At 51.2% G+C, this 44,294-nt stretch carries 63 protein-coding genes, 4 tRNA genes and 1 riboswitch; of the genes, 57 read left to right on the top strand and 10 right to left on the bottom strand.

Features of this window, described 5'->3' with window-relative positions:
- The 9 genes from VGS28_00925 to VGS28_00885 all read left to right on the top strand — a co-directional run.
- Positions 1–753: hypothetical protein (locus tag VGS28_00925; GenBank protein ID HEV2412349.1), on the top strand; the 753-nt coding region annotated here is incomplete at its 5' end.
- Positions 754–779: 26 nt separating this feature from the next.
- Positions 780–1,193, top strand: coding sequence for a 30S ribosomal protein S12 (gene rpsL / locus VGS28_00920; GenBank protein ID HEV2412348.1), 414 nt, complete (start codon positions 780–782; stop codon positions 1,191–1,193).
- Positions 1,193–1,672, top strand: a complete 480-nt coding sequence (rpsG, locus tag VGS28_00915; protein ID HEV2412347.1) for a 30S ribosomal protein S7 — start codon at positions 1,193–1,195, stop codon at positions 1,670–1,672. The genes rpsL and rpsG overlap by 1 nt, the downstream gene beginning before the upstream one ends.
- A 5-nt stretch (positions 1,673–1,677) precedes the next feature.
- Entirely contained in the window at positions 1,678–2,007 is a 330-nt protein-coding gene (locus VGS28_00910; protein HEV2412346.1) for a hypothetical protein, read from the top strand.
- Between the two features lie 22 nt (positions 2,008–2,029).
- A complete protein-coding gene (gene fusA, locus VGS28_00905) occupies positions 2,030–4,132 on the top strand; it encodes an elongation factor G (protein HEV2412345.1) in 2,103 nt (700 codons plus the stop codon).
- A 125-nt stretch (positions 4,133–4,257) separates the two neighbouring features.
- Positions 4,258–5,445: an elongation factor Tu gene (gene tuf / locus VGS28_00900; GenBank protein HEV2412344.1), complete on the top strand. Its 1,188-nt coding sequence runs from the start codon at positions 4,258–4,260 to the stop codon at positions 5,443–5,445.
- 22 nt (positions 5,446–5,467) lie between these two features.
- On the top strand, positions 5,468–5,794 hold the full coding sequence (gene rpsJ, locus VGS28_00895; GenBank protein ID HEV2412343.1) for a 30S ribosomal protein S10: 327 nt from the start codon (positions 5,468–5,470) through the stop codon (positions 5,792–5,794).
- A gap of 32 nt (positions 5,795–5,826) precedes the next feature.
- Positions 5,827–6,399: a hypothetical protein gene (locus tag VGS28_00890; protein HEV2412342.1), complete on the top strand. Its 573-nt coding sequence runs from the start codon at positions 5,827–5,829 to the stop codon at positions 6,397–6,399.
- Positions 6,400–6,432: 33 nt separating this feature from the next.
- Positions 6,433–6,702, top strand: coding sequence for a hypothetical protein (locus tag VGS28_00885; protein ID HEV2412341.1), 270 nt, complete (start codon positions 6,433–6,435; stop codon positions 6,700–6,702).
- Positions 6,703–6,721: 19 nt separating this feature from the next.
- Here VGS28_00885 and VGS28_00880 read toward each other — a convergent pair whose 3' ends face one another.
- Complete coding sequence (locus VGS28_00880; GenBank protein HEV2412340.1) at positions 6,722–7,213, bottom strand: hypothetical protein; 492 nt, start codon at positions 7,211–7,213, stop codon at positions 6,722–6,724.
- Between the two features lie 256 nt (positions 7,214–7,469).
- Here VGS28_00880 and rplC point away from each other — a divergent pair, with 256 nt between their 5' ends.
- From rplC to VGS28_00685, 39 genes are all read left to right on the top strand, one after another.
- Complete coding sequence (gene rplC / locus VGS28_00875) at positions 7,470–8,084, top strand: 50S ribosomal protein L3 (protein ID HEV2412339.1); 615 nt, start codon at positions 7,470–7,472, stop codon at positions 8,082–8,084.
- Positions 8,084–8,704, top strand: a complete 621-nt coding sequence (rplD, locus tag VGS28_00870) for a 50S ribosomal protein L4 (GenBank protein ID HEV2412338.1) — start codon at positions 8,084–8,086, stop codon at positions 8,702–8,704. Before rplC ends, rplD begins: the two co-directional genes overlap by 1 nt.
- Positions 8,705–8,708: 4 nt before the next feature.
- Positions 8,709–9,035 (top strand): 50S ribosomal protein L23, encoded by a 327-nt coding sequence (rplW, locus tag VGS28_00865; protein HEV2412337.1) that lies wholly within the window; start codon positions 8,709–8,711, stop codon positions 9,033–9,035.
- Positions 9,035–9,868 (top strand): 50S ribosomal protein L2, encoded by an 834-nt coding sequence (rplB, locus tag VGS28_00860; protein HEV2412336.1) that lies wholly within the window; start codon positions 9,035–9,037, stop codon positions 9,866–9,868. The genes rplW and rplB overlap by 1 nt, the downstream gene beginning before the upstream one ends.
- A 4-nt stretch (positions 9,869–9,872) precedes the next feature.
- Complete coding sequence (gene rpsS / locus VGS28_00855) at positions 9,873–10,136, top strand: 30S ribosomal protein S19 (GenBank protein ID HEV2412335.1); 264 nt, start codon at positions 9,873–9,875, stop codon at positions 10,134–10,136.
- A gap of 2 nt (positions 10,137–10,138) precedes the next feature.
- A complete protein-coding gene (gene rplV / locus VGS28_00850; GenBank protein ID HEV2412334.1) occupies positions 10,139–10,537 on the top strand; it encodes a 50S ribosomal protein L22 in 399 nt (132 codons plus the stop codon).
- Positions 10,538–10,540: 3 nt separating this feature from the next.
- Positions 10,541–11,182, top strand: a complete 642-nt coding sequence (rpsC, locus tag VGS28_00845; protein HEV2412333.1) for a 30S ribosomal protein S3 — start codon at positions 10,541–10,543, stop codon at positions 11,180–11,182.
- Positions 11,183–11,193: 11 nt separating this feature from the next.
- Positions 11,194–11,616, top strand: coding sequence for a 50S ribosomal protein L16 (gene rplP / locus VGS28_00840; protein ID HEV2412332.1), 423 nt, complete (start codon positions 11,194–11,196; stop codon positions 11,614–11,616).
- Positions 11,613–11,816 carry a 50S ribosomal protein L29 gene (gene rpmC / locus VGS28_00835; protein HEV2412331.1) on the top strand — a complete coding sequence of 68 codons (204 nt, stop codon included), beginning with the start codon at positions 11,613–11,615 and terminating at the stop codon, positions 11,814–11,816. Before rplP ends, rpmC begins: the two co-directional genes overlap by 4 nt.
- Complete coding sequence (gene rpsQ / locus VGS28_00830; GenBank protein ID HEV2412330.1) at positions 11,816–12,091, top strand: 30S ribosomal protein S17; 276 nt, start codon at positions 11,816–11,818, stop codon at positions 12,089–12,091. Before rpmC ends, rpsQ begins: the two co-directional genes overlap by 1 nt.
- Positions 12,088–12,453 (top strand): 50S ribosomal protein L14, encoded by a 366-nt coding sequence (gene rplN, locus VGS28_00825; GenBank protein HEV2412329.1) that lies wholly within the window; start codon positions 12,088–12,090, stop codon positions 12,451–12,453. Before rpsQ ends, rplN begins: the two co-directional genes overlap by 4 nt.
- 1 nt (position 12,454) lies before the next feature.
- Complete coding sequence (rplX, locus tag VGS28_00820) at positions 12,455–12,793, top strand: 50S ribosomal protein L24 (protein ID HEV2412328.1); 339 nt, start codon at positions 12,455–12,457, stop codon at positions 12,791–12,793.
- Positions 12,793–13,371, top strand: a complete 579-nt coding sequence (gene rplE / locus VGS28_00815) for a 50S ribosomal protein L5 (protein ID HEV2412327.1) — start codon at positions 12,793–12,795, stop codon at positions 13,369–13,371. The genes rplX and rplE overlap by 1 nt, the downstream gene beginning before the upstream one ends.
- On the top strand, positions 13,371–13,640 hold the full coding sequence (gene rpsN, locus VGS28_00810; protein HEV2412326.1) for a 30S ribosomal protein S14: 270 nt from the start codon (positions 13,371–13,373) through the stop codon (positions 13,638–13,640). Before rplE ends, rpsN begins: the two co-directional genes overlap by 1 nt.
- Before the next feature lie 17 nt (positions 13,641–13,657).
- Entirely contained in the window at positions 13,658–14,053 is a 396-nt protein-coding gene (gene rpsH, locus VGS28_00805) for a 30S ribosomal protein S8 (protein ID HEV2412325.1), read from the top strand.
- A 21-nt stretch (positions 14,054–14,074) separates the two neighbouring features.
- A complete protein-coding gene (gene rplF / locus VGS28_00800) occupies positions 14,075–14,611 on the top strand; it encodes a 50S ribosomal protein L6 (GenBank protein HEV2412324.1) in 537 nt (178 codons plus the stop codon).
- A 1-nt stretch (position 14,612) separates the two neighbouring features.
- Positions 14,613–14,966 carry a 50S ribosomal protein L18 gene (gene rplR, locus VGS28_00795; protein ID HEV2412323.1) on the top strand — a complete coding sequence of 118 codons (354 nt, stop codon included), beginning with the start codon at positions 14,613–14,615 and terminating at the stop codon, positions 14,964–14,966.
- 2 nt (positions 14,967–14,968) lie between these two features.
- Positions 14,969–15,568: a 30S ribosomal protein S5 gene (rpsE, locus tag VGS28_00790; protein HEV2412322.1), complete on the top strand. Its 600-nt coding sequence runs from the start codon at positions 14,969–14,971 to the stop codon at positions 15,566–15,568.
- 2 nt (positions 15,569–15,570) lie between these two features.
- The gene (gene rplO, locus VGS28_00785) at positions 15,571–16,050 is read left to right on the top strand and encodes a 50S ribosomal protein L15 (GenBank protein HEV2412321.1); all 480 of its coding nucleotides are present in this window, start codon (positions 15,571–15,573) and stop codon (positions 16,048–16,050) included.
- Between the two features lie 31 nt (positions 16,051–16,081).
- Positions 16,082–17,512 (top strand): preprotein translocase subunit SecY, encoded by a 1,431-nt coding sequence (gene secY / locus VGS28_00780; protein HEV2412320.1) that lies wholly within the window; start codon positions 16,082–16,084, stop codon positions 17,510–17,512.
- 106 nt (positions 17,513–17,618) lie between these two features.
- Entirely contained in the window at positions 17,619–17,840 is a 222-nt protein-coding gene (gene infA / locus VGS28_00775) for a translation initiation factor IF-1 (GenBank protein HEV2412319.1), read from the top strand.
- Positions 17,841–17,871: 31 nt separating this feature from the next.
- A complete protein-coding gene (rpmJ, locus tag VGS28_00770) occupies positions 17,872–18,003 on the top strand; it encodes a 50S ribosomal protein L36 (GenBank protein ID HEV2412318.1) in 132 nt (43 codons plus the stop codon).
- A gap of 10 nt (positions 18,004–18,013) precedes the next feature.
- Positions 18,014–18,400, top strand: coding sequence for a 30S ribosomal protein S13 (gene rpsM / locus VGS28_00765; protein ID HEV2412317.1), 387 nt, complete (start codon positions 18,014–18,016; stop codon positions 18,398–18,400).
- Positions 18,401–18,412: 12 nt separating this feature from the next.
- Positions 18,413–18,889, top strand: coding sequence for a 30S ribosomal protein S11 (gene rpsK, locus VGS28_00760; protein HEV2412316.1), 477 nt, complete (start codon positions 18,413–18,415; stop codon positions 18,887–18,889).
- A gap of 2 nt (positions 18,890–18,891) precedes the next feature.
- Complete coding sequence (gene rpsD / locus VGS28_00755; protein HEV2412315.1) at positions 18,892–19,506, top strand: 30S ribosomal protein S4; 615 nt, start codon at positions 18,892–18,894, stop codon at positions 19,504–19,506.
- Between the two features lie 21 nt (positions 19,507–19,527).
- Positions 19,528–20,457, top strand: a complete 930-nt coding sequence (locus tag VGS28_00750) for a DNA-directed RNA polymerase subunit alpha (protein ID HEV2412314.1) — start codon at positions 19,528–19,530, stop codon at positions 20,455–20,457.
- A gap of 3 nt (positions 20,458–20,460) precedes the next feature.
- The gene (gene rplQ, locus VGS28_00745) at positions 20,461–20,868 is read left to right on the top strand and encodes a 50S ribosomal protein L17 (protein ID HEV2412313.1); all 408 of its coding nucleotides are present in this window, start codon (positions 20,461–20,463) and stop codon (positions 20,866–20,868) included.
- Between the two features lie 2 nt (positions 20,869–20,870).
- Positions 20,871–21,311, top strand: coding sequence for a 50S ribosomal protein L13 (gene rplM, locus VGS28_00740; protein HEV2412312.1), 441 nt, complete (start codon positions 20,871–20,873; stop codon positions 21,309–21,311).
- Positions 21,304–21,702: a 30S ribosomal protein S9 gene (gene rpsI / locus VGS28_00735; protein ID HEV2412311.1), complete on the top strand. Its 399-nt coding sequence runs from the start codon at positions 21,304–21,306 to the stop codon at positions 21,700–21,702. The genes rplM and rpsI overlap by 8 nt, the downstream gene beginning before the upstream one ends.
- Positions 21,703–21,879: 177 nt before the next feature.
- Positions 21,880–22,353, top strand: a complete 474-nt coding sequence (locus VGS28_00730; protein ID HEV2412310.1) for a hypothetical protein — start codon at positions 21,880–21,882, stop codon at positions 22,351–22,353.
- 162 nt (positions 22,354–22,515) lie between these two features.
- Positions 22,516–22,806 (top strand): DUF3892 domain-containing protein, encoded by a 291-nt coding sequence (locus VGS28_00725; GenBank protein HEV2412309.1) that lies wholly within the window; start codon positions 22,516–22,518, stop codon positions 22,804–22,806.
- 75 nt (positions 22,807–22,881) lie between these two features.
- The gene (gene trpS, locus VGS28_00720) at positions 22,882–23,952 is read left to right on the top strand and encodes a tryptophan--tRNA ligase (protein ID HEV2412308.1); all 1,071 of its coding nucleotides are present in this window, start codon (positions 22,882–22,884) and stop codon (positions 23,950–23,952) included.
- Positions 23,936–24,811 carry an RluA family pseudouridine synthase gene (locus VGS28_00715; protein HEV2412307.1) on the top strand — a complete coding sequence of 292 codons (876 nt, stop codon included), beginning with the start codon at positions 23,936–23,938 and terminating at the stop codon, positions 24,809–24,811. The genes trpS and VGS28_00715 overlap by 17 nt, the downstream gene beginning before the upstream one ends.
- Complete coding sequence (locus tag VGS28_00710; GenBank protein ID HEV2412306.1) at positions 24,798–25,649, top strand: AAA family ATPase; 852 nt, start codon at positions 24,798–24,800, stop codon at positions 25,647–25,649. Before VGS28_00715 ends, VGS28_00710 begins: the two co-directional genes overlap by 14 nt.
- Before the next feature lie 21 nt (positions 25,650–25,670).
- Complete coding sequence (locus tag VGS28_00705; GenBank protein HEV2412305.1) at positions 25,671–26,324, top strand: tetratricopeptide repeat protein; 654 nt, start codon at positions 25,671–25,673, stop codon at positions 26,322–26,324.
- 45 nt (positions 26,325–26,369) lie between these two features.
- Positions 26,370–26,446, top strand: a tRNA-Thr gene (locus VGS28_00700).
- A 9-nt stretch (positions 26,447–26,455) separates the two neighbouring features.
- Positions 26,456–26,542, top strand: a tRNA-Tyr gene (locus VGS28_00695).
- A gap of 202 nt (positions 26,543–26,744) precedes the next feature.
- Positions 26,745–27,224 carry a hypothetical protein gene (locus VGS28_00690; protein ID HEV2412304.1) on the top strand — a complete coding sequence of 160 codons (480 nt, stop codon included), beginning with the start codon at positions 26,745–26,747 and terminating at the stop codon, positions 27,222–27,224.
- A tRNA-Thr gene (locus VGS28_00685) sits at positions 27,215–27,289 on the top strand. Before VGS28_00690 ends, VGS28_00685 begins: the two co-directional genes overlap by 10 nt.
- Positions 27,290–27,314: 25 nt before the next feature.
- Here VGS28_00685 and VGS28_00680 read toward each other — a convergent pair.
- Both VGS28_00680 and VGS28_00675 read right to left on the bottom strand, forming a co-directional pair.
- Positions 27,315–28,175, bottom strand: a complete 861-nt coding sequence (locus VGS28_00680; protein ID HEV2412303.1) for a hypothetical protein — start codon at positions 28,173–28,175, stop codon at positions 27,315–27,317.
- Positions 28,176–28,277: 102 nt separating this feature from the next.
- The gene (locus VGS28_00675) at positions 28,278–29,177 is read right to left on the bottom strand and encodes a hypothetical protein (GenBank protein HEV2412302.1); all 900 of its coding nucleotides are present in this window, start codon (positions 29,175–29,177) and stop codon (positions 28,278–28,280) included.
- Between the two features lie 141 nt (positions 29,178–29,318).
- On the opposite strand from VGS28_00675, the gene rpmG reads away from it, so the two are divergent.
- On the top strand, positions 29,319–29,534 hold the full coding sequence (gene rpmG, locus VGS28_00670; GenBank protein HEV2412301.1) for a 50S ribosomal protein L33: 216 nt from the start codon (positions 29,319–29,321) through the stop codon (positions 29,532–29,534).
- Positions 29,535–29,537: 3 nt separating this feature from the next.
- Here rpmG and VGS28_00665 read toward each other — a convergent pair whose 3' ends face one another.
- The 3 genes from VGS28_00665 to VGS28_00655 form a co-directional block, all read right to left on the bottom strand.
- The gene (locus tag VGS28_00665) at positions 29,538–30,164 is read right to left on the bottom strand and encodes a hypothetical protein (GenBank protein ID HEV2412300.1); all 627 of its coding nucleotides are present in this window, start codon (positions 30,162–30,164) and stop codon (positions 29,538–29,540) included.
- A gap of 153 nt (positions 30,165–30,317) precedes the next feature.
- A complete protein-coding gene (locus VGS28_00660) occupies positions 30,318–30,632 on the bottom strand; it encodes a methylated-DNA--[protein]-cysteine S-methyltransferase (protein ID HEV2412299.1) in 315 nt (104 codons plus the stop codon).
- Positions 30,633–30,641: 9 nt separating this feature from the next.
- The gene (locus VGS28_00655; protein HEV2412298.1) at positions 30,642–32,282 is read right to left on the bottom strand and encodes a hypothetical protein; all 1,641 of its coding nucleotides are present in this window, start codon (positions 32,280–32,282) and stop codon (positions 30,642–30,644) included.
- Positions 32,280–32,421, bottom strand: a riboswitch (adenosylcobalamin (AdoCbl) riboswitch). Its footprint overlaps the gene before it by 3 nt.
- Before the next feature lie 171 nt (positions 32,422–32,592).
- Between VGS28_00655 and VGS28_00650 the strand changes: the two genes are divergently transcribed.
- Both VGS28_00650 and VGS28_00645 read left to right on the top strand, forming a co-directional pair.
- On the top strand, positions 32,593–33,453 hold the full coding sequence (locus tag VGS28_00650; GenBank protein ID HEV2412297.1) for a hypothetical protein: 861 nt from the start codon (positions 32,593–32,595) through the stop codon (positions 33,451–33,453).
- 96 nt (positions 33,454–33,549) lie between these two features.
- Entirely contained in the window at positions 33,550–36,579 is a 3,030-nt protein-coding gene (locus VGS28_00645) for a LamG domain-containing protein (GenBank protein HEV2412296.1), read from the top strand.
- A 1-nt stretch (position 36,580) separates the two neighbouring features.
- Here the strand turns inward: VGS28_00645 and VGS28_00640 are convergent, their stop codons facing one another.
- The 3 genes from VGS28_00640 to VGS28_00630 all read right to left on the bottom strand — a co-directional run bounded on the left by VGS28_00640 (position 36,581) and on the right by VGS28_00630 (position 37,998).
- Positions 36,581–37,390 (bottom strand): RNA methyltransferase, encoded by an 810-nt coding sequence (locus VGS28_00640; GenBank protein HEV2412295.1) that lies wholly within the window; start codon positions 37,388–37,390, stop codon positions 36,581–36,583.
- Between the two features lie 27 nt (positions 37,391–37,417).
- Positions 37,418–37,837 carry a hypothetical protein gene (locus VGS28_00635; GenBank protein HEV2412294.1) on the bottom strand — a complete coding sequence of 140 codons (420 nt, stop codon included), beginning with the start codon at positions 37,835–37,837 and terminating at the stop codon, positions 37,418–37,420.
- 86 nt (positions 37,838–37,923) lie between these two features.
- Positions 37,924–37,998, bottom strand: a tRNA-Trp gene (locus VGS28_00630).
- A 74-nt stretch (positions 37,999–38,072) separates the two neighbouring features.
- On the opposite strand from VGS28_00630, the gene VGS28_00625 reads away from it, so the two are divergent.
- The 4 genes from VGS28_00625 (at position 38,073) to VGS28_00610 (ending at position 41,975) form a co-directional block, all read left to right on the top strand.
- Complete coding sequence (locus tag VGS28_00625; GenBank protein ID HEV2412293.1) at positions 38,073–38,780, top strand: ATP-binding protein; 708 nt, start codon at positions 38,073–38,075, stop codon at positions 38,778–38,780.
- On the top strand, positions 38,761–39,465 hold the full coding sequence (locus VGS28_00620; protein HEV2412292.1) for a SprT family zinc-dependent metalloprotease: 705 nt from the start codon (positions 38,761–38,763) through the stop codon (positions 39,463–39,465). The genes VGS28_00625 and VGS28_00620 overlap by 20 nt, the downstream gene beginning before the upstream one ends.
- A gap of 45 nt (positions 39,466–39,510) precedes the next feature.
- Positions 39,511–41,199 carry an ATP-binding protein gene (locus tag VGS28_00615; GenBank protein HEV2412291.1) on the top strand — a complete coding sequence of 563 codons (1,689 nt, stop codon included), beginning with the start codon at positions 39,511–39,513 and terminating at the stop codon, positions 41,197–41,199.
- Between the two features lie 71 nt (positions 41,200–41,270).
- The gene (locus VGS28_00610; GenBank protein ID HEV2412290.1) at positions 41,271–41,975 is read left to right on the top strand and encodes a hypothetical protein; all 705 of its coding nucleotides are present in this window, start codon (positions 41,271–41,273) and stop codon (positions 41,973–41,975) included.
- Here VGS28_00610 and VGS28_00605 read toward each other — a convergent pair.
- A complete protein-coding gene (locus VGS28_00605) occupies positions 41,959–43,479 on the bottom strand; it encodes a glycosyltransferase (protein ID HEV2412289.1) in 1,521 nt (506 codons plus the stop codon). The genes VGS28_00610 and VGS28_00605 overlap by 17 nt on opposite strands.
- A 96-nt stretch (positions 43,480–43,575) precedes the next feature.
- Between VGS28_00605 and VGS28_00600 the strand changes: the two genes are divergently transcribed.
- A complete protein-coding gene (locus VGS28_00600) occupies positions 43,576–43,923 on the top strand; it encodes a hypothetical protein (protein ID HEV2412288.1) in 348 nt (115 codons plus the stop codon).
- A 76-nt stretch (positions 43,924–43,999) separates the two neighbouring features.
- The coding region (gene secE, locus VGS28_00595; GenBank protein ID HEV2412287.1) for a preprotein translocase subunit SecE at positions 44,000–44,294 on the top strand (295 nt) is incomplete at its 3' end.

Raw genomic sequence — 44,294 nt, 5'->3', positions numbered from 1 at the left:
ATTACTCCGTCAGGCGGCCGAGTTGAGAAGATGCCACTCGGTGGTCGCATCGCTCGCGTCAAGTCTGGTTCAGAACTTCGCACCGGCGACGTCATCGCCTCTGATGAAGACGACAGCAACGCTCTAGTCGCTCCATTCGATGGAGTCGTCGAGATCAGCAAGAAGCAAGCCGTCATGACGACTGGTGCTACCATACCGGTTAAGTACGACATTCCGGGCTTCAAGCAGCTAACTGTAGACGGTGGTGACCAAGTTGAGCCAGGTGACCGTCTTACTAGTGGTTCGCTTAACCTGCACGATCTGATGCGCCTGAAAGGCATTGAAGCGACCCAGCGCTACATCATCAATGAGATCCTTCGTATCTACGCCGCGCAGGGCCAGGACATCTCCGCCAAGCACTTGGAGATCATCGTGCGACAGATGTTCAGCCGAGTCCAGATCGAAGAACCAGGTGACAGCCTCTTCGTGACCAGCGACATTGTCTCCAAAGCAACCGTCATCGAAGCCAACCATGAACTGACCAAGAACAAGAAGACCCCGGCCGAATTCACCCAACTACTGCTTGGTATCACCAAGGTGGCGACCTGGTCTGACTCATTCTTGGCTGCCGCCTCCTTCCAGGACACCACCAGAGTGTTGATCAACGCCGCCACCAGTGGACGCACCGACAGGCTTTACGGCCTCAAGGAAAACGTCATCATTGGGCGCAAGATCCCGGTCGGAACAGGTGGACGACCCTTTGACGAAAGATGAATTATCTGATTAAATAGGAACCCAAGATGCCAACCATCAGTCAACTAATACGCAAGCCACGAAAGACAGCCCTACGCAAGAGCAAGACTCGTGCTTTGGGGACGATTCATAACGCCCTCAAGAACCGCTATATCCAGCAACCTGCACCGCTTAAGCGTGGCGTCTGCATTAAGGTCACCACTAAGACCCCTCGCAAGCCAAACTCGGCTCTTCGTAAAGTGGCTCGTGTCCGACTGACCAACGGCCAGGAAGTCTGGGCTTACATCCCTGGCGAAGGTCACAACCTGCAGGAGCATGCCGTTGTCCTCGTTCGTGGTGGTCGAGTACCAGATCTTCCGGGTGTCCGTTACCACATCGTCCGCGGTAACCTTGATCTTCAGGGTGTTAATAACCGCAAGCAAGGCCGATCTAAGTACGGTACCAAGAAAGAGAGCAAGTAATGCCACGCAAGAAGACCAAATCACTCCAGCGCAAGATTATGCCTGATCGCAAGTACGACAGCGTTCTTGTGCAGCGACTGATCAACAAGAGCACCCGCGATGGCAAGAAGCTTTCGGCCGAGCGGCAAGTCTACACTGCACTTGAAATCGCCGCTAAGAAGCTTAAGAGCGAAGATCCGCTCGTAATCTTTGAGAAGGCTATCAAGAACGTCTATCCCCAGATGGAAGTCCGCAGCCGACGCGTCGGTGGTGCCAACTACCAGATTCCGTATCCTGTCTCAGGTCAGCGCCAGCAACACCTCGCCTTTATGTGGTTCGTCAACGCTGCGCGTGACCGCAAAGGGATGCCGTACGCCGATCGCCTAGCTGCTGAAATCGTCGATGCCCACAACCAGAACGGTGCCGCTTTCAAGCGGAAAGAAGATACTCACCGTATGGCCGAGGCTAACCGTGCGTTCGCACATTTCGCCCGAGGATAAGCTTTATGATGCATCCATCAATTGAAAGCCTCGCTGATAATGAGTCGCTGGCTCTTACTGGGGAGCCAGGTGCCAACAGCTGGACAATCCAGGCCTACGCCGAAGTTGGTGGTGCGGGTATCAATATGACAGGAACGATCAGTCACATAGGTGGCGACAGGCCCGGTACAAGAATCCGAGGCAATCTAGAATTTGCAGGACATGGTGAACGCGAAATCGAAACGAGTTTTCACCCGCCACTCGTAGGTGAAGATGCGAGGCTCCTAGCTGTTCGCGGTATCTTCTATTCACACGCTGCGAGCCTTCAAACAGAAAACGTAGCACAACCAGCATAAACAATATTAAAGAGGTAATAGGATGGCAGACAAGAAGTATCCGCTAGATAAGATTCGCAACATTGGCATTATTGCTCATATTGATGCCGGTAAGACGACGACGACAGAAGGCATCCTGTACCGAACTGGGCGAGTCCACAAGATCGGTGAAGTCCACCAGGGCGAAGCAACCATGGACTGGATGGAGCAGGAGCGCGAGCGTGGTATTACCATTACTTCGGCCGCGACAACCTGTTTCTGGACGCCTGACGAGGGTAACTTCAAGGGGCAAGAGCATCGTATCAACATCATCGATACCCCAGGCCACATCGACTTTACGGTCGAGGTGGAGCGTTCGCTTCGTGTCCTGGATGGTGCGGTCACCATTTTTGACGGTAAGATGGGCGTTGAATCGCAGTCCGAGACTGTCTGGCGTCAAGCCGATAAGTATGGCGTCCCTCGCATCTGTTTTATTAACAAGATCAACCAGACCGGTGGTGACTTCAAGAAGAGCCTTGAGTCTATCCATCAGCGCTTGAGTAAACGCGCCTATCCGATCCACCTACCAATCGGTTTTGAACAGAGCATCCGCGGCATTGTCGATCTGATCGATATGAAGGCATATACCTACAAGGACTACACCGACAAAGAGCTTACCGTTGAGGAGATCCCCGAGGACATGAAGGACGAGGTTGAACGATGGCGTTCAATGCTCATCGAAGCAGCTATTGAGGCTGACGACACCCTTTTCGAGAAGTATCTTGATACCGGCGAGATCACCGAGGAAGAACTTCGCATTGCCGTTCGTAAGTCGGTACTCTCGGGTGACTTCTTCGCAGTTTCCGGCGGCGACGGACGCGGTGTCATCGTTGAGAAACTACTCGACGCTGTCGTGGACTTCTTGCCGTCGCCTCTAGATAAAGGCGCCGTTTGGGGAACTCACCCAAAGACAGGTGATGAGATCGAGCGTAAGCCAAGTGACAGCGAACCATTTGCTTCACTGGCCTTTAAGATTGCGACTGACCCATTCGTTGGTAAGTTGGCCTTCTTTAGGGTCTATTCAGGTCGCTTGACGGCTGGAAGCTACGTCTTTAACAGCTCGACCGGAGAAAAAGAGCGTGTCGGTCGCATCGTCCGGATGCATGCAAATCATCGTGAGGACGTCACTGAAGTGACCGCCGGAGATATCGCCGCCATCGTCGGACTTAAGGGCACCACTACCGGTAATACCCTCTGCGACCAGAACAACCCGATTATTCTTGAAAGCATTACCTTCCCTGAACCTCCCGTCTCGATTGCAATCGAGCCGAAGACCAAGGCCGACCAAGAGAAGATGTCGCTGGCCCTTCAGCGACTAGCCGAAGAAGACCCGACCTTCCGCATCCATGTCGACCACGAAACCGGCCAGACTATCATCTCCGGTATGGGCGAGCTTCATCTTGAGATCATCGTCGACCGAATGAAGCGCGAATTCAAGGTTGAAGCCGACATCGGCCAGCCTCAGGTAGCTTACCGCGAGGCAATCAAGAAGCAAGTTGAAGTTCAAGGGAAGTACATCAAACAGACTGGTGGCCGTGGCCAGTACGGTGATGTCTGGCTCAAGCTTGAGCCCAATGAGCGCGGTAAAGGCTTTGAGTTCTTTGACCAGATCAAAGGTGGTGTCGTCCCTCAGGAATACCGCACCCCAGTTAAGAACGGTGTCATTGAGACCCTCGATGGGGGAGTTATCGCCGGTTATCCCGTCGTTGACGTTAAAGTCACCCTCTACGACGGTAGCTACCACGAAGTTGACTCATCAGAACTAGCCTTTAAGATGGCGGGGGCTCTGGCTACTCGAGATGGAGTCAAGAAGGCTGACCCAGTACTACTCGAGCCTATTATGAAGGTTGAAGTCGTCACTCCTGAGGACTTCCTTGGTGACGTAATCGGCGACCTCAACTCCAAACGCGGTCGTATTGAAAGCATGGAAGAGCGACCAACTTCTCGGGTCATCACAGCTTTTGTACCTCTCGGTGAGATGTTCGGCTACACAACGAGCCTCCGCAGCATGACCCAGGGTAGAGCCAGCTCGACAATGGAGCTTGCTCACTACGAAGAAGTGCCCGGCAACGTAGCCGAGGCCATCATCGCAAAGAGCAAAAGCTAAGTGACAGAAATTTGCTTTACAGATAGGGGTGGAGAACGTATAATAGGCGCATATACAGCGTGGGGTGTACTATTTCACGCCAATTGTTTAACGAAATTACAATAAATTAAGGAGATCTACCCTCTATGGCAGATACATTCAACCGAACAAAGCCTCACGTAAACGTGGGTACTATGGGACACGTTGACCATGGCAAGACGACTCTAACTGCAGCCATTACGACAGTGCTTGCCAAGAAAATCCCAAGCCCGATCAACAAGCCAAAGAGCTATGCCGAGATTGACAAGGCACCTGAAGAGCGCACTCGTGGTATCACCATTGCTACCGATCACTCTGAGTACGAGAGCGAGAAGCGCCACTACGCACACGTTGATATGCCAGGTCACGCCGACTACGTCAAGAACATGATTACCGGCGCTGCCCAAATCGACGGTGCTATCCTCGTCGTCTCAGCTGCTGACGGTCCTATGCCTCAGACTCGCGAGCACGTTCTGCTTGCCAAGCAGGTCGGTGTGCCTCGAATCGTCGTCTTTCTCAACAAGATGGATATGGCTGACCCAGAGCTGGTCGAACTTATCGAGCTTGACGTCCGTGAGCTACTTAACAAGTATGACTTTGACGGCGACAACGCTCCAATAGTCAAGGGTTCAGCCCTTAAGGCACTCGAGGGTGACGCGGCCGCTGAAGACTCCATCATGGAACTCGTCAAGGCTATGGACGAATACATCGAAGAGCCGAAGCGCGAGCTCGACAAGCCGTTCCTGATGCCAATCGAGGACGTCTTCTCAATTAAGGGTCGTGGTACGGTTGCCACTGGCCGTATCGAGCAAGGTATCGTCAAGGTTAACGAAGAGGTTGAGATCGTCGGTCTGCACGCCACTCAGAAGAGTGTTGTAACTGGTGTTGAGATGTTCAAGAAGCAGCTCGACCAAGGCCAGGCTGGCGATAACGTCGGTATTCTTCTTCGCGGTATTGAAAGGGACCAGATCGAGCGCGGTCAGGTTCTGGCCAAGCCAGGCTCAATCACCCCACACACAGAGTTCGACGCAGAAGTCTATATCCTTACTAAGGAAGAAGGTGGACGCCACACTCCATTCTTCAAGGGCTACAAGCCTCAGTTCTACTTCCGGACTACGGACGTGACTGGCGAGGTTGAGCTCCCAGCAGACAAAGAGATGGTTATGCCAGGTGATACGATCACTTTCAAGGTTAAACTGCTCGCTCCAATCGCTATGGATGATGGTCTCCGCTTCGCTATCCGCGAAGGTGGCCGAACCGTAGGTGCGGGTGTCGTCACCAAGATTACAAAATAGGATGAGGACAAAGGTTTAGGACATGGTAGCCACAACACCGACAGCTAAGCAACGTATCCGTATCAGCCTGAAAGCCTACGATCAGAAAGTGATCGATCAGGCCTCCCGGCAGATCGTTGAGACCGTGCTTCGAACAGGCGCTACGGTTGCCGGTCCTATCCCGCTTCCTACCAAGAGGAGCAGCTACACAGTCGTAAAGAGCCCGCACGTCTATAAGAAGGGCGGCGAAGCCTTTGAGATTCGTGTTCACAAGCGTCTCATCGATGTGACCGAGCCGACTCCTAAGACGATCGAGTCTCTACAGAATCTCTCACTGCCAGCCGGCTGCGACGCAGAAATACGAATGTAGACAGATTGTCACACTCATGTGACAATCACTTCATGACATCTTACTACGTACCCGTCGAACTCAATCTGACTGAGCAAGCAGAGTTTGATAGACTTACGGGTGAGCAAGAGAAAGGACTGGTCCATCGGACGGTCCTTTCTTCGTGTGAGATCGCTCTCGCAAATCGGGCAGTCTTGGAGGCAGTGGCACGGATCGATAGACGCCTCGAGGACCAAGGGCCAGTCATGCGTGAGGTTGCTTTGCCATTGCTCGGCTCAATGGCAAGAACAAGAGCCCAACTTATACTGGCGCATGGCATTGAAGGTCAGCTCTGCCAGTGGGTAAACCGTATCCATCGCTACCCACGCCACGTTGCGTATGACCTGGCTGATGCGTTAGCAAGCTTAGCATACTACCTAACACCTGCCCTGCGAGATGCAAGCTCTATGCCAGATATCCTCCGTACCGAATCAGTCACGCACACCGTTATACCGTTGAGTCGGGCAATAGAAAGCCTAGCCGCACAATCCGGTTTGGATCCGACCCCGCTTCACCAAGAACATTTACGTGAAGTCCTCGAAGCATACCGACAACCGCCGATAGCAGACCCCTACAGTAGAGCATAGGAAACTTTTTCTGCTACAATAGCCGTAAGAGTTATGCCAGAACGCAAAAGTAAAACAAACGAACGAGACAGCGCTTTCTTTTTAAAGCTGATACTTTACGTCTTAGCTGCCTCATTCTGGCTTAAGTTCACCAATCCATTGCAGATTGGCGCTATCAGTATTAGTGCTATTCCTGTCGGTTTCTTCATTGGGCTTCTTTTTGCCATGCATGAGCATTTTCAGATTGACCGTAAGCTTGAGTATGCCATCTTGCTTATCATTGCCATCGTGACATTCTTCAATCCAGCAGGAATCGTCATCTGACAAGTAGCAGTACGGTCGATTACGAGCCAACCTCAGACTGTTGCTGTTGACGGTGCGTCAAGAAGAACATGGCTGACGGTGGAAGATCGGTTACATCCGTGCGTCGTCTCGAAGCCGGCCGTGAAGCAGCCTCCTCTTCAGCGGCAGCCCGAGCTCGTCGATCGGCGAGGTTACCCGCAGGTGCAAATCGAACCATACTGATTGCCTGAGCTCCAACTCCTATAAGAACTTCTACGGGACTGCCCAGATAACCTGGGCTATCATTCATAAGTCGCTCATAGGGGTTGAAAGTACCGTGCCAGTGAGGAGGTTCGGAGTGATGACGGCTCTGACCGGCGCGAGGATCAACGGGCACATGATAGCGATCTACAGCCAATATCCCTAATATAGGTGGCTTGTTTGCCAAAGCCCGATCTAGATCGACTATCGTAATCCGATCACCTGCTTGGAGTTGGTCACAGCTTGTAAGTAAGGTTGGTGGAACAACTTCTAAGGTGGGGGGTTGTGTCATGATCCACATACTATACACTCAATTAGCCAGGTTGCAAATTTGCGTTCTACGACGAGAAAATCTACAAACATAGCCAACATCAATGCTGTTGACATCAGAGAGTGCCATCTGTTATTATTGTCAGGAAGTTTTACATACAAGCTTAAAGACGCGTTGAACTTCTTGGTACATTTAGTAGGTCCTCCGCCCTGTAACAGAGAGGAAACCACGTGATACCAAGTTTTTTCATTCAATAAAGGGAACAAAAGGGACGGTAATGAAAGCGCTCATCGGCACTAAGATCGGCATGACTCAAATCCTCGCTGAGGATGGTGTTGTCGTACCTGTAACGCTGATCAAAGCTGGCCCATGTACTGTTACACAGCTCAAGACTGCCGAAAAGGATGGCTATGACGCCGTCCAACTCGGTTTTGGTGATGACAAGCACCTAGGTAAATCAGTGGCAGGTCATGTCAAGAACGCCAAGGTGAGCCCAAAGATTATTCGCGAATTCAGAGATCTCAAGCTCGACGAAGAGGATGCCAAAGTTGGCACCTCTTTTGATGTTACGGTCTTTGAAGTAGGCGACCAGGTCGACGTAACCGCTACTAGCAAGGGTAAGGGTTTCGCCGGTACCGTTAAGCGCCACAACTTCAACACCGGCCCTAAGTCACACGGATCAATGAACTACCGCAAGCCGGGTTCGATTGGCTCGATGTACCCACAGAAGATCTTCAAAGGCAAGAAGATGGCTGGTCAGATGGGCGGCGAGCAGGTAACTGTTAAAAACCTCAAAGTCGCTCTCGTCGACAGCGAACTCGGTGTAGTGGGACTCCGTGGCGCTGTTCCAGGCCCTCGTCTAGGTATTGTTATTCTGGGAGGCAAAGCGTAATGGCCACGTCAGCTACAGCTACGGCGCAGACAACGAAACTTCCCAAAGAAGTCTTCGGGGTTGAAGTTGCCAACTACGAACTCCTGAAGCTTGCTTATGAAGCGTATCTAGCAAACGGCCGAACTAATCTTGCCAAGACACTCCGCAGAGGAGAGGTTTCCGGAGGCGGACGCAAACCACACCGTCAGAAAGGCACCGGACGGGCCCGTGTCGGTTCCAGCCGTACGCCACTTTGGCGCCATGGTGGTGTCATCTTCGGCCCACTTGGTAATGAAAACTACCGCAAAGAACTCTCAACCAGTGCCAAACGAACTGCTCTTAGGCAGGCACTTTCACTCTCTGCTAAGGAAGGACGTATAGTCGTCATCGACGAGCTCAAGACCACCGGCAAGACCAAGGAGATGGTTGCTCACCTAACTAAGCACGGTGCCGACCGGACAGTCCTGCTAGTCGTTCCAGATAAAACTGCTGAGTTGATCCGCTCAAGCCGCAACCTACAGGATGTCACTCTTGTCCATGCTCATTATCTGAACGTCTTTAACGTCCTCAATTCAGATAAGATCCTGATTACCAAGAAGGCCCTTGAGATGGTTAACGGCTGGTTAGGAGCTAAGGAGTAAGACCATGGAAGCAACACACATGACCCTTATCCCACACATTAGCGAGAAGAGCTACGCGACTTCACACCAGCGCACCTACGTCTTTGTCGTCCCTAAAAACGCCAACAAAGCAGCCATCGCCAAGGCTGTTGAGGCCCAATTCAAGGTTAAAGTCACAGACGTGCGTCCGCTTATCCAGAAGGGCAAGCCAGTCCGTTCAATGGTCCAGAACCGTACTCGTGTTCGCATCAACACCACGCGAGCCGATCGCAAAAAAGCCTACATCACCTTGGCCGAAGGGCACAAGATCGACATCTTCAACGACGGCACTGAAGAGAAGGAGAAGAAGTAATGGCTCTAACTAAGTACCGACCAACCACTGCAGGGCGGCGGGGTATGACCAGCCAGGACTTTGACGACGTTACCACCAAGACATCTGTTAAGTCGCTTCTTCGCGTTAAGAAATCACATGCCGGCCGCAACAATACTGGTAAGATTACCGTTCGCCATCGCAGTAATGGCAACAAAAAGTTCTACCGCGTTGTTAACTACCGGCTCGCTCCTGATACAACTGCCACCGTCGAGCACATTGAGTATGATCCAAACCGGTCTGCTCGCATTGCCCGTGTTAAAGATCAGGACGGCAAGTACCACTACCTGATTGCTCACAACTCCATCAAAGTTGGACAAGTTATCTCGTCAGGCAAGAACGTGGCCATTGAAGCCGGTAACCGTCTGCCGCTTAGCCGCATCCCTGCTGGCAGTTTCGTCCACAACGTCGAACTTCAGGCGGGTAAAGGGGGCCAGATCGCCCGTTCAGCCGGAACCAAGGTCCAACTGATGGCTCGTGAGAACGGGTATGCACTTCTACGTATGCCGAGCGGCGAAGTTCGTCGGGTCCGCGAAGAGTGCATGGCACACGTTGGTACTGTTGGTAATGAGGTCCACCAGAACATCAAGCTCGGTTCAGCTGGCCGTAAACGTCACATGGGCTGGCGTCCAACTGTTCATGGTAAGGCTATGAACCCGGCTGATCACCCTATGGGTGGTGGTGAAGGTAAGACCGGACCCGGTCGACACCCACGCACCCCATGGGGCAAACCAGCTATTGGTTACAAGACAAGGCGCCGCAAGACAACGACTAAGTACATCGTGCGCAGCCGCTCAGAAGGAAAGAGGAGATAGGTATATGAGCCGATCACTGAAAAAAGGACCATTCATAGATCCAAAGCTAGCCAAGAAAGTGGCGGCTCTTGGTGCTAATGATCGTACCGTCGTCAAGACGTGGGCGCGAGCTTCAACAATCTCACCCGAGATGGTTGGTCATACCTTCGCTATCCACAATGGCAAAGTCCATGTGCCGGTCTTTATCACTGAGAACATGGTCGGTCACAAACTCGGTGAGTTCTCGCCAACACGTAAATTCCGTAGGCACGGCGGGAAGGAAAAGTAGAGATGAGCCAGATAGTCGTCGCCACCGCTAAAGGAGTTCGCATAAGCCCTCGTAAAGTAGCCGAGGTTGCTGCTCTGATTCGAAAGCGAAGTGTCGCTGACGCCCTGGTTATTCTTGAGCACACTCCACGACGTGCCGCTAAACCACTTCATAAGGTTGTCTCCAGCGCCAAGGCAAATGCGGTCTATAACCACCGCCTTGCCGAAGGAAGTCTGCAGATTACCGGGATTGAGGTCAACGGTGGTTCGACGATGCGTCGCTTTAAACCAGTTGCTCATGGTGGTGCCCACCGTATCTTGAAGCGATCCAGTCATGTCAGGGTCACCTTGACCGGCGAAGAGAAACCAAAGAAGAAGACGGCAGCTCCTAAGGCTGGCGGCAAGAAAGAGGAAGAGGAGTAGGTCATGGGTCAAAAAGTAAACCCTATCAGCATGCGACTGCAGGTCACTAAGGACTGGCGTTCAAAGTGGTTCGCTGACAACCGACGGACTTTCGCCGACAACCTGACCCGCGACCTCCAGGTCCGCCGCTACATTGAAAAGCGCTTTGACACCCGTGCGACTATCGCCAAAGTAGACATTGAGCGCTCACCCAATCTTGTCACTATCACCATCTTCACTTCAAAAGCAGGTGTTGTCATCGGACGCGGTGGAGCTGGCGCCCAGCAGATACGTGCCGATATTGAGAAGATCATGGGGAAACCAGTCCGTGTCAATATTGAGGAGATCAAGAGACCCGAGCTAAATGCCAAACTGGTAGCCGAGAACATCGCTCACCAGCTCAAGCGCCGTATCAACTTCCGACGCGCCGTTAAGGCCACGGCCGCCTCAACCATGAACGCCGGCGCAAAGGGTATCCGCATCGAGGTTGCTGGCCGTTTGAACAACGCAGACATGTCCAGACGCGAGAAGGAGATCCAGGGCTCGGTCCCTCTTCACACCCTTAGAGCAGATATCGACTACGCGTACACCCCAGCCCTGATCACCGGCTATGGAGTTATTGGTGTCAAGGTGTGGATTTATAAAGGTGAACGGAACGACGGTTAGAGGAATAGATCATGTTACTACCAAAGAAGACTAAATTCAGAAAGGTGCGCAAAGGCAAGATCAAAGGTGTTGCCACTACTGGTGACTATATCGCCTTTGGTGAATATGGTTTGCAGAGCCAAGACGCTGAGCGCATCACCTCCCGCCAGATCGAATCCGCCCGACAGGCGATGACCCGCTACGTTAAACGTGGTGGCAAGATCTGGATCCGTATCTTCCCGCACACCCCAGTTACTCGCAAGCCGCAGGACGTCAAGATGGGTAGCGGTAAGGGTAACCCTGAGTACTTTGTTGCCAAGGTGAAACCCGGTACGGTCCTCTTTGAGATGGCCGGAGTCAGCGAGGAACAGGCCCGTGAGGCAATGCGCCTGGCTGCCCATAAGTTGCCCGTCCGCTGTAAGTTCATCGTCAGAGAAGGGGAGGCCATGCTATGAGCAAAGCCAAAGATCTGCGCACCAAGTCGGCCGATGAACTAGCAAAGACCGTGGGTACTCTGCGAAGTGACTTAGCAGAAGCTCGTCGCTCACACAAGATGGGTGAGCTGAAAAACTTTAGCAAACTACCACGGACTCGTAAGGAGATCGCCCGTATATTAACCGTGCAACGAGAAGTAAGCACTAAGGAGAACAAGTAATGGCACGTCGACTCGTTGGGATTGTAAGCTCAGACGTTCAAGACAAAACGATTGTCGTTACTGTTCGCCGCAGCAAGCAACACCCACTCTACCGCAAACAATACACTGTTTCGAAGAAGTTCCAGGCTCACGATGAAAAGAACCGAGCTCACTATGGTGACAAGGTTGAGATCGTCGAGACCCGTCCGATAAGCAAGACCAAGCACTTTAAGCTTGCTAAGGTCCTCGAAACCGGTAACGTACTCGAAAAATCATCCGAGGAGGGTGAGGAATGATCCAACAGGAATCCAGATTAAAAGTAGCTGACAACAGCGGCGCCAAGAGCCTGCTTTGCATTCGTGTGCTCGGTGGTACCCGACGTCGCTATGCTGGTGTTGGCGACATCATTGTCGCTTCTGTTAAGGATGCCCTACCAGCCAGCGGCATGAAGAAGAAAGTAGTCCGAGCTGTCGTAGTCAGAACGACACGGCAGATTAAGCGAAAAGATGGCTCAACCATTCGATTCGATGATAATGCCGCTGTCTTGATCGATGAGAATAAACTGCCGAAAGCAACCCGCATCTTCGGGCCAGTCCCACGTGAGCTACGCGAGAAGGGTTACATGAAGATTGTCTCGCTCGCACCGGAGGTACTCTAAGATGAACAAGCCTATCACTCTCAGAATCAAGAAGAACGATACGGTCATCGTTCGGATCGGCCGTGAAAAGGGTAAGACTGGCAAAGTCTTGAGAGTCTATCCACGAACTCAGATGGTTGAAGTCGAGGGCATTAACATCGTTACCAAGCATGTTAAACCGAATGCTACGACCAGCAGGGGTTCGATTGAAAAGATCATTAAGCCAGTGCCACTGAGCAAGGTGGCTATCGTCCATCCCTCTAAGCAGACCAGGGGCAGCCGAATTGCCTACGAGACGAAAGGCAAAGACAACAAGAAGGTTCGTGTCTATCGACAAGCAGACAACAAGGAGATCAAGTAATGGCTAAGGCAAGCACAGCATACGTTCCACGCTTGAAGGCTCTTTACAAAGAGTCACTAGCTGCCGATCTTCAAAAGAAGCTTGAGCTCGACAACATCCACCGAGTGCCCCGTCTCACGAAGATCGTTATTAACGTCGGTATCGGCAAACACAAGGACGACAAGCACTTCTACGAAGTAGTCGTAAATACCCTGCGCAAGATCACTGGCCAACAACCAATCGATCGGATGGCTAAGAAGTCTATTGCTACCTTTAAGATCCGGAAAGGCATGAACCGAATAGGCGTCAGTGTGACACTACGAGATGCCCAGATGTATGAGTTTATGGACCGCTTGATCAGTGTTGTCCTACCTCGAGTCCGCGACTTCCACGGGGTGCCAAATAAGTCATTCGACGCTTCAGGCAACTACAACCTAGGCCTTCCTGAACAATCCGTCTTCCCAGAGCTTAGCTTCGAAGACACCACCACTCCACACGGCTTACAGATCACGTTTACAATTCGTAGTAATTCACCCGCCAGTTCTAAGGCACTGCTCGAAGGCTTTGGGATGCCGTTCGAGAAAGAGGAGAAACACTGATGGCAAGAAAATCTAACATAGCTCGCGACTTAAAGCGCCGAAAGATGCATGAGCAGTATGCGGAACGCCGCCAAGCCTTAAAGGCGGCTGGCGACTTGGAAGGCCTTGCCCTCCTGCCACGCAACTCATCACCGACGCGTCTTAAGAACCGTGATGCGGAGACAGGTCGACCGCGAGCCTACATGAGACGTTTTGGGTTGAGCCGTATCTCGTTCAGAGAACATGCCAGCAAGGGTGAAATCCCAGGCGTTACTAAGGCTAGCTGGTAAGGAGTAGAACGATGACTATGCTTTCAACAGATCCAATCGCAGATATGTTCACGCGAATCCGCAACGCCATCAACGTCGGTAAGCGCGAAGTCACCCTCCCATACAGCCGCCTGAAAGAGCAGATTGCTCGCGAACTGGTTAAGGCAGGCTACCTTGAAGCTGTCGAGGTTATTGAAGCCAAGCCAGTTAACGATATGAAGATCACCATTGCCAAAGAAGGCAGAACAGCCACCATAACTTCGATCGAACGCCTCAGCAAGCCGGGTCGCCGGTACTATACCAAGGCCGACGACATCCCACGAGTTAAGAGCGGTCGTGGTGTGGTTATTCTATCAACCAGCCATGGCATCATGACTGGTCAGGAAGCTACCAAAGCGCGCCTCGGCGGTGAACTAATCTGTAAAGTATATTAGGAAAGTAAGAGGTAATTTAAGATGAGTCGAATCGGAAAGCTGCCAGTGGCCATCCCATCAGGCGTGGAAATCACGGTCGACCAGGGTATTATTACGGTCAAAGGACCAAAGGGCACACTGACCCAGCCAGTTCTTTCGGACGTAACAGTCACCATTGAAGGTGATAGCGTCGTTGTCAATCGCAAGTCGGATGAGAAGGTTGCTAAAAGCCAGCACGGCTTGATTCGCACCCTTATCGCCAACATGGTCGCTGGCGTAACAGACGGGTTCGAGAAGAAGCTGCGTCTTAGCGGTGTTGGCTACAGGGTCAGTGGTGGCGGTAACACTCTGAACTTCAGCCTAGGCTTCTCTCACCCTGTCACCTTTACCACTCCCGAGGGAGTTGAAGTAGCCGTCAACCAGAATACAATTACCGTTAAGGGTATCAGCAAGCAACTTGTTGGTCAGGTTGCCGCGGACATCCGAGCTCTACGCAAACCTGAACCGTATAAGGGCAAGGGTATCAAGTACTCGGGTGAAAAGATTATCCGTAAGGCCGGAAAGACAGGGACAAAGTAAGATGAATACGAACGCACACAAGTTATTTAACCGATTCTTGCGCAAGCGACGCATCCGTTCGCGCGTGATGGGTACTCCTGAACGCCCTCGTCTGACAGTAACTATCTCAAATCGCCAGATAAGTGCCCAAGTTATCGACGACACCAAGCACAAGACCCTCGCATCGAGCACCACCAACAAGAGTGCCGCAAAGGGCACCATGACGGAAAGGGCTACTTGGGTTGGAACTGATATCGGCAAGAAAGCCAAGAAGGCGGGCGTTAATAATGTGACATTCGACCGTAATGGCAAACAATATCACGGTCGGGTTGCCGCCCTTGCCGACGCCGCACGTAAAGAAGGACTGGAGTTTTAGCCATGGCTGACGAACAGCAATCACAACATCAGCGCCGTGGACGGCCAGGTCAAGGCGGACAGCCACAAGCCGAGAAGATCTTCGAAGAGTATGTGATCAACATTGATCGTGTTGCGCGCGTCTTCAACGGTGGCCGTCGCTTCCGTTTTAAGGCACTCGCTGCCGTCGGTGACAAGAAGAACCGTATCGGTATCGGAGTTGCCAAAGGCGCCGATGTCCAGAGTGCCGTTACCAAGGCAGTCGAGCGAGCCAAGAGAGATATGAAGACTATACCGATCTACAAGGGCACTATTCCCCACGAAGTTGAGGCCCGGGTCGGCGGAGCCCATATCCTTCTCAAACCAGCAGCACCAGGTACCGGTCTTATCGCAGGCGGTGTCGTCCGCTCGATAGTCGGACTAACGGGTATCAGCAACCTACTCAGTAAGTCGCTCGGTTCGACGAATAAGGTTAACTGCGCCTACGCCACTCTTAAGGCCCTTGAGATGTTGGTCCCGTATGATGAGTGGGTTACTACACGCAACTCGAAAGAGGTGAAGCCTGAGGCGAAAGCTACCCCTAAGAAGCCCGCCGCCAAGAAGACGGCGACCAAGGAGGCTTAAAGATGAAGATACATGAACTGCAAGTAGTCTCTACAAAAAACCGCAAGCGTGTCGGTCGCGGCATCTCAGCCGGTCAAGGTAAGACTGCTGGTCGTGGCACCAAAGGTCAGAAGGCGCGTACGGGTAAGAAACTTCGGGCCGGTTTTGAAGGCGGTCAGACTCCGTTTATGCAACGTATTCCGAAGAAGAAGGGCTTTAAGAGCATCCGAGTCCCAGCCCAAGTCGTCTACACCGAACAGCTCGGGTCACTCGGCGTCAGCACAATCGATAACGATGTACTGGCCGAAAAGGGTCTTATTGCCTCACCGTACCATCTCGTCAAGATCATCAAGAAAGGTGAGCTGAAGAAAGCCGTAAAGGTTAAAGTTCAAGCCGCGAGCGAAGGAGCTATCGAAGCCATTAAGACAGCCGGTGGTTCATTCGAGAAGGTTACCACCCCTGTAAAGAAGGCTACGGCCAAGTCGACAGAAGAGAAAAAGTAAGTTACACTCGCAACTAAAGTAAGGAGGGTGCGTGAACTGGCATAGCATTATCAGATCATTCAAGAGCCGAGACATGCAGAAGCGTCTAGTCCTGCTCTTGTTGCTGATAGTCGTCTACCGCTTCCTCTCTCATATCCCAATCCCACTCGCCAGCCACACTCAGCTGAAGACTCTTCTAAACTCAGTCATTAATGGCAATAACGGCAGCGGGCAGTTACTTGGCTTCATCAATCTACTGTCCGGCGGTGCACTAACCAGTTTCTCGATCATGTTAGTTGGGTTGGCGCCGTTCATTAACGCTTCCATTATCATCCAGCTGCTGACTAAGGCAATCCCGAGGCTCGACGAGCTCAACAAAGAAGGGGAGACAGGTCGACAGAAACTCCAGCAGTGGACTCGTATAATTACCTTCCCCCTAGCCGTATTACAGTCGATCGGCTTTCTCTTTATTCTTCGTCAATCGACGCTGCAATCTAACTTAGGTATCGACATCACAGCCCATACCACAACATTGCAGTGGGTTCTGATGATCGGGGCAATGACGACTGGCGCCATGATTCTTATGTGGCTTGGTGAGCTGATCACCGAACAAGGGCTTGGTAACGGTATCTCACTTGTTATCTTCGCGGGTATCGTCTCCCAGCTGCCAAACACCGCCAGTATCTTAGCCAGTGCGCTCTTCCCGAAAGGCAGCCACTTAAGCGTCTTTGGTTGGTTTACAATGCCGGTGAGTGCTAAAGGGCTGGGTCTAGCGGCCGGTCTAACACTGCTGACGCTGATCAGCATCTACTGCGTTGTCAAACTCAATGAAGCTCAGCGCATTATCCGGGTTAGCTACGCCAAGCGTATCCAAGGCAACCAGACCTATAGTGGTGTTGAAGGTATTCTGCCCGTCAAGCTCATCACCGCCGGTGTTATCCCGGTCATCTTTGCCGTCTCGTTCTTAGCCCTGCCAAGCTTCGTGGGACAACTGCTGACCACCGCAAAGAGTCACTATCTCGATCACATCGGCACAACGCTGGTGAGCTGGTTCCAGACACCATCTGACCAATCCCTGGCTACAGGTGGTCACCAAGCGTATCTCTATCCGTTGATGTATTTCCTCCTGGTTGTCATCTTCACCTACTTCTATACCAATATCGCCTTCAGTTCAAAAGACGCCGCAGAGAACCTCCAGAAGCAGAACGGCTTTATCGCCAATATCCGGCCTGGTAAGCAGACCGAGAAGTATCTCTCGAAAACCGTCAACAGATTGATGCTATTCGGTTCGCTCTCACTGGGTCTTATCGCAGTTCTGCCATTTATCACCGAGTTTATTCTCGTCCGCTACTTCCAGATTGCCGCTAACAGGCAGATCGCACTTGGTGGTACGGGTCTGCTAATCGTCGTCGCCGTCACCCTTGAAACGATTCGCCTGATTCACTCCAGGGCCCTCATGGTAGCCTACGACGAAGGCTACTAGACAATCATTTTTCGACAGTTTAAACTAGATGTAACGCCCTATGTGAGTGTTTGGTTAATTTACTTTACAAACAGATTAAAAACGACTATAATACCTCACGTAGTTTATGACCAATACTAAAGAGGTTATCAAGCTTGAAGGAGTGGTGGTAGAGTCGTTACCAAACACCACCTTTAAGGTTGAGCTCGAAAATGGTCATATCATCCTGGCAGTTATCGCAGGAAGAATGCGAAAACACTACATCAAAATTCTGCCAGGCGATCGCGTTGTAGTTGAGTTGAGTCCATACGATCTCGAAAAGGGCAGAATCACCTACCGCAAAGGTTAAATAATCCAACGTAACAAGAGAGGAGAGCGCCATGAAGGTTCGTGCAAGCGCAAAAAAAATTTGTGCCAGCTGCCAAGTCGTAAGACGAAGCAATAGCCGCGGTGAGGCGAAGCTTTACATTATCTGTAAGCGCAACCCTCGTCACAAACAACGTCAAGGATAACGATTAGCAAATGGCACGTGTCGCAGGTGTTACCATCCCAACTGAGAAACAAGTTCAGATCTCACTGACCTATATCTACGGTATTGGGCCAGCATACGCTCGTCGTATTCTAGAGACTACTAAAGTCGACCCGACAGTACGAGTCAAGGACCTCAGTGAGAGCGAACTGACTCGTATTCGTGATGAGATTACCGCAAACTACACTGTTGAGGGTGAACTCAAGCGAGTTGTTACTGCTAATATCAAACGCCTCAAGGACATCAATGCCTACCGAGGCCTCCGACACAAGAACAGCCTCCCATCACGTGGTCAGCGTACCAGGACGAATGCTCGCACTCGTCGCGGTAAGAAGATCACGGTTGGTGGCACTAAGAAGAAAGTAGCCTCAAAGACGTAAACAGGTTAGATCATGGCTGAAGAAGAAGTTACCAACACCACAACCACGACCGAAGAGACGACTGCTACTGCGACCACAGCTACAGCTGCACCAGCACCGGCTACTGCTCCAGCTGCCCGGAAGAAGAAAGCCAAGCGTTCTGTCCCATCTGGTCAGGTCCACATTCAGGCCAGCTTCAACAATACCATCGTCGTCTTTACCGACAAGAATGGCAATGTCCTGACAACTGCCAGCGCCGGTGGCTGTGGCTTTAGAGGCTCCAAAAAAGGTACCGCCTACGCTGCGCAGGTAGCTAGCGACAAGGCCGCTCAAGCCGCTAAGCAGAACTTCGGCATGTCAATCGTTGACGTCTTCGTTAAGGGTATAGGCCTCGGACGCGACGCTGCTATCCGTAGCCTCAACAACTCTGGCATCCAAGTCGAGAGCATCCGAGATATAACTGGCGTGGCCCACGGTGGTTGCCGACCACCGAAACAGAGGAGAGTCTAATCATGGCCCGTGACCGTAAACCCATCGTCAAGCAGAGCCGTCGCGAAGGTTACGCTCTTCATCCGAAAGCTCACAAGATCATGCTTAAGAAGCCGAATATCCCTGGTGAGCACGGCCGTTCACGCCAACCAAAGCAGAGCCTCTATGCTCAACAGCTCCGTGAGAAGCAGAAAGTTCGCCGTATCTACGGTCTCCTCGAGAGGCAGTTCGCTAAATTGATGAACGAGGCCAGCCGAACGAAGGGCCAGTCAGGCCAAGTCTTGCTCCAGTTCCTCGAACAGCGTCTCGATAACGCCGTCTTCCGCGCAGGTTTTGCGACCAGCCGCCGAGGCTCCCGCCAGTTAGTCTCGCATGGTCACTTTATGCTGAATGACCGTCGCGTCGATATTCCATCTATACGTGTCAAAGTTGGTGACGTTATCACTGTCCGCGAGAAGAGTAGGTCAAATACTTACTTCAGCGAGGTCAGCAAGACGCTCAGCGACAACCAACAGAGCCTCAGTTGGCTCAAGTGCGAACCCAAGAAGATGACTATTACGATCACCGGTGTCCCAACAAGGGAAGAAGCCGAGCAAAACATTAACGAACAACTCATCGTTGAGTACTACTCACGTTAAGGTAATGAGGAGATAATCGCTGTGTCAAAAACAATTCATAACCCAACCCTCGCGCAGATTGACGAACATTCAGCCACCAGCGCTACGTTTGTCATAGAGCCGCTCCACACAGGTTATGGTATGACGCTGGGCAACAGCTTACGCCGTGTCTTACTCTCAAGCGTAGCCGGCGCTGCCATTACTGCCTTCAAGATCGATGGTATTACTCACGAATTTACGGCCATCAAGGGCGTCAAGGAAGACGGTGTTGATATCATGCTCAACCTCAAGCAAGTCCGCTTCCGTGTCTTCAGCGAAGAGCCTCAGATTCTCCGCCTCATCAAGAAGGGCGCCGGTCCTGTTACCGCCGGTGACATCAAGACCAACGCTGATGTTGAGATCGTTAACCCCAAGCTTTACATCGCCACTATCGACGATCCGAAGACCGAGCTGGTCATGGATCTGGTTGTCGAGACTGGTCGCGGCTATCGCACTGTCGAGGAGTCAACCGCTCTTCGCCCAACCAGCGATATGATCGCAATCGACGCTCTCTTCAGCCCAATTCAGCGTGTTCGCTACAAAGTTGAGGATACCCGTGTCGGCCAAGCCACCAACCTCAATAAGCTCTTCCTGACTATCGATACTGACGGTTCAATCACTCCAAAGGACGCCTTTGAAGAGGCGGCCGCCATTCTGGTTAACCAATACACCGCACTAGCCGGCCAGACTCGCGTCGACGCCGCTCAGCCGTTGACAGTCGCTTCTGAAGACGATGAGGATAACAACAAGCTTCTGACCCCGATCGAAGACCTAAACCTCTCAGCCCGTACCACCAACGCCTTGCTCAACAACGAGATCCGCACTATCAAGGACCTAGTTACTTTGAGCGACGAGGAACTGCGTGAGCTAAAGGGCTTTGGTAGCAAGGCTCTTGATGAGGTCAAAGAGAAGCTAGCGGAGATGGAGCTTTAAAAAATGCCTGCCCACGGAAGCCAAGGACGACACCTTCACCGAGATCGCGACCAGCGTCGTGCTCTTCTGAAAGGTTTGGCCACGGCTCTTATCGAGCACGGTTCTATTGAGACCACCTTGCCAAAGGCAAAAGAGCTCCGTCCATATGTTGAGAAGCTCGTCACCAAGGCCAAGGTCGGTGATCTACACAACCGTCGTCAGATCATCAGCAAAGTCACAACCATTCAGGCAGCCCACAAGCTCGTGGATGAGATTGCCCCGCAGCTAAAGAATCGCTCGAGTGGTTACCTACGGATCAAGAAGACGACTGAGCGGGTTGGCGACAACGCCCAGCTGGCCCGGATCTCATTTGTCGATGACCTAGCGGTCAAAGAAGCTCCTAAGGCTGTCAAAGCAGGGGAGAAGAAGTAATGGTGCAGCGAACCTACAGTCAGAAAGCAGCTGATGTCGATCGAAAGTGGTACGTGATTGATGCCTCGGAAGATACTCTCGGTCGTATTGCCAGCCTAGCTGCTGACTATTTAAACGGTAAGGGCAAGCCAACCTACACCCCTCATATAGATGGTGGTGACTACGTCATCGTCGTGAATGCCTCGAAGTTGAAAGTCACCGGTAATAAGCTCGCCAATAAGATGTACTATAGCTACAGCGGTTATCCGGGTGGCCTCTCAGAGCGAACACTCCAAGAGGTTATGGACAAGAACCCGGCTGAAGCTATCACTCACGCTGTGGCGGGTATGTTACCGAAGAACAAGCTGCGCCCAGGACGTCTTGCCAGGCTCAGAGTCTACGCGGGCGAAGAGCATGACCACCAGGCCCAACAGCCCGTAACGATTGGAGCAAAGAATGGCTAAGAATGACTACTTTTACGGTTTAGGAAGGCGCAAAGAAGCTACCGCTCAAGCTCGCCTGCGTACAGGCAAAGGAGCCATCACGGTTAACGACAAGCCCGCTAACGCCTACTTTGCTGATAACGAGAAGCTTATCCAAGAGCTTTTCGAGCCACTCAAACTGATCGGTAAGGAGAGTGCGTACGATATCAGCCTCCACGTTAAAGGTGGTGGTGTTTCGGGCCAGGTTGATGCTAGCAAGTTAGCCATCTCCAAGGCGCTCTCAGCAATGAACGAAGAACTTCGCTCAACACTTAAGAAAGCTCGCCTGCTCAAGCGTGACTCACGCGAGAAAGAACGCAAAAAATATGGGCTCAAGAGCGCTCGTCGCCGCGAACAGTTCTCCAAGCGTTAATCCTAAGAGAGCTCCTCAGGCAAAAGACCACCCAAACTTGCGGTGGTCTTTTGTATTTACGTGCCTAAATAGAATAACAAGACACCACGAAGTTGTGTTAATGTCTACAATTGAAATAAAAGTACTACAAGGCGAAGAATTGTGCTAGAATAAGAAGCATGAGAGAGTGCCATAAAAATGACGTTTGAAGTATTCAAAGCCATCGGTACAAGAAGTAGGGCTTTCATCTCAGTTACAGAGAACAAATCCTTCGGCCTGCCGCGTGCATTTATAGATAAATATGGTATCACTAAAGACCACAAGGCAGTTATTCTTTACGACAAGGGAGTGAATAAAGTTGGTTTGCACTTCAGTGCTAACGCTCCAAAGTTTGGTCTTGCGGTCCGGATACCTAACGAAAAGCATGGCGGGCTGATCGTAGCACGTAGCTTTTTTGATGTGAACTCACTTGACGCTGCCAAGTACGCTGGCCGCTATGCTGACTTCGAGGTCGTTAAATTATCTGAGATTGGCATCAACAAGGAAGGTGATGGTGACGCATTTGTCATCACCTTAAAAGAAAAAGTTGTTCCAACCGAAGAGCCCGGCGATAACGATCCTGATACCGTTGATGCAGACGACTTTATTGATTTAAGCAAAATACCATTTTAAGTAACGAAAGGGGGAGAAATGTGAAATATGTCAATATGAAGAAATGACCCGCGCAAACGAGTCATTTCGGAAGCAATAAATTTGCCGGTAAGCAAAGTTTAGTGCTTTTATATTATATCAAAATCACGTTAACGCTGTAAAGCATAAAAGGAAACTTCTACTATGGTAATTCGTATTGTTTGCATCAACAAGGACAACGGCAATCACGCAAATCCGCATGAGGGTATAACAAGGTTCGGGTGGGTCTATAACGGTCCGAACGGACCATCCACTGGCTATTATAGCCGTACTGAAATGGTAGCCTATCTCGAAAGGAACAATCAGGCCTATGTTAGCAATCACGGCAAGACGGTGTATTGCTTTGTCAACGTAAGCCGTGAGGGCAATAAGTTTGTCCAGACAAGAGCTGACAGCGACTGGTCAGACAACCTGCTCGCATTGGGTGAGTGTTAGTAACTCAGTAGATGGACATAAAGACCACCGGCTTTCGGTGGTCTTTATCCTTATAGCGTATATAATAGTGACAAGATGGCAAAAGAGACGATTTTAACCGGTATTCGGTCAAATAGCGACCTTCAAATTGGTAACTACTTTGGAGCAATGTTGCCTATGGTAGATATGGCCAACCATCATGCTGGAGAATACCAGATAAATATGTTCGTCCCTGATCTTCACAGTTTTACTACTCCCATCAACCACCGTGAGCTATATAAGCGCACCATCAACAACGTTAGAATCTTCGTGGCAGCAGGCCTGGACATTAATAACCCCAACCTCTATCTCTATCGCCAAAGCCATATCTCAGCTCACTCCGAGTTGACCTGGATACTCGACTGTTTTACTGGATTCGGCGAGATGAGCCGTATGACTCAATTCAAAGATAAATCCGCCAAGCTTAAGGAAGACAGAATCAGCGTCGGTCTTTTCAACTATCCTGTTCTCATGGCTGCAGATATTCTGCTATATGGAGCTGCTTACGTGCCGGTAGGCGAGGACCAGACTCAGCATCTTGAATTTGCCCGCGATATTGCCGAGCGGATGAATAGACAGTTTTCAGATGTCTTTCCTGACGGACTCTTCGTTGTCCCACAGCCCGTCTCTAAACAGCATGCTTTCTTCGCCAAAGACCAAGATCTTCGCATTCGCGATCTGCTCAGCCCTGCCACAAAGATGAGTAAGAGTGATGAGACTGGCAACGGGGTCATATTTCTCAGCGACGATCCCGAAGCCGCTGCCAAGAAGATCATGCGCGCCGAGACAGACTCTCTGGCACTAATACCCGATTCGCTTGACTATCAGAAACAGCCAGGCATAAGTAATCTGCTACAGATTTTAGCCTTACTCGAACACACAGCTGTCAACGAGACTCTCAGAGACTGGAGTGGCAAGACAAGTTACGGTGAACTGAAGTCAGCAGTTGCCGAAAAAGTAAGAGCTTTCCTGGAAGAGTTCCAAGCTCGGCTAAGCGATATCAGCGATCAGGAAGTTGAAGATAAGTTGCATGCTTCAGAGGAAGCGATGCGAGCAGTAGCCGACAAAACTCTTCACCGAGTTCAACAAGCCGTTGGCTTACGATCTATTGATGAAGCAGACTCTTAAGATACTTCCGGATGCCGTGGGGATACGAGCCGATATCTTTGTCGCCTCACAGCTAACAGACTACACTCGCTCATTCTGGAGCAAACAGTTCCATGACGGCAAGGTCACACACAATGGCAAGCCCATCAAGGGCTCGGCTCTCCTGCAAGAAGGTACATTGATAGTCGAGGTACCCGAAAGCACTGATCATTCTATCGATATACCGATCATCTATCAGGATGCAGATGTGATTGTTCTTAACAAACCACCAGGCCTTCTAACTCATAGTAAGGGCGTCTTAAATGAAGAGCCAACCGTCGCCGATTTTGTACGTCCACTCACCGATGAGGAGCAGTCGAACAATCGGCCCGGGATCGTTCATCGGCTTGATCGCGACACCTCAGGTGTGATCATCGCCGCTAAGAATCAGACAGCCAAACGATGGTTACAGGCTCAGTTTAGTAAGCGTAAAGTTAAAAAGACATACGTGGCACTCGTTGAAGGAATCCTTGATAAGCCCAAAGCCATCATTCGTTTACCAATAGAGCGAAATCCGAAGAAGCCACAGACGTTCAGGGTTGACTCTTCGGGCAAACCTGCCGAAACAGCCTATGAAGTCATCAAATCGTTTAAAGATGCCACGCTGATACGATTGATGCCTCAGACCGGCCGGACTCACCAGCTACGAGTTCACATGGCCTATCTTGGTCACCCAATTGCCGGTGATCGATTTTACGGGAGCAAACTGAAAGTGCCACGACTCTTTCTTCATGCCCAGTCTCTTGAGGTAACCCTACCCAACCGCAAGCGGGAGGTCTTTGAAGCACCGATGCCAAAAGATCTAAAAGAGGCACTAAAGGACTTCGATGCAAGACGATAATCCTATCCTCCACGCTCAGACGGCCACCCTGCTTACCAGCCTAGCCCGAGATCTGCCGCAGGCCATTATGCTGAGTGGACCTCGCGGGGTTGGTAAGCGCTATGTCACAGAGAAGTGGCTCACGAGAACGGGTGGCTTTTCAAAGTTGAGGCTGCGAATTATTGAGCCGCTTGAAGCAAAGAAGGGGATCGCAATCGAACAGATACGAGACCTCTATCGGGCGAGCAGAGCTAAGCAGGACGAAGACCAAGTTTTCATTCTCGACGGTGCCGATACTATGTCGCTTGGAGCTCAAAACGCCTTTCTGAAGCTGCTGGAGGAGCCAAACTCTTCGACGCATTTCGTTCTACTCTCGCATCTACCGCAACAGCTTCTTCCGACCATCCGTTCTCGCGTCCAGGAAGTTAATATCTACCCTCTCGAGACCGCCCAGCTCGAAGATTTTCTCAGGCAGACGTACCCAAAGCTCTCCAAAGAAGCTATTCAACAGATCCTCTTTGTTTCAAGAGGTAGGATCGGGCTGGCCTCGTTACTGGCTCAGGATAAAGAGCTACTCGACGAATATCGCAATCAAGCAGCAGTTGCGAAAGAGTTTTTACTTGGTTCCAAGCTAGATCGCCTCAAAATAGTCGGTAACCTGGGGAACGATCGGGAGAGAGCACTCACAATCCTGGAACTCGTCGTCCAGATGGCCCGGAGTCTACTTCATAAGGCTAAAACATCACCCCAAACACTCAATTGGGCTTCCAAAATCGACCTAGCCGAGGAGGTGGCCAACCGGCTTGTAGCCAATGGTAATATCAAAGCACAGCTGACCTATCTCGCACTCTCACTCTGAGATGGTATAATTAAGAGGTCTATGTACTCTATTATCTTCGTTATTTTGGCAGGCATCATGGCTCTCTACGCGAGCACAAGGGCAACCCACCTTCTTAAGCCGATGCAGGCCAAGACCGGTGGGCGCCTCCAGAAGCTCTGGCAGGACTTTCACATAGGTGTTAGTGAGAAGAAGTATTTGCGCGCTGAGAAGGCTCTTCTGACGATTCTTCGGGCCGACCAGCGAAACGCGATGGCCTATAGTCGTCTCGGTATCCTCTACGCCAAGCAGAAAGCCTACGCCGATGCCATTGAATGCTTCGAAATCGCCCAGAGCATTGAACCGATGGCCTCCAGCCTTCATAACCTGGGGCTGATCTACTATGAGACCGAGCAACACCAAAACGCAGCCCATGCCTTTGAGCGTGCGCTAGAGATGGAGGACGACTTAGCCGCCAGACATATTGCCTACGCCAAAGTCCAGGAAAAGCTCGGTAACCAGAAGCGAGTCGTTGAATCACTTGAGCGAGCCGTCCACTTAGAGCCAAACCCACAAACCTTTGCTTTGCTCATAGACGCCTACGAACGCATAGGTGAAAACGAGAAAGCCAAGACGTTAAAAGAGAAGATCGAAAAGCTCAAGGCAAGTGCCCCAACTACCCAAAGGGTCCAGCAACCACGCCGAGTGGTAATGTAGTTATTGTCAAAACAGGGAAATTCAGATAGAATTACCCCTGTAACTGCCACCTTAGCTCAGCTGGCTAGAGCAGCTGTTTTGTAAACAGCAGGTCGTCGGTTCGAGTCCGACAGGTGGCTCCAATTTAACAGGCTGGGGTAGCGAAGCGGCCAAACGCATTTGACTGTAAATCAAACGGCTTCATGCCTTCGGGGGTTCGAATCCCTCCCCCAGCACCATGATTTTAAACTCTGGAGTCATAACTAAGATGACTCTTTTTTATTTATCTTATAGGAGTAGACCAGTTACCTTGAAAGGAGGTAGTATACTAGAATTGTGATTAAAGAATCCGTACTTAGAGACCTATATATTAGTAGGCGACTTTCAATGAAAGAGATCTCTGATCTGCTTGGGTGCTCTACTAATAAAGTCGTGTATCATATGAATAAATGGGGCATTGAACGCAGATCAATCGGTGACGCGATTTACTACAAGCACAACCCTAATGGTGATCCGTTTAAGCTCAAAACTCCAGAAACCCCCGAAGAACATGAGCTCTACGGACTAGGTATTGGGTTATATTGGGGAGAGGGCAATAAAGCCAACAAGCATTCTGTCCGCCTCGGTAATACCGACCCGGAACTTATGAAGGTCTTCATTCGGTTCCTGATCGAATTATGTGGTGTCGCGCTCAAAGATCTCCGTTTCGGGCTACAAATTTTCTCAGATACTGACGAACAAGCAGTACTTGATTACTGGACCAATAGACTTGGGGTAAAGGCCTCGCAATTTTATAAAATAACAGTTACAATATCTGGGTCTCTTGGAACTTATCGTAGAAAAAGTCAATACGGTGTGTTAACGGTATATTATCATAATAAGAAACTAAGGGATAAATTGGTTGGGATTTTGCCCCGATAGCTCAGTGGTAGAGCGCAAACGTGGTAAGTTTGAGGTCGTGAGTCCAATTCTCACTCGGGGCTCCATGTTTAACGAATAAGGCCGCCTATCTTAGGCGGCTTGTTGTACATAAAAAGCTGTTTGATTACTGGTAGCAAAACCCCTTGCGTAAGCAAGGGGTGTAAGACCGTTGGCGCAAGCGTTTGCTACGCTGCCGACACTGAACGGCGGAGTCCATCTCCCAGATCCTATCTCCTGTGAGTCCATTACATTTGGTCCGCTACAAGATAGCCGGTAATTCCCAGCTACGGTCCCGTTTGAGTTCCATGCTCTCTCCACAACCACACCATTTGGTGCCTGAACATATTCGGCAACCGCCGCACCACCTGGAAGCCATTGGTAGGTCACCACGCTACCATCTGATCTGGCAACAATTGTCTCCGGATCAATACCGTTATGAGTCACGCCCTCAGGAGAAGGGGGCATGGCTGGAAGCCCAAGACCGTTACTATTCCCCGGTGACGAATGCTGTGCTCCGCCTGAACGGGATGGAGCGGTCGTCGGAATTTTGCCACCTTGAGACAGGTGAGCAGTTACTGGTTTACTGCCGCTGTGAGGGAGAGCAATGACGACTACGGTCGCGACGGCTACCGCCGCAGCAAGCGCTGCAGCAGGGAGAAGCCATCTCGGTCTCTGTCTCTCATGTCTGGGCATCCTGCCTAGTGTTACTGGCTGTACATCTGGCAGTACCATACCGGGACCTGCCACGGCCTCACCAGACCCAGGTACTGCGCCATCTGCGTCTGCCGTGAGGCCACCGCCCGCTATCTCCGCTGTACGAGCTTCGCCCAGTTGGGGATCACCACTGTCGGGTTGGTCGCCGCCTGAACCACGATCCGTTGCTATCTCTGCACCTTCTACCCCAGCATCACCCTTCAGAACTTCGTCCGGGCCAGCTTCCCCAATCGACATGCCTTTGCCTCCTTAGCTGTCTGTAAATATCATGAGAGATATTTAACAGAAATGCAAAATTCTGCGCATGGTATGCGTATGTCTCGATATGGGACTTGGGGATTAGCCTAGTTTGTAGGCTTGAAGAGAAGGGAAGTACTGTGTTGGTCCACCAGGGATGACTTGTCGAGCCGCCAATAAGGCTAAGTTAAGGGCAAGGCCCGGAGTTTTAAGAACGTTACCTCCACAATCCGGGCTATTCGGTGCCACAACACTAACCGGTGAAAAAGCCTGCGTGGACGACATCCGAGTCATCGACGTGATTGTAGCCGCGCCGCCTCGGCACGCAAGCTTTCCATAAGCTTGGACATATGGTATACCATTCTGTTCGCGCCACTGCGCCCAGCGCACCGTGTCGCCGGTCTGCAGATAGCTCGCAAAAAGATCCGGAGTCTGCCCACCATTGTCCGAAGCAATCACGCTTATCTGACCGGGGCCAGTACGGATCATATCGTACGCAGCGCCCCTGACAGACGCAAACGTTGAACTTTGGGGTTCTGTAAGACCGTACGGGTGTAGTGCGCTTGTGGTCGTCCCACCAGTCACGTGGCGCCGGTGACGATGTGGCGCCGAATGAGTAGGTTGAGCAGAGTCCGTCGGTTTTGCACCTGTCCGCCGCGCTGAGGTCGCAACATGCTTAACAGCTGAATTGTGATGGCCGCCACTGCCTGCGGCTACCGGAATGGCCACCACAGCCCCCACCAAGATAGCTGCTCCACCGACAGCCGGGTAGACCCAGCCAGGGATCCTGCGCCTTCGTCTTCGCTCAGAACCAACTGGTAGTGGGAGTTGCTCACCTTCTGCAGTTATAACCCCCGAGGCACCACCAAGAGGTACAGCGCGGAGCGCTTCAAGAGCTCCTGGGTCATCCTCATATATATCTGGAACCGTCTCGGCAACGCCACGAGCGGCAAGCTCATCTGGACCTAACTCATCTCCACCTTCACCTGGCATGATAGACATACGAGTTGAGCTCCTTATATGTTGTATATATCATACCACTTACACTATGAAATGGCAAGCTAGATAACAGGTACGAAACGGTTGTCTCCAGGGGGGTTTTCTGCTAGAATGAGGATGCTTAAATACAGAGAGCTATAACAGATGCCGAAGAAGACAAAATCTAAGAAGAAGGGTAACGTCCAGGTTATCACTCTCCAATGCACTGTGGACAAGAAGCATCGTGTCCAGACTATTAAGAACGTCAAAAACAGCCCCGATAAGCTAACTCTTCGCAAGTATAACTCCAATCTCCGTCAGTACACGTTGCACGAAGAGATCAAGACCAAGAGCGGAAACAAGAATAACAAAAACAAGTAGTTCTTATCTAAGACTACCAAGAACACTCTCTTCGATATACTTGGCCAACCATATGGACTCCGTTAGGAGTTCTTTTAAGCTGTGAGCCGTTACAGCTGGGCGCTTATCGTAGACGTATAGCCTATCATCGAGAAGTTCGACGTCAAAGTGCCTGAAGTGCTTGACGAAGATATCAAGCAGCTCAGAGCGTAAGATTGCCAGAATAATATCAATCTCCTCGATCCTAACCAGAACAATGAAGTGGTCGTTAAATGCCTGGTTTGGCAGTAGCCGGGTATCAAGAATCAGGTGGGTTGGAGCTTTGAGGCGAATATCCTCAAATAGAATTGGCTCATGGTGTTTCGAAATAATCAGTAAGTGGGGAAGTGTTTCGCTGTGCAGATCCAGCTGGGCAATTGTCCAACCAAAATCACGACTCTGGTGCAAAGGGTGATCCAGATGAACCTTGCGCCGCAAAACCGTGAGATCGTAACCCTCGTACGTACCGACAATAAAGTGATTATCGGCATGGGAGGCGGACAGAGTCACACCACGGACCAGCTCGAACTCTTCTCGGGACATGCTCATATGGCCAAGATAGGTTAATCCCGTTTTTCGAGCGTAGTCTCGAAAGGCGTGCCCTTCGGCCATATCATGGGCGCCCTTGATGTGGTGGGACAACGTATGTTTCAGTTGTCTACGTCTTAACATGCACCAAAAACACCCATCCTCCCACCTAATGCCTCTCTGCTATCTTAGCTGTAAGTATAAGCGGCATCATCTGCTCAAGCAACACAGCTTGTGTCAGTTGAGGTAAAAACGATAGCGAGCCATGTCCAACTGATAATCATCGCCAACTTCTACGCCTTCAGCTTCAAGCATCTCCTTTTGAAGCTGTTTGGAGGCATGCTGGGTACCCTTGATGGTAATAACGCCCTGGTTATTTAGAACACGCCACCAGGGGAAATCTGGTGCACCCTCAAGACTACGCATGGCCCAGCCAACCTGCCGCGCGGCCCGCGGAGAACCCAGATATGTAGCTATCTGGCCATAGCTGATGACTTTACCGGATGGCACCATGCTGACAACGTTAAGTACTGACTTCTGGAACTCGGTCATGTACCCATTCTACAGCGCGGCTCTTGCCAGTTCCGTAGCTCGCCGGCGAGCCTTGGCCTTATCGATATAACCAGGATCCATCCGGTCGAGAGTATCACAGGTGTTACAGACAGCACATGGGCCCAGTTCATCAAAGTCTCCACAGCAGTCACAGTTACCGTAGTGAACCTTCTCTTTGCCGTATTTCATGACAAGTGGCGCATTGTCAGCAACCAGGTAACTGGTATCCTCGCCTCGAATGATCTTACCGACAATTCCGCTAAACTGGCCCGGGTCAAAGATACTCCCTGGTGAGCCCTCGCCGAACGATGCTCGGCTACCGCAGGCCGCTGCATAGCGACCAGCCTGAGCGGCTTCAGCAGCGGCTTGCATAAGAAGATGCGTTTGAGCCCCGCTAATGCCGATGCTGCCACCTCCGGCCACCACATAGATCTGAACCGACGGATCAGCCGAAGCGGCCGAGGATTGAATGACTCGTACAATCTGATGATCTCCCGCCATATGCCGTCGAATGATTTCGTCAACGGCTGTATCCTGAATGCTCTTGAGGATGAGAAACGCCTCGGCATTGTCCAAGTTAGAGACGTGAACCGTCCCCGCTTCAAGAAGCCTCCGAATACGCATCTGTTCTGTCTCGTTGAGCAGGGGTCGCCCATCTGGCCTGACAGTCTTAAGTGCAGCCTCGGCATGCTGTCGGATGAGTGGGTGAAGTTGACGTGGCTCTTTCATGGCCGCCCAACTCAAGGCCTCCTCAAAGGCCATCTGGTTATCGACCAAGTCACCCAGTTCATGCCACGGAATAGTGCTTGGATCCGTAAGATCTTCAGCAAATTGGCCCTGTTTGGTCTCTTTGCCGGACGTCTTTTCAAGAGAGGCATCGAACCTATCGACATCTCCCTGTATAAGTTGGCGAAAGGCGTGAGGTGAGTCAGCCTGGGCAGTAAACGAGTAGCCGAGGACATCCTCTGCCGGGGTCCCATCTGGCAGTTCAATCCGGTGGTTTGCCAAAAATTCTCTGATCAGGCCAGGGTTGGCCCTATCGAGTGATACTGCTACCAACTCGAGCGTCGAGTCGCTGGCCTTACGGGCATACTGAACCACAGCCATCTCTCTGTTTGGGAACATACCGATCGAGATAGCATGACGTTGGGCCTCTATCTCGCACGGTGAAACCGAACCCATCACCGTACCAATAGGCGTGTCCCTATCTCGCATCATGGACTCTAACTGAGTAACGAACTGGAAGTCGTAGACCGTTCGTTTGGCGTAGAAACTGTAGTCAGGATCAGCGGCCGCCATAGCGTGAGCACCGATCGCCACATGACGGAGTGAGGCACGCTGGGAGTCGCCTTTCTGGTCGACCAACTCATGTCCGTTAAAGGTCAGATTGATAGTATTGGCGAACGGCAGTCCAACCGATTCGCTACTATAGGTCCTGATCTGGGTCCTGACATAGTCGGCAGTCGCATCGCGGACATAACCGTAGCTCTCTCGATCACGTGCAATTGCCTCTGCCTGACAGAGGCGTGATCTCTCGGAGACTGTTAGGGCGCGTTCGCGGTCAAGAGGAGAGGTTTCAAAGGGGCCGAGAACGCTCAGCGCGTGCTGATACCGTCTGGCTGTTTCCGAACTAGATCTATCCCTCTCCATACACCCCTCTTCCTGCTCGGGAAGGTATATGCGTACTGTCAGTGATATGTATCGGGCTTACTGCTCGTAGCAGCTCACCGTTGCGGCACAGCTCACGACTTGCACGTGATTCCGTATCACTACAGTCTCGCTTTGTATTTTGTATATCTAGTGTAGCATGAATGAATCACTACGCTATTATTCTTATGTTATGAAATAGTCAACAGAAATAGGGAAGAACAGATTGTGACGTACTTAACACACTCACCACGTACTTCACGCAAGGCCGTATGCTACACTTAATACAAATCGACCAATTGGTGGGGTATAGTTGAGTATCATAAAGTCCCGTCATCGTATTAAGAAGTGGCGCGTAACCTACAGAGCCATAACTGTAGTTGCCGCTCTGTCGTTGGCCTTAATCGTACCTGCCGCAGCATGGGCAAGTTCTGTCGGCCAGAATGCCGCCCTCTCTCAGGGTTTCACGATCCAAGGCAGCCCCAACAACTTTGTGCCTGGTGCTCTCGTTAGCACTACGACCAACGGCTCGCACGTCGTTCAGCTCGCTAACTCCGGTTCTGCAGATCGGATCGTTGGAGTCATCGCTGCCAATCCGCTTATCCAACTCTCACTGAAAGGCGATACGACTCAAGTGGTTATCAACGGGACGGCGGATGTCTTCGTCAGTGACTTAAACGGAAAGCTGAAAGTCGGCGATAAGATCACCAGCTCACCGATCGACGGAGTCGGTATGAAGGCTACCTCGAGCACCCAGATAGTCGGAACGGCTCTCGCGGCCTTTAACTCGAATACAGCTGTCGCTCGGACTATCAACAGCTCCGGTCACAGTCAGACTGTCCACATTGAACAGGTACCTGTTCAGATAAACGTCGCTTACTATCAATCTCTATCAAGTTCGGTATTACCGCCGTTTATCCAGGACCTAGCCAACACCATCGCCGGTAAACCCGTCTCAGTTGTCAGAGTTATGTTGGCTACTATCATCCTGCTAGTTGCTTTCATCAGTATCTTCGCCTTACTCTACACCGCAACTCGCTCGGGCATCACCTCCATTGGACGCAACCCACTTTCAGCCAAAGCCATTACCAGAAACCTCCGTTCAGTCGGCCTTGTTACTGTCGTTGTGCTGGCGGTCAGTCTCGGAGCCGTCTACCTCATTTTGACCGCCTAAAAACTTCTTGCACTTTAGAGCGTAAGCACTCTATAATGACAGGGAGTATATTTTCAAAAATAAATACTTAAAAAACAGACAGGTGTGTGAGAGGAAATGGGCGATTCGCCGTTGCCAGATAATGGCGACAAACTGACGAGTTCGACAGAGGTAAAAGAGGCTCAGACGGTTGGATCAGAGCCTATTGTTCTAACCCCAAAACAGGTTGAGAATACCCCAGTTGATGAGGCGCCACTTACTGACTTTGCAGCACATACCGGTGAGGCAACTATCCCGAAGCCACTACTTAATAGCCTCCTCGTCAGAATGGTTGGATTCGGGCTACTTGCTGCAGCAATTGTTTTCTTGGTTGCATTTTTCCTCATACGGGCGACAAATCACTATGTTGTTGAGAGAAGCAACCTAAATGCCGTCAGTATTCCGCTAAAGAATCTGCCGAACACTGCGACGACCTCAAGCCCATCTGACCAATCCGTATCTGTAAACGGCACCCTTCGAGTTACGAACACGGTCGTTGTTGAGCCGTCCAAGCAGCCGTCGAGCCCGACGGCCGGTCAGCTCTACTTCAACCAGACAAACAATATGCTCGAATACTATAACGGGTCATCATTCCAAACGATTCAGGGTTCGGGTACCCCCGCCGCCCCTGGAGCTACTACCAATGTGAATAATATCTTTAACAGTACTGTCGGGAGCACAGGTAATCTGTCGGCTTCCGGCGCGACTACAGGAAGCTTGGCCGTGTTTAATGGTAGTACGCTAGTTGGAAATTCGCTCATAACTCAAAATGGACAGTCGACGGTGATCGGAGGAAATGTAGTCCAGGTCGGTACAGGGGGAGCCTCGGATGTGACTGTCGGCTCGGTCAACGCCACCAGCGCAACCACGATACAAGCGGGTACAGGCGGTATGGCTCTTTTGACTGGTGCTGCTACAAGTGCAAGCGGTACCATTTCGATTATAAGTGGTGACTCATCGACGACTTCTGCGGGGAACGTGTCGTTAGATACAGGAGCTAGTGCGATTACCGGAGTGACGTTGGGTAGCTGGGACTTTGAGACCGCTAGCCAGGTAAACGACTGGTCGAATAACTATATCGGTTTCTTTACGCTTACTCAGGACTGCACAGTCGCCCACACCGGTAGCTGTAGCATGAACCAGACCGGATTCGGAACCGGCGGAGGCAGCGACGTATTTATGCAGCAAGAGGCCAACCACTTTACCCTGACGCCTTTTCACCAGTACGTCTTTAGTGCCTGGGTAAAGGCTGCCACAACGGCCGCACCGATCACGGCGTTTACATTTGGTATCACCAATTGTGACGCTGCGGCTCAGAACGACAGTTCGACACAGTGGACGCATGTTACCTGGTCGTGTGTCGACCCTGCCGGTGTCACAACAGGCTGGTTGATACTCGGCTTCGGTTCGGCAACGACAGAGACCCACTACTGGGATGACATATCCGCTACAGACGTCAGTGCATCCTCAACTGCAGCCATAGTCTCTTTGGGTGCAACGAACGCTCAGGAAGTAACAATTGGCAATATCAACCAGATCGATCCGACATCAATCTATGGTGCTGGGATCAGTATCAACAGCGGCTTGCAATCGATCACTGAGAAAGGAACCGCACTCTTCAAACCTAACGTAGACGGCACCAGCGCCTTCCAAGTCGAAAATGCTTCGGGGGGTACGCAGTTCAATATCGACACTACAAATAATATCGTCAGTTCAGGCGATACGATGGTTATTAACACCCCCAGCGGCTGCAACTACGCTAACTATGGGACCTATCTGATGACGTTCAGCCCATCAGCCTACTGGAAACTCGAAGATTCGGGTGGGACGGCTGCTGATAGTTCCGGCAATAATGACACTGGAACCTTATCCAATGTAACAACAGGCATAACACCAGGACCGTTCTCGTGCGCAACCGGGCATACCGCCATGAGCTTCAATGCTCCAAACACCAGCACTATCACCACCGCCACTTCATTTACCAGCCCAACTACATACACCCAGATCGCACTATTTAAGACCTCGAACCAGGGCTTACTGATCGGTGACCGGGACAATGTCGACTCAAACTATGACCGAGAACTCTACGTTGGCAACGACGGGAAGTTGCATACCAGAATCTTCAGCTCAATCAACGGCAACGATGATATCAACAGCCCTTCGACAGTCAACGATGGTAACTGGCACATGGCGGTCGCGACCGAATCAAATGCCGGTTTGTATCTTTATCTCGACGGTAACCTGGTAGCACATAATACAGCCGACACCTCTCCGCAGGGTTATACCGGTTCATGGTGGATGGGCCACGATAATAACTTCACCAACTTTACCGGCGATCTCGGTGAAGTAGCCGTCGTACCAACTGCATTAACAGCCGGTCAGGTTGCCAATCTAGCAACTGATGCTGGCCTCTACAGTGGCAACCTATCGTCACTCGGCATCGGCACGAATACTCCAGGCGCCAACTTAGATGACGAAGGATCTGCATTGTTTAAGGACTCAGCCAATTCAACGACGGCCCTTCAGATTGAGAATAGTACTGGGGTCCCGCTTCTCGCTGCGGATACTACCAATATGGCCTTTAACGTTTACGGAAGTGCCATATTTGAAGACTCGACCGCTTCAACAACAGCGTTCCAAATCGAAAACGGATCAGGCGTTCCCTTATTTACAGCTGATACCTCTGGCGCCAACATAACTGTTAGTGGCCCATCCTCAACCAATTTTGCTACATTCTATCTCACAAATACTCACCTCGAATCGACTCAGACAACTCCTCCTAATATCTCAAACCCGCTTAACTGCGGCACAGGCACCGGAGACACAGCGGCACTTACTGCCGGTTCAACAGACACCGCCGGCTCGTTTACGATAACGACCGGGAGTACCGGCTCGCCAACAACATGCGACACTACAATCACATTCCATTTTGGTTCCGCGAATGCGCCGAAGTCGATTATCGTTGTCGGCACTGGTAACGCCGCCTCCGCAGCCAGGCAGATATACGTTTCAGGCTCAATGGCAGCGACGTTCACCACCAGTTTCGGAGTTAGCTCAGGAGTTACAAACAGTACAACGTATACGTTTGACTACCTGGTTGTGGAGTGACCTAGCTCAGAATGCCCTTGAGTCGTCGCTGCCTGACCGCCTCGAAGAGCACGAGGGTTGTCGCTGCTGAGACGTTGAGCGAATCAGCCTGACCATACATCGGGATAAGGATCTTTTCATCAGCCATCTCAAGCCATTCGTCGGAAAGGCCAACTTGCTCTGTACCTAAAATGAGGGCGACCCTGCCGGTCATATCGACATCGGTATAGATAGTAGTCGCTGACGGGGTCGTGGCCAGGGTTGTGATGTCATGCTTATCTTTCCATAGGACAAATTCTTCAGTATTCGTCGTTACAATCGGCACAGTAAAGAGAGTGCCGATACTGGCCCGGACAACATTCGGGTTATAGACGTCAGTCCTCGGATCACAGACTATTACACCACTAATGCGGGCCGCGTCTGAGGATCTGAGCATCGTACCGAGATTACCCGGTTTCTCGATGGCTTCAGCTACTAAAAAGAGGGAGTGGTCATCAACTTTAAGGTCTTCCAGCTTATGGTGTACCTGCGGAGCAATAGCGATTATGCCTTCGGGCCTATCTCGGTAGGCGATCTTTATAAAGACGTCTTTGGTTGTCTGAAAGTCTTTGGCACCGCCTTTGATGGCCAGCTCCACCAGTTTTGTTTCGTTCTCACCAAGATAAAGGTCTGGGCAGTAGTAGATTTCGCTAAGCTTGAAGTTATTTTCAAGGGCAGAGAGCACAGCACGATAGCCCTCAATTAAGACGACTTTTCGTTCATCTCGTTTGCGACGATTCTTGAGTTTGACGAGTTCTTTAATCCGAGGATTCTGAGGGCTGGTGATTAACATGGCTACCCGGATTATATCGCACTTGGTCTACGCGGCTAGTGGCTCTGCTTCCGCTTCAGCTCTCTGTCGCAGCTCTTCCAGTCTCAACTCTTCCAAGACAGCTCCGGCCTCTTCTTCAGTCATCGCCTCGATTTCAGCACGTTGCTCATAGTCAAGTTCCCAAAATGCCTCATTTGTCCAAATTGCAGCAGGAATAGGCCCATTCCAAGGATCAGGTCGGTGGGGGACTGCTTCATCTGAAAATACTTCGTTTCCAGGGTCGCTAACTGCATCGCGGTACTCGCCCAGGGCAAAGGCGGCGAGAGCCCTTCGAGCTTTTCCGCTCCCCGTAGCATTTAAGTGATCGATCCGTCCATCGATGGGCCCGCGTTCATCCGTAGGTAGAAACCTAGGAAAATATGTACCTGGTACTAAATGTTCTGGATATGGTTGGCCTGGTAAGAGCATTATTTTATTCCTGTTGAGTTAACTTGCATATAGAGTGAATCTGCTTATCAAATCAGTCAAGTCCATTTGTGTAAAACGCTTTCTAATGGCAGGGGCACGTGGAATCGAACCACGATCTAAGGTTTTGGAGACCTTTATACTAGCCGTTGTACTATGCCCCTATACAGATGTGATTATACAATAAAGTGCCCCTCCAGACGACAGGTATACCTTGATTTGCTATACTGAAATACAAATGAAACAGTTTGATCTGCCACAACCAATTCTCTATATACTGATCGGACTTCCGGGTGCAGGGAAGTCGTGGTTTGCTAAGCAGTTTGCCGAGACACATCAACTAGCCCGGGTCAGCGAGGATGCAATTCGTTACGCCATCGCGAGCGATCAGCAGCCAGTTGAGGCCGAGAGTGAGGAAGTAGATCGTCTAGCCCACCTCATGTCCGAGGAGCTCCTCCGAACTGGCCGCAGTTTCATCTATGACGCCAACTCAAGTCGTCGCAGCAAACGTACAGAACTGATCCAGTCGGCTCGTAAAGCGGGCTACCAGACGTTAACCGTCTGGGTCCAGACTGACGCGGATACCTCGCTGGCAAGAGCTGGACGACGAGTTCATACCCCTGAGAGTTCGATGCCGGTCCTTGATGAAGAAACCTTTAACCAACTCGCTAAGCGCCTCACACCACCAACCTCTCAAAACAGCGAACCGTACGTCGTTATAAGCGGCAAACACACCTACAGCACGCAGGCTCACGCCTTGCACACTCGGATACTCCGCCTCTACTATGGTGACCGGGAAAAAGAGAACGGTGAGAGGCCACGAACCAACGGTGAGGTTAGTCTGAAAGACGCCCCGATTCCACACCCCAAAACGACACCGAAACGGACTCATTTCGACATCTCCAGACCGATAAACGTGCGAGGCCATGAAGAATCTCGTCATTAATGACGAAGAGTTTGGGGCTATCACAGTCCGATTCAACAGCCGAGCTAGACGCATCATTATGCGCCTTAACACTAATGGTTCCCTGCTAATCACCGCTCCTCATCGAAGGTATCTTCCTGATGTTGAACGCTTCATCGAATCGTCGCGGGACAGACTCCGGACACAGCGTATCCAGCAGAAGAGTGACATGGTTATCTTTCGAGACGGCCAGCTGATCGGCAAACATCACACTCTTTCACTGCTGCGCGCTGACGTCCCGTCGGTCCAGTCACGAACGTCCGAATCGAAAGTTCTCGTTAAGTACCCAGGATGGCTTGAAGCCGAGAGTAAGGAGGTCCAGGATGTCGTTACTGCCGCTGTCAAGAAAGCCCTCCGCCGTCAAGCCAAACTGCTGTTACCGTTATACGTTGCCGACAGGGCCAAACAGCGCGGGTTGGGATACGAGACCGTTCGAGTTAACAGCGCCAAGTCGCGGTGGGGGAGTTGTACGACAAACCGCAGGATCAGTCTCAACCTATGGCTTCTGATGCTACCTGACGAGCTGATCGATTACGTAGTCTGCCATGAGCTTTGCCACCTTATCCATCCCAATCACGGCGAGGAATTTTGGCAGGAAGTTGCCAGCTTCGTGCCCGATTACTTAGCTAAGCGTCGCCTCCTCAAAACCTACCATCCACTCGGCTAAAGTGATTATGCTTTAGGCCACTCTCGTGACATAATAGCTATAGTTATGGACTACATGAATTCGTTCCTGGAGCTAAACGAACGAATGTCGCGCATCCTCCAGACGGTGGCTGTCTCTTTTTCGCTCATACCCATTCTTATTACCACGTTCATCAAGTACCACGAACTTAGCTCGATCAGCTTCCATCCGTGGGCATACTGGGTCTCACTTGTCGGCTTTCTTATCATCAGCGTCTCCCAGTTTATTGTCAGACCAACCACCAATCGAAGGTGCCAAGTCTATGTCGTTGGCTTCACGATTCTTGGTCTGATCATTAGCGTGTTCGTTGCCGGATACAACAACGGCATCTTCATGATCGGTTGGCTCATGCTGATCATCGTCGCCGATCTCTTCTTCAATAGAGCTGCACTAATTCTCTCGTGGCTGATCTTTGTAACCAGTATCATTTGGTGGCGCTTTATGCACCCTGGTCTAGCGAACGATATGCTGGCAGAGATCCTCGTAGAATCACTCTTCATCGGCTTTATCGCAATGTTCGTTTCCTATATCCGCGAGATCATAGGTATTCGTGGAAGTCAGCTCGAAAAAACCAGAGAACAGGAGCAACTCGAGCGGGAACGTCTCGTCACCCTCATAAACAGCATGGGTGACGGAGTCATCGCTTTTAACGAGCATGGTACAATCCGTATCTTTAACGCCGCCACTTTAAACCTGCTCGATACTAACGCCGACCTAACGGGACGATCGGTAGATGTCATTCTAAACCTGCGCGATCCAGGTGGCTCTAGGGTTAAGTTGACCAAATTAGCAAAAGGGTTGGCTGGCAATAAGGTGCTGACTGACTTGAAACACGCCTTCTCGGACAAGGAGATGATCAATCTCTATATCAACATTTCGCCTATCAACCTCGGGTACAAGCGACGTGGCGAGCGCGGTTATATTCTTATCATGCGCGATATCACCAAAGAGAAAACACTCGAAGAAGAGCACGACGAATTTATTGCCGTTGTCAGCCACGAACTACGTACGCCGATCGCTATCGCTGAAGGCAACTTGTCTAACGCACTCTTGCTTGAACAGAAGGAAGTTTCGCGTCAGATTATCACTGACGCCCTTCAAGACTCGCATGAGCAGATACTCTTCCTAGCCAAAATGATCAACGATCTTTCGACGCTCTCGCGGGCAGAACGAGGGATAGGTAAAGATGATATCGAGCCTGTCGACATCTACCGGCTGCTCGATGAACTTCACTCAAACTATCAGCCCCAGGCCGCCAAGAAGAACCTTAGACTAACCACCAAGGCGCTGAGCAAGATCGATCCCCTAAAGACGAACAAACTCTATATCGAAGAGATACTTCAGAACTTTATCACCAACTCAATCAAATACACCTCAAAAGGCGGCGTAACAGTCACAGCTGAACAAGATCAAGCCCACAGAGTTATATTTACCGTTAAGGATACCGGCATCGGTATCAGCAAGACTGATCAAAAACATGTCTTTGAAAAATTCTTCCGGTCTGAGGACTACCGAACCCGCGAAAGCTCAGGAACAGGACTGGGGCTTTACCTCGTTCAGAAGCTCGCTCCTCTTATTAACGCCCGGATCGATTTTACGAGCCGCCTCAATCACGGGTCGGTCTTCACCATCGTCGTCTCCCCGATAACGGCACCTAGCAAAGAAGCAAAGCAGGTAGTGACAGCCTCTCCCACAGCACCAACCGTCTCCCCGTAAGGCCATTGCTATTGCTAATCTGCTGTGAGTTAATACAGCCATAGTCTGTTGCTCCTGTTACGTTGCGCACCATGAAGCAGCCAAGCCCACCGCAATATCTCATAGTTGAAGGACCTTCATACTCTGGTAATACCAGACAAGCTGAGTTATTGGCTGAAAAGCTGGCACTACTCGGAAGAGATGTCCAAGTAGCCACATGCTCTACCGACACCGATCCAATCTGCGGACGGCTTGCTACCGCACGTCTACTGGCCAGGGAGATTCAGCTTGGTGAACGGCAACAGTGTGGGGCTGCACTCAAGATGGCTCGGATGCTTGGAGCGGCTACAGGGGAGCTCGTCACCGGATGGCTGGGAGAAGGGAGCGATGTAGTTGCCGACACGAGTTGGCTTGCCATTGCCGCAAATGTGTTGAGCGGTAACCGGCAAGCTCTTGAGAGTGACATACCCATATTGGCTGCTGAGTACGATGCCGCAACGAGTGCTCCACTCTTACCAAATGGTATCGTCATCGTTGATGCCCCGTACGGCCTGGTACTCCAAAATGCCATCGAAGAGGGGACTTACGCCGAACAGATGCTAGGTACCTCCCGGCAGTATGATATGATCCGCCGCGCTTACCACCTTCTGGCTCAAGCCTTCGCTATACCCTTTGTCAGCGGTACTTTACCTGAGCATCTTCTCCAACAGCAAGTCATGAACCATCTACTCGGCACATTTGCCATAGGACGTCCGAGACTCACGACTGAACCTTTTCGGGTCAGGGAATCAGTTTAGAGAACTCGGATTGAGGGATGGCTTCGATAACCGGATAGCAGACGTTCCGGCCCTTCCAGTTCACTTCGCCGAACTCGAAAGCGAGCATCGACCAATTATAGAGAGCGAGGTCGAAGAGTAGCGCAAACGGCAGATTAATAATGCCTAGCCACCACCCCTTCGAGTTGGTCCGCTGCATGACGATTAGGTAGCCGATGGTCAGGCAGAGAACACTGACGACGGCGACAGCCTGTAAGTCATAGAGGTTAAAGGCGTAGATAGCCTGCCAAATAAGATAAGCGTACGGAGCCAGTAGTAGACCGATCGCTGTCGATATCAAGGTGACTCGGATGGGTCGACGCTTCATGAGTGGATAGTAGGTCCGAGTGCTTGTCTCTATCTGACTGGAGAGGCGTTTTCTGGTCGTTAGGTCCGTCCGACGGTCTGCCATCACGAATCGGTAGCGACCTTTACGAAAGAGGGTCTTGGCGAACTGTTCTTCAGGAAAGACGCTACCTCGTACGCCGGCAAATCCGCCGCACTGTTTTAGAACCTCACTCTTAATCATCCAGCACTGGCTGGCAACCGGTACCTGGCCTGTTCTAAGCGGTATCATAACTTGCCAGAAGTCTCTTAGTGGCTGCAGGAAGATGGGCAGAAAATCGAGCCGTCTTCGGCGGGGCAGAACGGAGATCATGTCGGCTTTTGTGCGTGCCATATAGGTGACCAGCTGGCTGACAGTGACAGGGCCAAGGTGGGTGTCGACACCTGCAAAGATGATAATGTCTCCACTGGCCTCTTTGGCTAGCAGCTCGCAGGCCTTATTCTTGCCAAGCCAGCCCTCAGCCGGCGCTTCACCTTTGACGAAACGAACACCTTGATGAGCAAAGCTCCGGATAACCCGAGCTGTCCGGTCCTGCGAGCAATCATCGAGCACCAGAATCTCTAGCTTTGGATAGTCAGAACTGATCGCACCTTTCAGGTTATCTTCGAGAGTATCGGTCTCGTTTCGAGCCGGTATGGCCAACGTTACTGCCGGTAGTTTGGCGAGCCGATACGAAGGCTTGATTATACCGGTGTAGTAGTGGCGATCGACCCATGTAGCCCGGTAGAGAACATACAAACTGACGGCTAAATTGAGTAACAGTACCGTCGCGATTGTATCCTGCCAGATACGATGATCCAGGTAATCGACGTAGATAGACAGAAGTAGCGCCACCAGAGTTAACCAGACTGCGCTTCTAAGGACCGAGTGGCGTTGGTAGTGTTCGTTAAAGCGTCCTAGCGACCAGCGAAGGGCGTTAGCCATCAGATAGAGAAGCGGTGCCGCCATCAGGACAGAGGCAAGGACTGGATAGTCGAGGATGAACGTTAGGGGAACCATGGAGAAATAGATAGCAGCAACGAAGGCTCCGAGAGCACGATGTCGCAACCAGAATACCTCCAGGGGTAGCATGATCAGTTGGACCAGAAGCGCGAAAAGCAGGAGGCCCCACCATCCCATCTGCAGCGTCTCTGCATTCATATGTTTATGGTATCACACCGCTTGTGTTTCGACGCGTCTTGTTGAAAGATTACTATTATGATGCGATAATAACCTTATCACTTTGGGAGTTTTAGTATGGATCTTGAATATAGAGTTGGCCAGGAACCCCAGCAGCCAGAGCGTTGGTATCACAGGCTATACCAGCGCCTAGGAAAGGTTGGTACAGCCGCATTCGTACTATGCGGTGCGGCTATTGTGGGAGATGTCGCCATCGGAGAATGGAATGCCGATCTCGCTCAGACCGCTGACGGCTTAAACCCCGGACCCGAGAAGACTGCATATCTCAATCAAATGCATACCCTCATGGCTGTCGACAAGATATCCACTATTATTGCTATCGGCTCGGGTATCGTGGCTGCAGCATGCTATCTGCGTATTGCAAGACGAGACCGAAACGCCATACAAGAATCCTCTGACCATTGACGGTTTCCACCTCTACAGGATATACTGTTGACAAAGCCGTGATTCAAGGAGGCTTTTTTAAGTTGGAAGGAACGTTATGGCGAAAGGCGCCTCAAAGAAGACGTCTGGTCGGAAGGCCCGGATTCCGCGTCCTAAGATACCACCCGTAATCGGCAAGGTTCTCTATTACCCCCGACTGGTGCTTCGGTTTATCTTCTGGCCGCTTCGTCCGTTCGGTCGTTACTTCAAAGGTGCCTGGCAGGAACTCAAAGAGGTCACTTGGCCCAATCGCAAGATGAGCATCCAGCTGACGCTGGCTGTCATCGTCTTCACCCTCCTGTTAAGCGCCGTCATCGCCGCCCTTGATTTCGGATTCGAACAATTAGTTAAGA

The sequence above is a fragment of the Candidatus Saccharimonadales bacterium genome (genome assembly GCA_035945435.1).
In the GTDB taxonomy this organism is placed as follows: domain Bacteria; phylum Patescibacteriota; class Saccharimonadia; order Saccharimonadales; family DASZAF01; genus DASZAF01.
Note: the sequence above shows the minus strand (reverse complement) of the source record. Positions and strands in the feature narration are given on the sequence as shown.

Coding starts and splice junctions, on each gene's coding strand:
- rpsL (HEV2412348.1), top strand. CDS start 780: ATGCCAACCATCAGTCAACTAATACGCAAGCCACGAAAGACAGCCCTA.
- rpsG (HEV2412347.1), top strand. CDS start 1,193: ATGCCACGCAAGAAGACCAAATCACTCCAGCGCAAGATTATGCCTGAT.
- VGS28_00910 (HEV2412346.1), top strand. CDS start 1,678: ATGATGCATCCATCAATTGAAAGCCTCGCTGATAATGAGTCGCTGGCT.
- fusA (HEV2412345.1), top strand. CDS start 2,030: ATGGCAGACAAGAAGTATCCGCTAGATAAGATTCGCAACATTGGCATT.
- tuf (HEV2412344.1), top strand. CDS start 4,258: ATGGCAGATACATTCAACCGAACAAAGCCTCACGTAAACGTGGGTACT.
- rpsJ (HEV2412343.1), top strand. CDS start 5,468: ATGGTAGCCACAACACCGACAGCTAAGCAACGTATCCGTATCAGCCTG.
- VGS28_00890 (HEV2412342.1), top strand. CDS start 5,827: ATGACATCTTACTACGTACCCGTCGAACTCAATCTGACTGAGCAAGCA.
- VGS28_00885 (HEV2412341.1), top strand. CDS start 6,433: ATGCCAGAACGCAAAAGTAAAACAAACGAACGAGACAGCGCTTTCTTT.
- VGS28_00880 (HEV2412340.1), bottom strand. CDS start 7,213: ATGACACAACCCCCCACCTTAGAAGTTGTTCCACCAACCTTACTTACA.
- rplC (HEV2412339.1), top strand. CDS start 7,470: ATGAAAGCGCTCATCGGCACTAAGATCGGCATGACTCAAATCCTCGCT.
- rplD (HEV2412338.1), top strand. CDS start 8,084: ATGGCCACGTCAGCTACAGCTACGGCGCAGACAACGAAACTTCCCAAA.
- rplW (HEV2412337.1), top strand. CDS start 8,709: ATGGAAGCAACACACATGACCCTTATCCCACACATTAGCGAGAAGAGC.
- rplB (HEV2412336.1), top strand. CDS start 9,035: ATGGCTCTAACTAAGTACCGACCAACCACTGCAGGGCGGCGGGGTATG.
- rpsS (HEV2412335.1), top strand. CDS start 9,873: ATGAGCCGATCACTGAAAAAAGGACCATTCATAGATCCAAAGCTAGCC.
- rplV (HEV2412334.1), top strand. CDS start 10,139: ATGAGCCAGATAGTCGTCGCCACCGCTAAAGGAGTTCGCATAAGCCCT.
- rpsC (HEV2412333.1), top strand. CDS start 10,541: ATGGGTCAAAAAGTAAACCCTATCAGCATGCGACTGCAGGTCACTAAG.
- rplP (HEV2412332.1), top strand. CDS start 11,194: ATGTTACTACCAAAGAAGACTAAATTCAGAAAGGTGCGCAAAGGCAAG.
- rpmC (HEV2412331.1), top strand. CDS start 11,613: ATGAGCAAAGCCAAAGATCTGCGCACCAAGTCGGCCGATGAACTAGCA.
- rpsQ (HEV2412330.1), top strand. CDS start 11,816: ATGGCACGTCGACTCGTTGGGATTGTAAGCTCAGACGTTCAAGACAAA.
- rplN (HEV2412329.1), top strand. CDS start 12,088: ATGATCCAACAGGAATCCAGATTAAAAGTAGCTGACAACAGCGGCGCC.
- rplX (HEV2412328.1), top strand. CDS start 12,455: ATGAACAAGCCTATCACTCTCAGAATCAAGAAGAACGATACGGTCATC.
- rplE (HEV2412327.1), top strand. CDS start 12,793: ATGGCTAAGGCAAGCACAGCATACGTTCCACGCTTGAAGGCTCTTTAC.
- rpsN (HEV2412326.1), top strand. CDS start 13,371: ATGGCAAGAAAATCTAACATAGCTCGCGACTTAAAGCGCCGAAAGATG.
- rpsH (HEV2412325.1), top strand. CDS start 13,658: ATGCTTTCAACAGATCCAATCGCAGATATGTTCACGCGAATCCGCAAC.
- rplF (HEV2412324.1), top strand. CDS start 14,075: ATGAGTCGAATCGGAAAGCTGCCAGTGGCCATCCCATCAGGCGTGGAA.
- rplR (HEV2412323.1), top strand. CDS start 14,613: ATGAATACGAACGCACACAAGTTATTTAACCGATTCTTGCGCAAGCGA.
- rpsE (HEV2412322.1), top strand. CDS start 14,969: ATGGCTGACGAACAGCAATCACAACATCAGCGCCGTGGACGGCCAGGT.
- rplO (HEV2412321.1), top strand. CDS start 15,571: ATGAAGATACATGAACTGCAAGTAGTCTCTACAAAAAACCGCAAGCGT.
- infA (HEV2412319.1), top strand. CDS start 17,619: ATGACCAATACTAAAGAGGTTATCAAGCTTGAAGGAGTGGTGGTAGAG.
- rpmJ (HEV2412318.1), top strand. CDS start 17,872: ATGAAGGTTCGTGCAAGCGCAAAAAAAATTTGTGCCAGCTGCCAAGTC.
- rpsM (HEV2412317.1), top strand. CDS start 18,014: ATGGCACGTGTCGCAGGTGTTACCATCCCAACTGAGAAACAAGTTCAG.
- rpsK (HEV2412316.1), top strand. CDS start 18,413: ATGGCTGAAGAAGAAGTTACCAACACCACAACCACGACCGAAGAGACG.
- rpsD (HEV2412315.1), top strand. CDS start 18,892: ATGGCCCGTGACCGTAAACCCATCGTCAAGCAGAGCCGTCGCGAAGGT.
- rplQ (HEV2412313.1), top strand. CDS start 20,461: ATGCCTGCCCACGGAAGCCAAGGACGACACCTTCACCGAGATCGCGAC.
- rpsI (HEV2412311.1), top strand. CDS start 21,304: ATGGCTAAGAATGACTACTTTTACGGTTTAGGAAGGCGCAAAGAAGCT.
- VGS28_00730 (HEV2412310.1), top strand. CDS start 21,880: ATGACGTTTGAAGTATTCAAAGCCATCGGTACAAGAAGTAGGGCTTTC.
- VGS28_00725 (HEV2412309.1), top strand. CDS start 22,516: ATGGTAATTCGTATTGTTTGCATCAACAAGGACAACGGCAATCACGCA.
- trpS (HEV2412308.1), top strand. CDS start 22,882: ATGGCAAAAGAGACGATTTTAACCGGTATTCGGTCAAATAGCGACCTT.
- VGS28_00715 (HEV2412307.1), top strand. CDS start 23,936: ATGAAGCAGACTCTTAAGATACTTCCGGATGCCGTGGGGATACGAGCC.
- VGS28_00710 (HEV2412306.1), top strand. CDS start 24,798: ATGCAAGACGATAATCCTATCCTCCACGCTCAGACGGCCACCCTGCTT.
- VGS28_00705 (HEV2412305.1), top strand. CDS start 25,671: ATGTACTCTATTATCTTCGTTATTTTGGCAGGCATCATGGCTCTCTAC.
- VGS28_00690 (HEV2412304.1), top strand. CDS start 26,745: ATGAATAAATGGGGCATTGAACGCAGATCAATCGGTGACGCGATTTAC.
- VGS28_00680 (HEV2412303.1), bottom strand. CDS start 28,175: ATGTCGATTGGGGAAGCTGGCCCGGACGAAGTTCTGAAGGGTGATGCT.
- VGS28_00675 (HEV2412302.1), bottom strand. CDS start 29,177: ATGTCTATCATGCCAGGTGAAGGTGGAGATGAGTTAGGTCCAGATGAG.
- rpmG (HEV2412301.1), top strand. CDS start 29,319: ATGCCGAAGAAGACAAAATCTAAGAAGAAGGGTAACGTCCAGGTTATC.
- VGS28_00665 (HEV2412300.1), bottom strand. CDS start 30,164: ATGGCCGAAGGGCACGCCTTTCGAGACTACGCTCGAAAAACGGGATTA.
- VGS28_00660 (HEV2412299.1), bottom strand. CDS start 30,632: ATGACCGAGTTCCAGAAGTCAGTACTTAACGTTGTCAGCATGGTGCCA.
- VGS28_00655 (HEV2412298.1), bottom strand. CDS start 32,282: ATGGAGAGGGATAGATCTAGTTCGGAAACAGCCAGACGGTATCAGCAC.
- VGS28_00645 (HEV2412296.1), top strand. CDS start 33,550: ATGGGCGATTCGCCGTTGCCAGATAATGGCGACAAACTGACGAGTTCG.
- VGS28_00640 (HEV2412295.1), bottom strand. CDS start 37,390: ATGTTAATCACCAGCCCTCAGAATCCTCGGATTAAAGAACTCGTCAAA.
- VGS28_00635 (HEV2412294.1), bottom strand. CDS start 37,837: ATGCTCTTACCAGGCCAACCATATCCAGAACATTTAGTACCAGGTACA.
- VGS28_00625 (HEV2412293.1), top strand. CDS start 38,073: ATGAAACAGTTTGATCTGCCACAACCAATTCTCTATATACTGATCGGA.
- VGS28_00620 (HEV2412292.1), top strand. CDS start 38,761: ATGAAGAATCTCGTCATTAATGACGAAGAGTTTGGGGCTATCACAGTC.
- VGS28_00615 (HEV2412291.1), top strand. CDS start 39,511: ATGGACTACATGAATTCGTTCCTGGAGCTAAACGAACGAATGTCGCGC.
- VGS28_00610 (HEV2412290.1), top strand. CDS start 41,271: ATGAAGCAGCCAAGCCCACCGCAATATCTCATAGTTGAAGGACCTTCA.
- VGS28_00605 (HEV2412289.1), bottom strand. CDS start 43,479: ATGAATGCAGAGACGCTGCAGATGGGATGGTGGGGCCTCCTGCTTTTC.
- VGS28_00600 (HEV2412288.1), top strand. CDS start 43,576: ATGGATCTTGAATATAGAGTTGGCCAGGAACCCCAGCAGCCAGAGCGT.